The organism is Hymenobacter persicinus (assembly GCF_004167665.1).
In the GTDB taxonomy this organism is placed as follows: Bacteria; Bacteroidota; Bacteroidia; order Cytophagales; family Hymenobacteraceae; genus Hymenobacter; species Hymenobacter persicinus.
This window is the reverse complement of sequence record NZ_SEWE01000004.1, coordinates 1-56,655: the sequence shown is the minus strand read 5'-3', so window position 1 is coordinate 56,655 and position 56,655 is coordinate 1. Positions and strand designations below refer to the sequence as shown.

The following is a 56,655-nucleotide window of genomic DNA, read 5'->3' as shown; positions in this document are numbered from 1 at the left end:
GTGGAAGTCGGCGGCCAGCATGCAGCAGTACGCCTACCGCGGGGCCGCCCACAAGGGCGTCATCCAGCGCACCCGTCAGGAACAGTGGTACAGCGAGGAGCTTTTTGCCCGTTTCCGGGTTCTCAGCAGCCGCGGCACCCTGGATGGCCAAGACCCGCTGGCCGGCCTGATCTAGCCCAGCCGGCGGCGCTAATCTTGCGGTGAATTACCCTTTCCCGGCATTTCCGCTTAATTTCGCCGGTTCAGCAAATAACCACCTAAGCAGAAGCCCATGCCCGGCTATAGTCCCCAGGAAATTGAGAAGAAGTGGCAAGCCCACTGGAAAGATAACGCCACCTTCAAGGCCGATAATAGCTCAGCCAAGCCCAAGTACTACGTGCTCGACATGTTCCCGTACCCCAGCGGGGCCGGGCTGCACGTGGGCCACCCCCTGGGATACATTGCCTCCGACATCGTCACGCGCTACAAGCGCCTGCGGGGCTTCAACGTGCTGCACCCCATGGGCTTCGACTCGTTTGGCCTCCCCGCCGAGCAGTACGCCATCCAGACCGGCCAGCACCCCGAGAAAACCACCCGCGAAAACATTGCCCGCTACATTGAGCAGCTTTCGGCCCTGGGCTTCAGCTACGACTGGAGCCGGGAGGTGCGCACCTCCGACCCGGGCTACTACAAGTGGACGCAGTGGATTTTCCTGAAGCTGTTCAACTCCTGGTACAACCTCGACACCGACCGGGCCGAGCCGCTCAAGACCCTGCTCGACAAATTTCAGCAGAACGGCAGCGAAGGCATCCGGGCCGCCGGCGACGAGGAAGAGCGCCACAGCTTCACCGCCGGGCAGTGGCAGACGTTCACCGAGAAGCAGAAGCTCCAGGCCGTGCACCCCTACCGCCTGGCCTACCAGCAGGATACTTACGTAAACTGGTGCCCCGGCCTGGGTACGGTGCTCTCCAACGACGAGGTCAAGGACGGCCTCTCCGAGCGGGGCGGCTTTCCGGTGGAGCGCCGTCTGATGCCCCAGTGGAACCTGCGCATCACGGCCTACGCCGACCGGCTGCTCCAGGGCCTCGACCAGCTCGACTGGCCCGATGCGGTCAAGGAGATGCAGCGCAACTGGATAGGCAAAAGCATCGGCGCGGAGGTGACGTTCGAGGTGAAAGACCACGCCCAGGCCCAGATCAAGGTCTACACGACCCGGGTTGACACGATTTACGGCGCTACTTTCCTCGTTTTGGCCCCCGAGCACGAGCTGGTGGCCGAGCTGACCACACCCGCCCAGCAGGCCGCAGTGCAGGACTACATCGACGCCACCAAGCGCCGCTCGGAGCGCGACCGGATGGCCGACACCAAAACGGTGTCGGGGGCCTTTACGGGCTCCTACGGCATCAATCCGTTCAGCGGGGAGCCCATCCAGATCTGGATTGCCGACTACGTGCTGGCTGGCTACGGCACCGGCGCCGTGATGGCCGTGCCCAGCGGCGACCAGCGCGACTACGTCTTCGCCAAGCACTTCAACCTGCCCATCGTGCAGGTCGTGGATCAGCAGCAGATTGAGGAGCAGGCCGACCCGACCAAAGAAGGCCGCTACCTGCACGGCCTCATCGAGGGCCTGGACTACAAGCAGGCCACTGCCAAGCTGATTCAGGAGCTCGAAACCCGCGGCATCGGCAAGGGCAAAACCAACTTCCGCATCCGCGACGCCATCTTCGGCCGCCAGCGCTACTGGGGCGAGCCCATCCCGATTTACTACAAGGAAGGCGTGGCCTACGGCGTAGCCGAGGCCGACCTGCCCCTGGTGCTGCCCGAAATCGACGAGTACAAGCCCACCGAAACCGGGGAGCCGCCCCTGGGCCGGGCCAAGGACTGGAAGTACAAGGGCCAGTACGAGTACGAGCTCAGCACCATGCCCGGCTGGGCCGGTTCTTCGTGGTACTACCTGCGCTACATGGACCCGCACAACGCCGAGCGTTTCGTGGGCGAGGAAGCCGAGCAGTACTGGCAGAATGTTGATTTATATCTCGGTGGCGCAGAGCACGCTACGGGCCACCTGCTCTACTCCCGCTTCTGGCACCTGTTTCTAAAAGACCACGGTCTGGTTTCGGCCAATGAGCCCTTCCAGAAGCTCATCAACCAGGGTATGATCCTGGGCCGCTCGAACTTCGTGTACCGCATCAACGGCACCAACACGTTCGTCACCCTGGGCAAGAAAGACCAACACGAAACCACCGCCCTGCACGTCGACGTGAACATCGTACACAACGATATTCTGGACACTGAGGCTTTCAAAAAATGGCGCCCCGATTACGCTTCAGCCGAGTTCATCCTCGAAGATGACGGCCGTTATGTATGTGGTTGGGAGGTCGAAAAAATGTCGAAGGGCAAGTTCAACGTGGTCAGCCCCGACGTATTGGTAGAGCAATACGGCGCCGACGCTCTGCGCCTCTACGAAATGTTTTTGGGTCCCCTGGAGCAATACAAGCCCTGGAATACCAACGGCATGAGCGGCGTTTCGGGCTTCCTCAAGAAGCTCTGGCGCCTCTACCACCCCCAGGACGGCGACTTCGCCGTAATCGACGAAGCCGCTTCGCCTGCCGAGCTCAAGGCCCTGCACAAGGCCATCAAGAAGGTGGAAGAGGATATCGAGAAGTTCTCGTTTAACACCACCGTCAGCGCCCTGATGATAACGGTGAACGAGCTTACGGCCCTCGACTCGCACAAACGCGCCATCCTGGAGCCGCTCTGCATTCTGCTGTCGCCTTACGCGCCCCACCTGGCCGAGGAGCTCTGGACCAAGCTGGGCCACGCGGCCGGCTCTATCAGCGCGGCCCAGTATCCCGAGTTCCGCGAGGAATTTCTGGTCGAGGATACGGTGAACTACCCGGTAGCCATCAACGGCAAGGTGCGCGAAACCCAGCAGTTTGCTGCCACCGCCACCGCCGCCGACATCGAGGCCGCCGTGCGCGCATCCGGTTTCCTGGCCCGCTTCGCCGAGGGCAAAGAGCCCAAGAAGTTCATCGTCGTGCCCGGCCGCATGGTCAACATAGTGGTGTAAGGCACCGCGTGCCAGTAATAACAAAAAGGCCCGTTGGACAACTCCAGCGGGCCTTTTTGTTATTGTTCAGCCTTAATATGCGGCCGTGAAGCGCTGACGGCTGTGGCGGTGCTGCTCGGCTTCGTCGATAATGGCTACGGCCAGGTCTTCGCCGGAGAGGATGCTACGGCCTTCGGCGTTGAAAACGGGGTTTTCGAGGCCCAGGCGGTAGTGCCCGGTGCGGCCCGTGTCGATGCCCTGGTGCATCTCAATGGCGGGGCTTACGAAGGTCCAGTCCAGGGTCTGGTTCTGCTTAAGCAGGTTGAGGTAGTCGCGGGCGGCGGTGGCGCCGGCCTTGTACTCCTGCGGGAACTGCGGGCCGTCGACGAGCTGATGACCGTCGATGTAGAGGCTGCCGGCCCCACCAATGGCAATCAGACGCTGCACACCCGACTTTTCGGTGGCGGCCTCCACATCCTTGGCTCCCTGCAAAAAGTCGTGGTAGAGGTTAGGATTGTCCCAGCCAGCGTTGAAGGAGTTGATAACCACGTCGTGGCCCGCGAGCTGGGCGGCCAGCTCGTCGACTTTGTTCACGTCGCCGGTTACCACGGTCAGGTTGGGATTTTGAGCGGTGAGCTTGGCCGGGTCGCGTACGATGGCCGTAACCTGGTGGCCGCGGTTCAGGGCTTCGGTGAGCAGCTTCGAACCAACGAAGCCAGTGGCGCCAATGAGAGCAATTTTCATGGTAGAAAGAGTTTGGGTGAAGTGAAAGAACAACCTATTGTAACTGCCATTGTTACAATTCTAGGCAAAAAAATCAGGTGAGCAGACCGGCCTTCTGCTGAATGTCCGTCGTGACCTGCTGCAGGGTGGTGGCGGCCAGCACTTGCTCCAGGGCCGTCTGGGCACGCTGCAGGGTGTGGTCCAGGGCCGACTGAATGGTGCGGCCCACCGGGCAGGCCGGGTTGGGCTTGTCGTGGACGCTGAACAGCTGTCCTTCTTCCACCACTTCCACGGCCCGGTACACGTCGAGCAGAGAAATAGCGACCGGTGACCGGGCCAGAAACGTACCGCCCGCGGCCGGCCGCACCTCTACCAAACCCGCCTTTTTGAGCTGGCCCAGAATCCGGCGAATCACCACTGGGTTGGTGTTAACGCTGCCGGCCATGCGCTCCGAGGTCAGCAGCACGTCGGTGGGCTCCTGCAAAGCCAGCAGGGAAAGCACGTGCACGGCGACGGAAAAACGGCTGCTGATCTGCATAAGTTGGGGGGCACTGGGCCAAACGGAGGCGAAGTACGACAAAGGTAGCATTGTAACCACTAATGTTACAATCTGGTTTAAAAAATTGCGCAACAGCTTACTGCCAGACCCAAAAGGCTCTGCATGGCGCTTAGGCCGGGGCGGCCTTATTCGAGCGGCCCGGTCAGCTCGGCGCGCCGGACTTTGGGCAGGGAAGCCAGCACCAGGTCGTAGGAATGGTCAATCCATTCGCGCAGCTGAAAGTCGGTGGCCCCGGTGCCGATGAGGATCGTGTTCCAGTGTTTTTTGTTCATGTGGTAACCCGGCAGCACGTAGTCGTAGTTTTCGCGCAGGTCCACGGCCCGGGCCGGGTCGCACTTCAGGTTGATGCTGCCAAACGTGTCGATGTCGGTGAGGGCGAATACTTTACCACCCACTTTAAAGACCAGGGTTTCGGGGCCAAACGGCGTTTCTTCCGTTACGCCGGGCTTGAGCAGACAATAGTCGCGGAAGTCTTCGATGTTCATACGAAGGGCAAAAAACGGTAGCCGCGAACCGGCATTCTACACCGGCTCGCCATACGCCCGCAGTTTAGCGGGTAAACAGACGGTACAGCACCACGCACAAGCCGACCAGGAACATGGCCATGCTGAGCTTGTTGATGAAGTGCATGGTGCGCAGGTTGAAGTTGGTTTTGCGGTTCGGATCATTCCGGCGGAAGAAATAACCGAGTGCGGGACCGAAGTTAAACAGGTTGCGGCCTTCCATAAAGCTGAGGTTTGGTACGGGTACAGAACACCCGCCGGGGCGGAATGATTTGCCGGCAAGGTAAATAGATTCGCAAAAATGGCGGGCGGCGGACTGGTGACCAGTCCACCCGAACTTCCCGCGGCGGGGCGGCGGCGCATCCACCCGCCCGGACCAGCCGCAGCAGGCCGCCCACGTCGGTGGCGCGCGGCAGCCCGGCCCGTGCAACTCCGCCGGCAAGCTGGTTACCTTGGGCTGTATCTCACTTTCTGCCCCGCCATGCGTCTACTCCTACTTCTGCCCGGTTTTCTGCTGCTGGCCGCGCCGGCGGCCCGGGCCCAAGCCCCGGCCGCGGCCGAGTCTGAAGCCGTCAAGCAAACCATTACCCGCTTTTTCGAGGGCATGCGCCGCGGCGACAGTACCGTGGTGCGCAGCACGCTGGCGCCCGGGGCCGTGCTGCACACCATCACCACCCGCACCGGCGTGCAGGTGGGCACCGAAAAGGTCAGTGCGTTTCTCAAAGCCGTCGGCACGTCCCACCCGGAAGTGTACGATGAGCGCATCCGCTTCGAGCAGGTGCTCGTCGATGCCCAACTCGCCAGCGTCTGGACGCCCTACCAGTTTTACGTGGGCACCAAGTTCAGCCACTGCGGCTACAACTCCTTTCAGTTGGTGAAGCTGGCCGCGGGTTGGCGCATCGTGCACATCATCGATACCCGCCGCAAGGACGGCTGTCAGTAGCGCCGCGGCGGCCGGGCTAGGCCAGGGCCAGGATGCCGGCCGCGCTGAGCTGGCCCAGGTGGGACACAACCTGGTCGGCGTGGTGCAGGTCCTGGCCTTCGGAATGCTCGCTTTTGTAGCCGATACAATACATGCCGGCCGCCTTGGCCGCCGTCACGCCGTTGGCCGAGTCCTCAATCACCAGGCACTCGGCGGGCGCGATGCCGGCCAGCTGGGCCGCGTGCAGGAAAATGGCCGGGTCGGGCTTGGAGCGCGGAAAATCCTCGCCGCTGACTAGGTTGTCGAAGTACGGATACAGCCCGAAGCGGGTGAACACGCGGGCAATGGTTTCCTTGGAGGCCGACGAGGCCAGCTGCAACGGCACGCCGGCCCGGTGCAGGTCCAGAATCAGCTCCCGAGCCCCGGGCAGCAGGTCCAGGTCGGCGGAGGCATCGAAGGACTTGGCGAAATGCTCCCGTTTGCGGTTTATCAGCGCCTCCACGTCCTGCGGGAGGTCAAACTGGGCCTTGAGCAACTGGTACACGTTGCGGGTGGAAGAGCCCAGGAACGTGGCGTACTCCGCATCCGACATGGGAATGCCCAATTCGGCAAAGTGGCGGAAAAAAGCGTCGTGGTGGAGCGGCTCAGTATCAACGAGCACGCCGTCCATGTCGAAGATGACGGTGCGAATCATGCGGCGGGGTGGGTTCCGGGCAAAGGTAGCGGATTCAAGCCGGGCCGGCGGACACCAGCACACCCTTGCTTTCCGGCCCGCCTACGCTTTGTTCAGGATGCTGGCCCCAGGATCAAAAGCTTGCTTCTTGGCCACCGCCACGATATCCGGCACTTCCAGCACGGGCTTGGCGTAGCCGCGCCGGGTCACGGTGAGCATGGCGCGCCCAAGTTCGGCCAGCGTCGACACAAACCGGGGCGTGAGCGTGCGCAGCACCGGGTAGAGCCAGCCGAAGTACTTGTAGTACGACAGCACGTGCTGCTGGCCCGGCGTGGGGCGCAGCATGCCCGGCCGGAACATGTAGGCCTGCTTAAAGCCCAGGCCAAGCAGCTCGTTTTCGGTTTGTCCCTTCACCCGGGCCCACATCTGCCGGCTTTGCAGGGTCCCGTCGGTGCCCGCGCCCGACACGTAGCAGAACGTCAGGTCGGGGTTGCGGGGCAGCAGAGTTTGGGCGAAGTGCAGGGTTAAGTCGTAGGTGGCGCGGCGGTACTCGGGCTCCTTCAGGCCCACCGACGACACGCCCAGGCAGAAAAAGCAGGCGTCGTAGCCCGTGAGCTGGTCCTGAATGGGCGCCAAATCGTGAAAGTCGGCGTGCAGGATTTCGCGCAGCTTGGGGTGGGTGTGTCCGCTGGGCCGCCGGCCCACGCTCAGCACCTGCTCCACGTTGGGGTCGCGCAGGCACTCGAGCAGCACGCCCTCGCCCACCATGCCGGTAGCCCCGGTCAGGATTACTTTTAGCTTCATGAGGGAGTAGACGGGTACGGGGCGCGGATGTTTTAGGAGTCAGGAAAGAGCTGGGCCATTTCCTGCCAACCAATCCCGCAAACATTGACCTCAATCTCATCCAAGCCTTTTAGGTCTGTGATGATAATTCCGCCTACCGCCATGAGTTGACCGGTCAGAACCGACGTAGCTTTTAAGCCAAGGAGTTCCAGGGCTTTCCAATCCGCCTTTTCTAGGTGCGCTCGGAAGAAAGTCTGGTAAGCAGAATAGTAGGCAGTAGTTGGCTTCAGCATGCCGCCGATTACTCCCATCGAAGCATCAATAACATTGGCGTCAATAGTCCCTAGGGAAGTAAGACCGGCAAATAACTGGACTTCAACGCTCATTTATGGAGTGGAAAAAGTTGATGAAGGGCTACCGAATAAGAGAACGGGGTTGAACAATACTGCCCAACCCCGTTGTCAATGTCAATCGGGCGCAGTTACCCCACCACCGGCTCTTCCACCAACTCCTTTTCCACCCAGCGGCCATCCTCGCGCATGAGTTCAATGAGCTGGTCGACGGCCTGCTCTTCGGGCACTGACTTCTTGATGACTTCCTGGCCCCGGTAGAGGGCAATTTTGCCTTTGCCCACGCCCACGTAGCCGTAGTCGGCGTCGGCCATTTCGCCGGGTCCGTTCACGATGCAGCCCATGATGCCGATTTTGACGCCCTTCAGGTGGTCGGTGCGCTTGCGGATCATGGCGGTGGTTTCCTGCAGGTCGAACAGGGTGCGGCCGCAGCTCGGGCAGCTGATGTACTCGGTCTTGGACATGCGGGTGCGGGCGGCCTGCAGAATGCCGAAGCTGAGCTGGTTGAGCTGGTCCAGCGTGGGGAGCCATTCCTCCTTGCTGCGTTCCGGCAGCAGCTCGGTGCTCAGCACCACCCCGTCGCCGAGGCCGTCGAGCAGCAGGCCGCCTACGTCGGTGGCGGCGTAAAGCTGGGTTTGCTCGGCGGTCAGCGCCGGGTACTGGCGGTTGATGACGACCGGGTTGGGCACGCCGTTATTTAGCAGCTCGAAAAACGCCCGCCGGATTTCGGGCATGGCGTGGGCGTTGTCGGTGTACAAAATCACCACGGCCGTGGCATCCTCGCGGAGCTGGTCGAGGGCGGCGGGCGTGAGCGAGTCGAGGTTATGAAATACGAAGTTCAGCTCGGCGTGCTTGTCCGTGGCGGCGGCGTACTCGGCCTGGGTGAGCACCGGAAAATGGTCGGCGCGGCGGCCGGCGTCGAGCCAGGCCGAGTAGTCCACCACTTCCTTTAGGCCGTTGGGCAGCATAAACGGCACGGGGCGCTGGCCCGAATACAGGTAGTCGGCGCCCAGGTCGTTCATCTGGAACTTGTCGAGGAAGGCCGAGTACAGGTGGCCTACGGCGCGCAGGTCGGCATATTCTACCGCCGTGAGCCGGGAAATATCCACCATGACGCGCGGCACGTTCTGCCCGCCCAGATTCAGCACCTCGCGGGTAATGCGGCGGTGGTACTGGAAGGGGTCAATGGGGATGCTGGTTGTTAGTTGCTGGTTGTCAGTTGTTAGGTCGTTCTGGCTCTGGCCTCCGTTTTCACCAACAACTGACAACGGATAACTAACAACTAATGGCTTGATCGGCTTGGCCTCCGCCGCGCGGTTGGTATACCGGTCAATCAGGGCCTTGGCCACGGGCGCTTCGGCTTCGGGGGCTTCGGTCAAACTCACGCGCACGGTGTCGCCGAGGCCGTCTTCGAGCAGGGTGCCGATGCCCACGGCCGACTTGATGCGGCCATCTTCGGCCTCGCCGGCCTCGGTCACGCCCAGGTGCAGGGGGTAGGGCTGCAAACCTTCCTCATCGAGCTTTTGCACCAGCAAGCGGTAGGCCTGCACCATCACCTGGGTGTTGGAGGCCTTCATGGAGAGCACCACGTCGTAGTAGTTTTCCTCTTCGCAAAGGCGTAAAAACTCCAGCGCCGACTCCACCATGCCCAGCGGCGTGTCGCCGTAGCGGCTCAGGATGCGGTCCGACAACGAGCCATGGTTGGTGCCGATGCGCATGGCCGTGCCGTACTGCTTGCAGATCTGCACCAGGGGCCGAAACCGTTCCCGGATGCGCTCCACCTCGGCCGCGTAGCTGCTGTCGGTGTAGTCGATGACGTCGAATTTCTTCTTGTCGGCGTAGTTGCCGGGGTTCACGCGCACTTTCTCCACGATGCGGGCGGCCAGCTCGGCGGCGTTGGGCGTGAAGTGAATGTCGGCAATGAGGGGCACCGAGCAGCCGCGCTTACGCAGCTCCCTCTTGATTTCGAGCAGGTTCTGAGCCTCCTTCACGCTGGGAGCGGTGATGCGCACGTACTCGCAGCCGGCCTCTACCATGCGCAGGGTTTGCTCCACCGAGCCCAGCGTGTCCATGGTGTCGACGGTGGTCATGCTCTGCACCCGGATGGGGTTGAGTCCGCCCATGGGCAGGTCCCCGATGTTCACTTCCCGGCTCAGGCGGCGCTTGTACTCAGTGAGGCTGGGGCAATAGATCTTGGAGGCGGAAGTCGAGGTCATGCGGCGAATAACGTAAGCGTAGCAGAAACTACGTACTGGCACGTAAAGTTGCTGGGGGCAAAGGTACGCAACGCCAGGTTTGGGCCCGTGGGCTCATCTAAAGGCGCCGGCATCCCAAAACCCGGCAATTCTGCCTAACTCGCCGCTGATGAAACTCAGCCTCAACGCCACCACCGGAACCCTGCACCTTGCTGCCAGTAGCAGCATTTCTTCAGCTACTAGTGCCGCTGAATTGGCCACTCTTTTCGCACCAGCACCGGTAGAGCATTCCGCGGCACATGGTGGCTACACCCACTATTTTATTCGCGCGGTGCCGCTGGACGAAGGGCAGGGGAGCTTTAGGCTTATCTATTTTCATCAGCGGCTTGACAGCATTTCTTTCGCCTTTTATCCTGACGGTCAGGCTCATCTTAGCTGGAATGATTGGAGTGAGCAGCAGGAGCAACGCTTGGCCGCAGAGTATGATGCCTGGCTGACAAAACAGGTAGGCTCCCGGCGCCAGTTTGCCTGGGGCACAGTTTGGGCAGAATATGACCCGCGCAGTGGCGGCAGCTCAATTGGCATGCGGTACGCGTTATAAATGCCGCCGCAACTTCCGGCCCGCCGAACTGTCTTTACCGCATGATCCAACCCAAACCCCTCGCCCTGGCCGCTTCCCTCCTGCTGGCTACCGGCTCAGCCCAGGCCCAGCAGGTCATCGTTATCCGGTTGCCGGAGCTGCAAAAGCGCCTGAGCCGCCCTACCGACACAACCTACGTGGTCAACTTCTGGGCCACCTGGTGCGCGCCCTGCGTGAAGGAGCTGCCCTACTTCGACCAGCTCAGCACGACCTACGCCAAGCAGAAAGTCAAGGTGCTGCTCGTGAGCATGGACTACGCCTCCCAGCTCGACAAGAAAGTCCGGCCTTTCGTGCTCCGGCGCGGGCTGAAGTCGGAAGTGGTGCTGCTCAACGAGCCCGACCCGAACTCGTGGATGGATAAAATAGACCCCAAGTGGTCGGGGGCGCTGCCGTTTACGCTGATTTTCAACAACAAAAAAGGTCAGCGGGCCGCCTTCGAGCAGGAATTCACCCCGGCTGAGCTGACGGCCCAGCTCCAGAAGTTTCTTCCTTAACCCCGCAGTTTTTCCGCTGCCCTAACTCTGCCTTGCCCATGAAAAAGCTGTTTTCCCTGCTCACTGCCAGCCTTGCCCTGCTGCTGCTTGGCAGCTTTACTGATGCGCCGGCCGGCTACCAGGTCGGCGACAAAGCCGCGGACTTCAAGCTCCGCAACGTGGACGGCAAGCTGGTGTCGTTGGCCGACAACCCGACCGTAAAGGGCTACATCGTGGTCTTCACCTGCAACACCTGTCCCTACGCCAAGGCCTACGAAAGCCGCATTATTGCCCTGCACCAGAAATACGCGCCCCAGGGCTACCCCGTGGTGGCCATCAACCCCAACGACGCGGCCTCGGTCCCCGGCGACTCTTTTGCCGAAATGCAGGCCCGGGCGAAAAGCAAGAAGTACCCGTTTGCGTATCTGCAGGACGAAACCCAGCAGGTGGCCCGCACCTTCGGCGCCACCCGCACGCCCCACCTCTACGTGCTGACCAAGCAGGGCTCCGACTTCGTGGTGAGCTACATCGGCGCCATCGACGACAACTCCGAGGATGCCAAGCTGGTCAAGACCCGCTACGTGGAGCAGGCCCTGACCGACCTGCTGACCGGTAAGCCCGCCACGACGAAATCGACGAAGGCCATCGGCTGCACCATCAAGTGGAAAAAGGCTTAGGCTGATAACACAACGGCGGTCCGGCTCCGGGAATAGTTTCCCGGGACCGGACCGCCGCTTTTTTCCGCTACTCACTCAGGCAGAGCGCACGGAAAATTGGACACAGAAAAAGGCGCCCCTCTCAAGAACGCCTTTTCTGAAAACGGGCCCGGCAATAGTCCCACCCAGCGCCGGGCTGCTTTTGTTTATTTCAAAGGTATTGCTTCAGCGAAGCATCTACCACTGTTGTGTTTATATGTTCTGATGCTGTATTCATCAAAACGAATAAAAGCCCTTTTTTTCGCAATTTATTCCGCAACTAAAACCCCTCGGTCGTCAGCACAATTTTGCCGATGTGCTCACTGCTTTCCAGCAGCTGGTGCGCGGCGGCGGCTTCGGCCAGCGGAAACGTGCGGTAAATAACCGGCTTGAACTTGCCGGCCGCCAGCAGCGGCCACATGTGCTGCTCTACAGCTGCGGCCAGCTCCGCCTTGAATTCGGCCGAGCGGGGTCGCAGCGTGCTGCCAGTGATGGTCAAACGGCGCCGCATCAGGTCGAGGGCATTGAATTCGGCCTTGGCCCCTTGCATGGCATTGATAAATACCAGCCGGCCGTCGTCGCGGAGCAGGCGCAAGTTTTTGGGCGTGTAGTCGCCGCCAATCATGTCCAGAATCACGTCGACGCCGCCCGCGGCCTGGCCTACGGCCTCAAAGTCGGTGGTTTTGTAGTTGATGGCCGGCTTGGCCCCGAGTTGTTCGCAGGCCTGGGCCTTGGCCGCACTGCCCACGGTGGTCAGCACCCGGCTGCCCAGGGCGCGGGCCAGCTGAATAGCCGTGATGCCAATGCCGCTGCTGCCGCCGTGCACCAGCAGCGTTTCGCCGGGGCGTAGCTGCCCGCGCTGAAACACGTTATGCCACACCGTAAACGCAGTTTCGGGCAAAGACGCGGCTTCGGTCATGCTCCAGCCCGCGGGCACGGGCAGGCAATGGCGGGCATCCACGGCGGCGTATTCGGCGTAGCCCCCGTCCGTCAGCAGGGCGCAGACGGCGTCGCCGGGCCGCCAGCGCGTTACCTGGGCACCGCACTGCTCGATGATGCCGGCCACCTCCAGACCCGGCACCGTGCCCGCCACGTCGCCGCTGCCCGCGTACTTGCCCTGGCGCAGCAGCACGTCGGGCCGGTTGACGCCGGCGGCCTGTACCCGGATCAGTACCTGATGGGGCAAAAGTGTGGGCTCGGGTTGAGGTTGCAGCTGCAGCACGTCGGGGCCGCCGGGCTGGGTAATTACAATGGCCTTCATGGGCAGGTGGTTGGGAATACGTTGCGCTTTCCTTACGTTGGCAACCGCAGGGGTAGTTGCCTGGAAAATGCCGGCCCGGCCGGCCTACCGGCTACGCAGCGCCGGTTTTTTCCGCTAGCTTACGTCCTCGTTGGCCTTCTTGCCGCTTCCCACCCATGAAAAAAATCACGTTTCTACCGCTTTTCACCGCCGCTAAAGTCACGGGCCTGCGGGCCTGGCAAACCGGCCGGCTGTTTCAGCAGGTAGCCGCCAAGGCCCTGGACGCCGTGCAGGAAGTGTTGCGGGCCGAAATCCGCAAGGGCAACGCCCAGCTCGTCGTCGATTTTCTGGCCGACAAAGCCCTGCCCGCCGCCAAGGCCCTGCTGCTGGAGCGGATGGCCGCCCGCCTGCTACTGCGCATCGGACTGCGCGGGGCGCTGGCGACCAACGTCGTGGGCTGGATTTTGCCCTTCGTGGTGGAGCGGCTGATTAAAGTAGGCGTCAAAACCGGTTTTTTCGAGAAGGTGAAGAGCAATGCCACCGTCGCCGACACGCTGGGGCGCCTCGATGAGCTCAAGCAGGCTACCTGGAAGATGATTAACCCCGATGCGGGCAGCGGTGCGGAACTCCTGCAGGATGATACTGCATCTACTCAGAGTGTAATTCCCGTCCGGAAATAGTTTATCTTTACTGTCCGCTCTTACCCCCACGCTTCCCACCCATGAGTTTTTCAGCGCTTGTCCGGAAAATCGTTGCCGGCAGTAGCTTTTACTGGATTCTGCTGGCCCTGCCGGCCCCTGCCGCCCAGGCCACCACGCAAAACGAACTCAAGCTGTACGTCGACCGGAGCCACCAGGCCGTCACGCTGCAGCTGCCCGGCTCGGCACCCCACTCGGGACTGCGCCTGAGCATGCTCGACGCCTCCGGCCGGGTGATTTACAGCAAGCCGCTGAACACGGCATCCGGCCCGCTGGTCTCGCTGCCGGTGGGCACCTACGCCGCGGGTACCTATCTGCTCATCGTGGAAGGCCCCAACGGCTACAGCGTCGCCAACCGCCTAGTGTTGCACTAACCACCCGGTTTCGCATTTCCCAACCATCCACCAAAAAGGCCCGGCTGGAATAGCCGAGCCTTTTTGGGCTGGAAATAAAATCTGATTGGCGGCCTGCCCGCCAGCACCGCGTTTGCAGCCGCGGCATCGGCTTGTGTCGGGTGGGCCGCCAACCAGATTCTGTGCTATCGGTTGGCGAATTACTCGGTTGGCTTGCTGTCGCCGGCCGCGTTTTCGAGCTCTTTTTCGCGGGCCTTTTCCTGCTTGCCTTTCGCCAGCTCAGCCTCTGCCGGCGGCTTCACGTCGCCGGTTTCGCCCCCGGAGCCCGATACCACCGGTGACTTGATGCCCCCGGTTTGCCAATCGTTCGGCGGGGTTTTGATACCTTCTCCGCCCGCATCGACCGGGGACTTGATACCGGCGTCAATCTTTTCGCCCGACACCACCGGCGATTTGATACCGCCGGTCTGCCAGTTGTTAGGGTTGTCGTTGTGGTCGCCGCCCGAGGTGGGCGGCTTCACGCCGGCCTGACCCGTACCCGACACCACCGGCGATTTAATGCCGCCCGTCTGCCAGTCATTCGGGGGCGTTTTGATGCCCCCGGTTTCTACTTCCCGGGTCGGCGGCTTGACACCGGCGTTACCGGCCCCGGAACCCGCCGGAGGCGACTTGATGCCGCCGGTTTGCCAGTCGTTGGGCGGGGTTTTGATGCCGCCGGTTTCTACTTCGCGGGTTGGGGGCTTCACGCCGATGGGGTCGACGCGGACGGGCTGCTTCACCCCGCCGGTTTCCCAGCCCGCCGGGTTCCGAACCCCGCCGGTGCCGCCGCCGGTGGGCGGCGTTCTGACGCCCCCGGTCTGCCCGCCGCCGGTGGGCGGATAGTAAGCTCCCCGGGTGCGGTGCGTGGTGCGGTGGTAGGTCTGGTTTTGGTCGACGCCGTAGAGATTGACGGTGCAGGACGACGTTAGGCCGAGACCCAACAGCAGCACCCAGGCCGGGAGTAGAGAACGTTTCATGAGGAGGGGAAAGTAAGTGGATACGCCGGCCAAAATTCCAAAAAGCGGGCCAGCATTATAAAACGCTAATATAGCCGAAACCACCCGGCCGGACCCGTTGGCCAGCCCACTCACTTACGCCTTGATAATCAAGCACTAAAAGTCAGCTAGCTTTTTCAATCAGCGGGCACAAAAAAAGCCGCCCCACCCGGAACGGCTCTTAATGAAATCGGGGCCGGCGAAAAATTCCCACCCAACGCCGGCCCCATTCTAACCTTATGGCTTAGTGCCGGAACATCAGCTCGCGGTACTTCACCAGCGGCCAGTCCTCGTCGGACACCATCAACTCCAGCTTGTCGACGGAGCGGCGGATGGTGTCGAAATGCAGTTTCACCGTGTCGCAGTAGGCAATGGCGCGGTCCCGGGTGTCCTCGATTTTGTTGGCCACCTTCCGGGCCTTCACCATCTCGTCGACCTGAGTCTTGATGGTGCTCACGTGGCGGGAAATAGCCTTGATGGTATCCACCGTCACCTGCGAGTACTCGTCGTCGAGGCCCAGCTCGCGCAGGCCGCGCACGTTGGTAATGAGCTTGGTCTGGTACGCCACGGCCGTCGGGATGATGTGGTTGACGGCCAAATCGCCCATCGTGCGGCTCTCAATCTGGATTTTCTTGATGTAATCTTCCAGCAAAATCTCGTGGCGGGCGTGCAGCTCGACGTGGGAGAAGATGTTGTGCCGGTCGAACAGCGCGGCGGCATCCTCGCGGATAAAGGCGTCGAGGGCCTGGGGCGTGGTCGGGATGTTGGACAGGCCGCGGCTGGCGGCTTCGTCCTTCCACTCGTCGGAGTAGCCGTTGCCTTCGAAGCGGATGCCTTTGGAAGCAATAACGTACTCGCGCAGCACCTCCACGATGGCCACTTCCTTCTTCTTGCCCTGCTCAATGAGCGCATCGACCGAAGCCTTGAACTCGATGAGCTGCTCGGCCACGATGGTGTTGAGCACCGTCATCGACGAGGAGCAGTTGGCCGACGAGCCCACGGCGCGGAACTCGAACTTGTTGCCGGTGAAGGCGAAGGGCGAAGTACGGTTGCGGTCGGTGTTGTCGAGCAGGATGGCCGGAATCTTGTCGATGCCGAGCTTGAGGTAGATGTTGTCGCCCTTGTCGAGGGGCAGCTTGGCGGTGCGCTCCAGCTCGTTGAGCACGCTGTCGAGCTGGGAGCCCACGAACACCGACATGATGGCCGGCGGGGCTTCGTTGGCGCCCAGACGGTGGTCGTTGGAAGCCGAGGCAATGCTGGCGCGCAGCAGGTCGCCGTAGCGGTGCACGGCCGTGATGGTGCTGATGAAGAAGGCCAGGAACTGCAGGTTCTCCTTGGGACGACGGCCGGGAGCCAGCAGGTTTACGCCCGTATCGGTGCTCAGGGCCCAGTTATTGTGCTTGCCCGACCCGTTGACGCCGGCGTAGGGCTTCTCATGCAGCAGCACTTTGAAGTTGTGCTTCTCGGCCACCCGGTCCATGATGTCCATGAGCAGCTGGTTGTGGTCGACGGCCAGGTTGGCGTCCTCGAAGGTCGGGGCGCACTCGTACTGGTTCGGGGCCACCTCGTTGTGGCGGGTGCGCAGCGGAATGCCCAAGCGGTTCGACTCCTCTTCGAAGTCGAGCATGAAGGCGTGCACGCGGCTCGGAATGGAGCCGAAGTAGTGGTCTTCGAGCTGCTGGCCCTTGGCCGGGGCGTGGCCAAACAGGGTGCGGCCGGTCATCACCAGGTCAGGGCGAGCGTCGTAGAGGGCCTTGTCGACCACGAAGTACTCCTGCTCGATGCCGAGGGTGGTCGATACGCGGTTTACGTCCTTATCGAAGTACTGGCACACGTCGAGGGCGGCCTGCTCCAAAGCGGCCAACGACTTGAGCAGCGGGGCCTTGTAGTCGAGGGCTTCGCCGGTGTAGGCTACGAAGATGGTTGGGATGCAGAGCGTGGAAGCGCCGGCCGTTTCGATGATAAAGGCCGGGGAAGTCGGGTCCCAGGCGGTGTAGCCGCGGGCCTCGAAAGTGTTGCGGATGCCGCCGTTGGGGAACGAAGAGGCATCGGGCTCCTGCTGCACCAGGGCTGAGCCCTTGAAGTTCTCGATGGGGCGGCCGTCGGAGTTGAGGTCGAAGAAGGAGTCGTGCTTTTCGGCCGTGGAGCCGGTCAGGGGCTGAAACCAGTGGGTGTAGTGGGTTGCGCCCTTGGCCATGGCCCAGGTTTTCATAGCCGAAGCCACCGCGTCGGCTACCGACCGTTCGACCGGCGTGCCCTGCTTGATGGCGGATTGCAGCTTTTTAAAGTACTCACCCGGCATGTTGGCCCGCATGGCCTCCAGGTTAAACACGTTTTTACCGAAGCTGTCGGAGCGACGCACGCCGGTGGAGGCTACCGTAACCGGCTTCCGCTGGTCAACAAGTTCAAGGGCTTTAAAGCGCAGAATTGCCATTGGGGAGATTAGAAACGAGAGAAGTGGGGTTAAGAAGGGCAAAAGTACAGCTTTGAACAGTTCTTTCACAAAACCACCCCTATTATTTTACCCCATATTCATTAAAATACTTGCATTTTACACAAACTCACTCCCAATTCATTAGGACATTTTCGCAAAACGTCTTTTTCACTACGCCCTACCCCTGCTCGTAGCTCAGCTCCGGCCACCCAACCACCGTCGGGGCAGGCTTTAATCCCGGCTAAACTGCGGCTACCTTTGCCGGGTGAGACACCGCTTTGCTTTTCCGCTTCGCTATTTCCTGTTCTGGCTGATTTTTTTCGTGGCCGCGAAGGGCGTGTTCCTGCTCTACCACCTGCCTAAAGCCGCCGGCCTGAGCGCCGGGGAGCTGGGACGCGTGTTTGGCTACGGCCTGCGCCTCGACGCCTCGGCCGCCGCGTACCTGAGCATTGTGCCCTTCGCCCTGCTGGCGCTGGGGAGCCTGCTGCCGGCCCGCTTCCCGCTCAGCCGTCTGCTGGGCTTCTACACGGCCGTGCTGGGCATCGTGGTGAGCGTGTTCACGGTGGCAGACCTGGAACTCTACAAAGCCTGGGGCTTCCGCCTCGATGCTACTCCGCTGCAATACCTGGACTCGCCGACCGAAATGGCCGCCTCGGCCGGCAGTGCGCCCCTACTGCTGCTGCTGGTACTGGCCGGACTGCTGATTTTGGGCTGGCTCCTATATAAGAAGGTGTGCGGCGCTCTGCCCCCGCTGCCGCCGGGCTTCGGCCGGGGCCGGGCGGCGCTGGCCAGCCTGCTCTACCTGGCCCTGCTGGTGGTACCCCTGCGCGGGGGCGTGCAGCAGATTCCGGTCAACCAGGGCGACGTGTACTTCTCGGCTCACCCGTTTGCCAACCACGCGGCCGTGAACGTGCCCTGGAACATCGTTAACTCGCTTTTTCTGCAAAACGGCGGGCCGAACCAGTACCAATTTATGCTCCAGGCCGAGGCCGACCGGCTGGTGCGGGAGATGTACGCCCCGGCCCCGCCCGCCGACTCCGCCGCCAGCCAGTTGTTGCGCACCCGCCGGCCCAACGTGCTGTTCGTTATTCTGGAAAGCTTCACGGCCAAATTTGTGGCCGGCACCGGGGGCGAGAAAAACGTGACCCCCAACCTCGACAGCCTGGCCCGCACCGGGGTGCTCTTTACCAACATCTTCGCCTCCGGCGACCGGAGCCAGAAGGGCTTGGTGTCGTTGCTCAGCGGCTACCCCAACCAGCCCACGACCAGCATTATCAAGTACCCGCGCAAAACGGAGCGCCTGCCCCACCTGTGCCAGTCGCTGAAACAGGCGGGTTATTCCTCCCATTATTATTATGGTGGGGAACTGGCCTTTGCCAATATGAAAAGCTACCTCGTGGCGGCCGGCTACGACCAGTTTACCGAGCGCCTGGACTTTCCGCTGAGTCAGCAGAACTCGAAGTGGGGGGCCCACGACCACGTGCTCTTCGACCGGCTCCTGCGTGATATCAAAACCCAGCCCCAGCCGTTTTTTATCACGGCCTTTACCCTGAGTAGCCACGAGCCCTTCCAGATTCCGATTGCGCCCAAGTTTGCCGGCACCGACGAAACAGCGCTGTTTCGCAACTCGGTGTACTACACCGACTGGGCCCTAGGCCGCTTTCTGCACGCCGCCCGCCAGCAGCCGTGGTGGGACAATACGCTCGTGGTGCTCGTGGCCGACCACGGCCACCCGCTGCCCGGCAATGATGCCAACGAGAGCCCCGGCAAGTTCCGCATTCCGCTAGTGCTGGCCGGCGGAGCCCTGCGCCCCGAAGCCCGCGGCCGGGTGATTCCGACCTACGGCTCCCAGACCGATGTGGCCACGACGCTGCTGGCCCAGCTGAGGCTGCCCACGACGGCCTACCAGTGGGGCTACGATTTGCTCCGGCCCGCGCGGGCTCCCTTCGCCTACTACTGCTTCACCGACGGGCTCGGTTTCCAGTGGCCGGGCGGGGGCCTGGGCTACGACAACGTGTCCCGCCGCCCCCTCTTTATCGTGGGCGACTCCAGCCAGCTGCGCCGGGCCCAGGCCTACGAGCAGGTCTCGTTCGAAGACTTTTTGCGTAAGTAAGACCGGCCGACCGGGGCACGAACATTCGAGCTGCCCGGCAGTTGACTTCTCAATCCGCCCGCCTTTTCTACGATGCCTGAAACTCTGTTATTCGTGTACAATGCCAACGCCGGCCTGCTGAACGGCATGCTGGATCTGGTGCACAAAACCCTTTCGCCCCGGACCTACCCCTGCTCGCTGTGCGCCCTGACCTACGGGGTGAGCATGCGGCCGGAGTGGAAATCCTTTATCGAAAGCCTGCCCATCGAGGCCCGCTTTCCCCACCGCGACGAATTCTGGGCGGCGTTTCCAGCCCAGCGCCAGCAGCCGCTGCCGGCCGTATTTCGCCAGTTGCCGGGGGGAGAACTGCAGCCCTTCATTACGGCTGCCGAGCTCAACCACACAAACCTGCCCGGGCTGATGCAGTTGGTAAGCTCTCGGCTGAGCGCCCTGCAGCCCGAGCCCGTCGGCGGCGAACTTTCCGGCTCAGGAAACTTTTAAACTCCGGCAAGCTGTATCTTTGCGGTCTTGCTTATGGAAACCAAAAAAGTTGCCTTCTACACCCTGGGCTGCAAGCTCAACTTCTCCGAAACGTCGGCCATCGGGCGGCAATTTGAGGAGCGGGGCTTCCGCAAAGTGCCCTTCGAGGACGCGGCCGACATCTACGTCATCAACACCTGCTCCGTCACCGACCACGCCGACCGCAAGTGCCGCAAGGTGGTCAAGGAAGCCCTCAAGCACAACCCGGAGGCTTTCGTGACCATCGTGGGGTGCTATGCCCAGCTTAAGCCCCAGGAAATTGCTGAAATCCCCGGTGTGCACGCCGTGCTCGGGGCAGCCGAGAAATTCCAACTCGTCGACATTCTGGCCGGCTTCGAAAAGCCCGCCCCCGGCCAGCCCGGGCAGGTCTACGCCTCTCCTATTGCGGAGGCCACCGAGTTTCACGCCGCCCACTCCTACGGCGACCGGACCCGTACCTTTCTCAAAGTCCAGGACGGCTGCGACTACTCCTGCTCATTTTGCACGATTCCGCTGGCCCGCGGCAAAAGCCGCTCCCACTCCGTGCAGAGCGTGGTGGAGCGGGTAGAACAGCTAGCGGCAACCGGCGTGAAGGAAATCGTGCTGACCGGCGTCAACCTCGGCGACTTTGGTTTGCAAGGCCCCGACCGGGAGCGGAAGGAAGACTTTTACGACCTGGTGCAGGCTCTCGACGAGGTGGAGGGTATCAGCCGGTTCCGCATCAGCAGCTGCGAGCCCAACCTGCTCACCGACGACATTATCCGCTTTGTGGCCCGCTCCAAGCGGTTTATGCCCCATTTCCATATTCCGCTGCAGTCGGGCTCGGATAAGATTCTGGGCCTGATGCGCCGCCGCTACCGCCGGCAGCTCTACGCCGACCGGGTGGCGCTGATTAAGCAGGTAATGCCGCACGCCTGCATCGGCGTCGACGTTATCGTGGGCTTTCCCGGCGAAACCGAGGCCGATTTTCTGGAAACCTACCAGTTTTTGAACGAGCTGGACGTGAGCTACCTGCACGTGTTTCCGTATTCGGAGCGCGAAAATACCCTGGCCCCCAGCCTGCCCGGCCGGGTGCAGGACCGCCACCGCCACGAGCGCACGACGCAGCTGCGCGGGCTGTCGGAAAAGAAAAAGCGCTTTTTCTACGAGCAGCACGTGGGCCAGGAAACCCAGGTGCTCTTCGAAGACGACGTGACCAACGGGCAGATGGAAGGCTTTACGCCCAACTACATCCGCGTAGCCGCCAAGTACGACCCGCTGCTAGTGGGTGAACTGAAAGCCCTGCGCCTGACGGCCGTCAACGCCCAGAACCTGATGGAAGCCGAAGAAATGGGCATTGAGGTATTCCACCACTAGCCTCTTTACTGAATATACACAAACCAAAAGGGCAAGCCTCGTACGAAGCTTGCCCTTTTGGTTTACACTTATCTAACAAGCAGTTGCTTGCTTATCGAACGAGTTGGCGCTGCATTAAATCCAGCATCTGCTGCATCAGCCGCTGCTGCTCGAGCAGGTGTTGGTTGCGCAAATCAGCCAGGGCCAGTTGGTGCGCCATCTGCTGAGTATAGAGGGCCGCCTGCCAGTTGGAGTCCGGTGTCGGTGGGACAACGGCCACTGTTCCCGTAGCCGCGGGAGCAGCCGCTGCTTCGGACGACGGAGGTGCTACTGGCGGGAAGTCCATAGCAACCTTTTCTACCGGTGGCGCAGTTTCAGGGGATGTAGCTGCTGGTGCAGCCGCCGGCGGAGCATCCGCCACCAGAGCCAGAGGCGTGGAGTCCGCTTCGACTACGGTAGCGGGTTTTGCCGCGGGGCGGGGTAAGCTCTCAACGCTGGTTGGTGGTGCGTCGGTTAACATGGGACCCGTACCAGTCAGCAGCCAGTCTTTTGATACATTTGGATATACCTCAAACACTTTACACAAAAGATCAAAGCCCGGCTTATTCCGCTCATCCACTAGGTGTTGGATAACCGTAGCAGTCTTATCGAGCGAAGCTGCAAAGGCATTCTTGCTTATACCCAAATGAGAAATAAGCTGCGTAAATCGGGTTCCGACGGTTTCAATCTTTTGCATTACCCAAATGAGTTAAGCGATTATTGCCAGCAAATATACACCCAAATGAGTAACAAACACTAGATTCTTCTTGCCCATCTCTTACGGTATTGCTCTGCGGTTTGCTTGCGGCCGAAATACGTCGGTAAGAAGTTATAGTGCGCAGTTAACGCAGAGCCCGCAGTTCAAGCGGCTACCGATGCCGCTACCTTTCCCTGCCTGGCCGCGTGCTTCTCTCGCCTTCCCTAAGAAAGAACAGATAATCCCGAGCTCGGCGGCTTTCGGAAGCTAGCTCCGTAGCGGCCACCAACGGCAGCAAGATTCTTCACAGCTTTGGGAGGTAGTCCAGACCACAAGAAACACGGCCGCCATCCCAGTCCGTCCAGACGGAAACAGCAGCCGGCTTTGAGCAGGTGGTAGAGCCCAGCACACGCTAACTCGGCGCAGAGTGGCCTATTAGCAGCCCCCGCCCCTGCTTGGTCGGAGTGGGATAAGCAAGCCCATTGGGGCGCGGCGCGAGACCGGGCGCCATGGGCACATCGAGGGCGTGGGCAGGCGGCAGCAGCTGGCGCGGGTGAGGCTGCAACTGTTGCACCTGCTGGGACGTGCCGCGCGCAATTGTCCGCTTTGCCCGCGGGTCCGTCAAGAAAATGGGTTCGGCTCAGGGCAGCTAGGCGCAGAGACGAGGCGCTAGGGCTGCTCTTGCGGAGCGCCGGATTTACTCGTAACGCAGGCTCTCAATTGGGTCGAGGGCGGCGGCTTTACTGGCCGGGTAGTAGCCCGAAGCCAGCCCCACGGTCACGCAGATTAGCAGCCCGCCGCTCATCCAGAGCCAGGGCACAATGAAGCCGCTGCCGCCCACAATCAGCATCACGCCGTTGCCCATGGCTACGCCCAGCAGCACGCCCAGCAAGCCGCCGAGCAGGCAGATGACGATGGCCTCGATCAGAAACTGCTGGCGGATCTGTTTGGCCGTCGCGCCCAGGGCCTTGCGAATTCCGATTTCGCGGGTGCGCTCCGTTACCGACACCAGCATGATATTCATCAGGGCAATGCTGGCGCCGAGCAGGGTGACAAGGCCCACGATGGAGCCGTACTTGCGCATGTTGCCCGACAGCCCGTCGAGGGTGTTAGCCAGCGAGTCGCTGCCCTCCACCTCGAACGATTCTTCCTGGCCCAGCGCATCGTGGCGCACGGCGCGCATGATGCCGGTGGCCTCCCCGGTGAGGTAAGTCAGGTTGTCGGGCGAGGTCGTGGCCGTCTTGATATCGTAGGTGAGGGCCCGCTGCCGGGGCATTTGGTTGCCGGTTTCGAGTGGAATCAGCACGAGGCGGTCGGCCCCGCCCCCGCCCATGGTGCTGCCGCTTTTCTCGAGCTGGCCCACCACCAGAAAGCGTCGCCCCAGCAGGTAAACGTACTTGTCGACGGGGCTCTGGTTGGGAAACAGCTTGTCCTTGACCTCGGTGCCGACGATGGCCACGTTGGCCCCGCTGGTCAGTTCAGCCGGGGAAAAAGCCCGCCCGGCGGCCAGGTTGTAGTTCTGAATCTGCAGGTAGTTCTCGTCGCCGGCCACCACGTTCATGTTGGGGTTGGTTTTCTCCCCGTTGGCCTTGATTTCGGTGGCTCCCGAAATAAAGGCCGATACGCCCACTTGGGCCTGGTCGCCGATTGCGCGCTTGTACTGTACGGCCTGCAGGTAAGTAATGGCCGGGTACACCTTTTCCTGCACGCCCCCCCGGCGCATCCGGTTGGAATAGCCCTTGGCCTTGATTTCGAAGGAGTTGGCGCCCAGGCTGGCGAAGGTCTCGTTGAGCGAGTACTTGATGGCGTCGATGGCGGTCAGGATGCCCACGAGCGACATGATGCCGATGCTCACGATGAGGGCCGTCAGGACGGTGCGCAGCAGGTTGCTGTGAATGGAGCGAAAGGCTTCCTTGATATTTTCCAGCAGGTGCATAGCGGCAGAAACAACCCGGAGAGTGAGGAGCAAATCCGGCGGCAAGCGGCTAAAAGGCCGTTTTGGCAGCAGCGGCCGGCGCCGCAAGGTAGGCGGTTTCCCCTAAACTCCCGCCCGGTTTCGCTACATTTGTTTGGCTGCCTGGCCCCGGCCGCAACCCCGACGGAATTATGCGCGTCGGTTCGTTGTACGGTTGTCGTATCCTCTCCCCGTAACTCCGCAGAACCTGATGGCCCCGAAGCGAATTCTGCCCCTGCTGCTCCTGCTGGCCGCCTGGCTTGGCCCGTCGGCCGCCGCCTGGGCCAACCACGTTTTTATCCCGATGGACAACACCCAGAAGGAACACCTGAAGGCCTACGGCATTGCCTACTGGCTGCTGGGCAAGCAGGTGGAGGTCGACTGGCTGCTCAACTACCGCGGGGGCTCGTTTGCCTCGGAAGTGGCCCCGGGTCTGGAAAATGAGCTGGCCGTGCGCGGCATCACTTACCAAGTGATTTCGGAGGCCCAGTACACGGGCATTCTCTCCGAAATAGCTGACCCCAACGCCAACATGGACATCATGAAGCTGGAGAAGGCGCCCAAGATTGCCGTGTACACGCCCAAGGGCAAGCAGCCCTGGGACGACGCGGTAACGCTGGTGCTGGGCTACGCCGAAATTCCCTACACCCAGATCTACGACGACGAGGTGCTGCGCGGCGACTTGCCCAAGTACGACTGGCTCCACATTCACCACGAGGACTTTACGGGCGAGTACGGCAAGTTCTACGCCTCCTACCGCAACCGCCCCTGGTACCAGCAGCAGCGCGACGCCGAAGCCACGGCCAAGCGCAACGGCTTCAGCAAAGTCAGCGTGATGAAGGGCGCCGTGGTGGTTAAGATGCAGGAATTCATTGCCGGCGGCGGCTTCCAGTTTGCCATGTGCGGGGCCACCGATACCTACGATATTGCCCTGGCCGGCCTGGGCGTGGACATGGTGGAAACGATGTACGACGGCGACCCGGCCGACCCCCAGGCCCAGCAGAAGCTCAACTTCAACCGCACCCTGGCCTTCAAGGACTTTCAGCTCGTGCGCGACCCCTACCAGTACGAGTACTCCGATATCGACATGCAGCCCGCCGAGCGGGGCGTGTACGAAGACAACGACTACTTCCAGCTCTTCACCTTCTCGGCCAAGTACGACCCGGTGCCGACCATGCTCACCCAGGACCACGAGAAAACCATCAAGGGCTTTATGGGCCAGACCACGGCCTTCCGCAAGCAGCTCATCAAGTCGGATGTGGTGATAATGGGCGACAACAAGGCCTCGGGCGAAGTGCGCTATATGCACGGCACGCTGGGCAAGGGCACCTGGACGTTTTACGGCGGCCACGACCCCGAAGACTACCAGCACCTGGTCGAGGAAGAGCCCACGGACTTGTCCTTGCACCCCAACTCCCCCGGCTACCGGCTGATTCTGAACAACATTCTGTTTCCGGCCGCCAAAAAGAAAAAGCAGAAAACCTGATACCGCCGCCGCAACCGGGCTGCAGCCTAGCTTACAGGTTCCAACGTCGTTGAATACGCCCTAAATTTTTCGCTATTTTATCCGCCCATTCACCGTTTTACCCTTCTACTAGTTATTCTCATGCATTACCTCCTGCGTACCTGGACCCTGCTGCTGGTCCTTGGTGCTTCGTTGCTTACCGTCACCTCTTCCTGTTCCAAAAAGGAAAACCCGGCGCCGGCCCCTACTACGGGGGCGGTAGAAGGCCTGATTAGTCCGGTCGGCTCCATCACCACCGTAACGGCTACCTCCAGCGGCGGCCTCACCTTTCCGGTGGTTCCCAACGGCGCCAGTGGGGCGTTTGCGCTGCCTGAGCTGGCGGCGGGTACGTACGTGCTGAGCTTCACACCAGCTAGCGGCTACGTAGCGCCGAGCCCGCGCACGGTAGACGTCGTGGCGGGTAAGACCACGGCCGCGGGTACGGTTAGCGTATCCGGCAACGGCACGCCGCGCGGCACAGTAAGCTGGATGAAAGATGGGACGGCTTACTCTTCCACCGTGCTGAGCGGTTTGATAAACAACCAAAGCTTTTCCTTGGAAGCGGCGGCTGCCAACCCCACTTTTACCGACAATGTCCGCCTAGACGTGCCCTTGGGCATAACGGGCCCGGGCACCTACAGCCTCGCCGGCAGCAGCGACCCGCGCAGCAACACGGCCGACTACTGGCGCACGAGCGGAACCGTCACCACGTCCTATACCACCCAGCTGCGCCTGACCTCGCCTACTACCGGCATTAATGGCACGGGCACCCTGACGGTCAGCAGCTACGATGCGGCCACTCGGACCATGAGCGGCACCTTTGCCTTTAACGCCTACAACCTGGATAACGGGCTCAATAACGTGGTGCGCGTCGACATCACGAACGGCACGTTTACCATTCGTTTCTAAGCAGCTGGCGGGCGGAGCGGGGCAACCTCAGGCGCCTTATGGCCCGCCCGATTACCATCTAATTCTGAACATCATACAACGGCAGGCGGCCAAAAAACCCGCAGACCTGCTCTAGCATTCCAACGGCAGCTTTCCCGGTGCGGTTGGGCGTTGAGAATAGCCCGGCTTGGGCTTCCCCACACAAAGCCCCCGCTGACTGGTGTCGGTGGGGGCCATTTTGTGGGCCGGCCGTTTTCGCGCGCAAACCCGTATAGCAGGCAGTAGCGAGTTCCGCCTAACCCCTTGCGCATGAATTCTGAACACACCAATTACAGCCTCTCGGGCAGCCTGGAAGCCCCCCTGGCCCCCACCGACTCGATTAACCCGCTTCCCCGGGCCGTATTGCGGCTCAACAACCACTTTCTGCTCGATGGCGAATGGAAGTTTGCCGTCGATGCCGACGACAGCGGCCTGCGCGACGGCTGGCACCTGGGCCACCGCTACGAGCACGCGGTGCAGTGGCCCGGCTCCATCGAAACCCACCTGGCCCAAACCAAGGGGGATGTGACCGAGCCCACCCTCTGGCACGACAAGGTGGTGGTCTGGTACGAGCGGGAGTTTACCCTGCCCGAAATTGAGGAGCCCCTGACGCGGTCCATGTTCCAGCTCACCTTCGGGGCCTGCGGCTACGAAACCCAGGTCTGGCTCAACGGCCGCCAGTTGCGCACCATTGAGGGCGAAGACGTTCACTACGGCGAGTATACCTCGTTTTCCTACGAGCTGCGCGAGGAAAACCTGCACCTCGTCAACCGCCTCACCGTGCGCATTGCCGACACGATGGACGCCGAAACCACCCGCGGCAAGCAGGAGTCGCACATCTACAAGCGCGGCGGCATCTGGTACCACACCTACAGCGGGGCCGTGCGCAGCGTGTGGCTGGAAATGGTGGAGCGCAACCGCCTTCGCTCCCGCCTCGGCGTCGACTCGGTGGTGGAAGATCAGCTCGTGCGCTTCAACCTGACTACCCGCGTGCACGACCCGGGCCACTATACCCTGCGGGTGCGCGTGTTTGAGCGGGGCGGCCGCCACCAGCCCCCGCTGTTCACGTCCGAATTCCCGCTGCGCCTCGAAGCCGGGCAGAAGCAGCAGCGCGTGGTGCAGGAAATGCCCGGGGCCAAGCTCTGGTCGCCGGAAGCGCCGAACCTGTATCTGCTGGTCGCCGAGCTTGTCGATGCCGACGGCTACGCGGCCCAGATCGAGACCCACTTCGGTCTGCGCAAGATTGAGTCCCGGGGACGGCACGTGTACCTCAACAACGAGCCCACCTACCTCGACGGCATCCTCTACCAGCCCGGCACGGCCACCTACGAGGAAATGCAGCGCCACATGCACGCCATGCAGAAGCTGGGCTGCAACCTGGTGCGCGTCCACATTGCCGGCGTCGACCCGCGCATCTACAACCTGGCCGACGAGCTCGGGCTCCTGCTCTGGGTGGAAGTGCCCAGCCCCCACACCTCGAGCCCGCGCAGCCGCCAAAATCACCGCGAGGAGCTGCTGCGCATGCTGGCGTTGATTGAGTCCCACCCCTCGGTGGTTATCTGGAGTCTGTACAACGAGGACTGGGGCTGCCAGGACATTGCCACCAACCCCGAAACGCGGCGCTACATCACCGAAACCTACCACTTCATGCAGATCGAGCACCCGCAGTTTCTGGTGGTCGACAACGACGGCTGGCACCACATTTCCCAGGAAGGACGCCTGAAGTCGGACCTGCTCACGGCCCACCTCTACACCCCCGACCTGCCCCGCTGGCAGGAACTGCTCGACCGGCTGGTGCGCGGCGAGATGGTAGGCACGGCGGCCTACCCGCTGATTGTGGGCGACGCCTTTTTCTACCGGCGCCAGAAACCCCTGATTGTGAGTGAGTGGGGCGGCTTCGGCTTTGCCGATTACGGCGGACCCCAGGCCGGGGAAGAACGCACCGAGCGAATCCGGCAGTTCAAGCAGGAGCTGCGCGCCCGCCCCATTGCCGGCGACGTCTACACCCAGGCCACCAACATCGAGGATGAGCGCAACGGCATCATCGACCCGCACTCCGGGGAATTGTCGGTGCCGGAAGGCGTGCTGCACTCGCGCCCGGCCACCGACCGGTAAGGCCCTAGCGCAGCAGATTATCCCGCAAAAAGCCCCGTCGGATAGTACCGGCGGGGCTTTTTGCGGGACTTACTACACCGGCCGATACACCGGGAGGGGCCTATTTTTCGAGGCGGACAAACTGCCGGGCGAAGGCCGGGATTTCCGCGCTTTTGTAGGGGTCAATTTCGGTTACGAGCTGAATCACGACCGGCTGCCCCTTGGTCACGCCGTAGGCCAGCAGTTCGTAGGCCATGCCGGTTTCGGTGCGGTAGCTGAATTTGTAGGCCTTGGCCGGCGCCTCCTGGATAAAGCAGGTTATTTCCTGCATTTCCTTGCTCTTCATTTTTTTCATGCGCTGCTTCAGAAACTCGGCCGGCATCCCGTTGCGGAAGTCGGCGTAGTTCACGTAGAGCAGCGTCAGGCCAAAATCGGGTCCTTTCACCTCGTAGGGGGAAAGCAGGCTGGCATCGGCGGGGACGGCGTACTGCTGGCCGCAAAAATCAACTTTATCGGCCTGGCCGAAGGCAAACGTAGCGGAGCAGACGAGCAACAGGGAGAGAAACAACGCTTTCATAATCGGAAAAGTACTAGAGAATAATGAGTGCGCAAGCTATGGCAATCAATTTCTTCTTGGTTAAATAATATACAGTAGAATCTATACTTAGTGCATCCGGTCGTCGCGGACCGGCAGGCTGGTAATAATCTCACCCTCAATCCGCAGCAGCTCCTGCAGGCGGGCATCCACTTCCTTGGGGTCGCGGTATTCCTTGGCCAGATCCACGTAGGCCACAAAATGCGCGGCTTCGGACACCATCAACTCGTAGTAGAACTTGCTCAGGTCGGGGTCGGGAATGTGCTGCCAGAGCAGTTTGAACCGCTCGCAGCTGCGGGCCTCAATCAACGCCGATACGAGCAGCATGTCCATCAGCTGCCGGTCGCGGTGGTCGCCGCGGCGCACGTGAGTCATGAGCTGCACCACGTACTCGTCGCGGCGCTGGGGGCCTAGTTCGAAGCCGCGCTTGCGCAGCTCGAGCAGCACCCGCTCGAAGTGGGCCCACTCCTCGGCCACGAGCAGGGTGAGTTCATCCACGAGCCGGGTTTTCTCGGGGTACTTGACGATAAGCGAGATGCCCGTGCTGGCCGCCTTTTGCTCGCAGTAGGCGTGGTCGACGAGAATATCCTCGATGTTTTTGCTGGCAATATTCACCCACCGCGGGTCGGTGTTGAGCTTGAGCTTGAGAATGGTCTTTTCCTTGGGCTCGGAAGAACCGGAAGGAAGCTCGGACTGAAGTTGCATGGGCGTAGAAATCGAACGGTTAGGAATGACGGTGGCCGCTAGTCGAAGAACTGCCAGCGGATGCCGAACTGAAAGCGGCGCGGCAGCCCCGAGTAGTAGGGCGTGGCGAAGTAGCCGTTTTCGGGCAGAAACTGGTTGACGTAGGCCATTTTCAGGAACAGCGACACGGTCTTGATGTCGGCGCTGAAGTACACGTCCACCAGCGGGTAATTGCGGATGGTGAAGTGGTCCTGGAGGTAAAACTGCTGGGTGCTGGGGCTGTAGGCGTAGCCGCGGAACTTCGACTGGTAGTACATTTCCACGCCCACCTGGCTGAAAAGCGCCTTTTTGAAAATGTAGCTCTGGTAGTACACCTTGCTGTTGGACACGAGCTTGGGAAAGCGCACGCCCCGCTCGTCGGCGCTATAGGTGTAGGTGGCCTGGTTGTCGGTGAATATGTGGCCGAACTGCAGGCGGTGGCGCAGCGTGCCAATGAGCAGGCGCTTGGCGTCGTCGAGCTGCCGGGGCCGGGCATCCTGGGCGTAGTACACCAAGTTGCGGATGTTGACCACGCTGGCCGCCAGTTCAAAGCGCTGCGTGCCCACCTGCTGGTCGAGGCGGCCGGTGAGCTGCTCCACGCTGGTGTTGCGGAAGTCGGTGGGATAAAACGCGTTGTCGGGACCCCAGACGTAGTGGTTGCCGCTGAACTGCTGCTGAGTGAGCGTGGGCGCGTACGAGGAGGTGAGCAGCTCCCCGCTCAGGGGTCCGAGCCGGGCCGTGCCGCGCAGCCAGTACTCGGCCTTCTGGGAGGTGAAGTCGGGTTTCACGTCGAGGGGCTTGAGTTCCCCGGCCACTTCCACTCCCACCAGCTGGCGGTAGCGGAAGGCTGCCGTGCCGCCCACAAACAGCTGGCCGAAGGAATAGTCGGGCAGAGCCGGCACCTCCACGCCCGGCACGCCGCGGCGGGTGCGGGTCACCAGCGTGCCGTTGCGGTAGCGCCCGTACACCCGGTACTCCACGGCCGGCGTGCGCCCCAGCAGGCCCAGGGTATTTTCCAGCTGCCGCAGCTCGGCCCGGTCGTCGGTGCCCTCGTTGCTTTGCAAAGGCAGCGGCGGATAAAACAGCAGATTGCCCTGGCCGTCGCGCACGGCGGCCGTAAACGTGTCGGTGAACTTGTTCTGCTGGCGGCGCCAGTCGGCGGTGTGGTACACGGTCAGGCCCCGGCCCAGCAGGCGGTACGTATGAGTCAGGCGCACCTGGTCCCGGTCGTCGCGGTTGAGGGCCCGGGGCAGCCAGATGTTTTCCTTGCCGTAGTCAAACAGGTTTTTGGGGTAGAGCTCATCGGCCACGTCGAGGGCCGAGGGCCGAATGCCGCCCTGCTCGGGCACAATGTGCCGAGACGTGCTGACGCTGAACAGGGCGTGGTACCGGTCGTTGGTGCTCTGGTAGCGGGTGAAGAACAGCAGGTTGTTGTGCTCGGCAAAGTTCTCGCGCCCGTTGGTGTTGAAGATTTTGTTGGAGGCAAACCGCTCGTAGGCAAACCCCACGTTGGCCCGCTTCCCGATGCTGCGGCTGTAGGACAGCTCAAACACCTGCTCGCCAGCGCTGCTCTGATCGTAGCGAAAGAACGTGTAGGGCGACTTGGTGTCGTAAAAAGGTACGTCGGCCGCGTCGCGGGTGTACTTGTCGAATACCGTGCGGCCCAGGCGGGCGCCCAGGCGGGTGTTGGTTTGCCAGAGCAGCCGCCGCGAGGCCGTGCCTACGTTGCCCAGGTCCTGCTGAAAGGTGCTGTCGTGAAACCAGTTGCGCTGCTGGTGCAGGTAGGTCAGCGTCGTGTCAATCACGCGGCCCTCGTACTGCTCGCGCAGGATGTCGGACTCGTAGAGCACCCGGGTGGTTTTGGCCCCGTAGAGCACTTTGGTGGAGTCGTCCACAATTTGGGCGCGCACACTCAGGGGCAACAGCAGCAGAAGCAGCCCTCCCAGCAGGAAGGCGCGGCGGGCCCGGAAAAGGCGCAGGGACAGGAGCAGCAGCAGGTCAGACAACAGCTTGGGGCTGAAATAAAGGCGGGAGCAGGCGGTGAAGGCGGGCGGCGCCGTCGGCCAGAAACCGGACTTCGATGGGAATGTAAAATACGGGCAACGCCGCCACGGCAGCCCGCAGCGCGGGCTCCAGCAGGCGGGCGGCGTCCTTCTGGGTGGTAAAAACGCTCTGACCGGGTTGTAATTGCCCGGCCACGGCGGCCAGGTCGGCGGCGGTAAAGGCGTGGTGGTCGGCAAAGGCGGCGTGGTGGCTGATGCGGTAGCCGGCCGCCGTGAGGTAGTCGCGCAGGGGGCCGGGCTGGGCAATACCGGTCAGCAGCAGAATGTGGGACCCGGCGGGCTCAGCCTGCCCGCCCACGGCCACCGGCGCGCCGTAATGGTAAGCGGAAAACAACACCGGTACTCGCGGCCCGGCGTAGCGCCGGATGCGGGCGGCAATGCTGTCTTGGTCGGCCGCCGGCAAGTCAGGCGCGCACTTCGTGACTACCACCACGTCGGCGCGGGCGGCGCCGGCCCGGCTTTCGCGCAGGCGGCCGACGGGCAGCACGTAGTCCTGGTAGAAAGGCCGCTGCTGCTCGGTGAGTAGAATATTGAGCGCCGGCCGCACCCGGCGGTGCTGGTAGGCATCGTCGAGCACGATGGCCGTCAGCGCGGGCTGAGTGCGCAGCAGCGTGGCAATGCCCAGGCGGCGGTCTTCGCACACGGCCACCGGCACCCGGGCGCCAAAATCCTGGTAGTGCTGCCGGGGCTCGTCGCCGATGGTGGCGGCCGTGGCGGCGGCATCGGCCAGCTGGTAGCCGCGGGTGCGGCGGCCGTAGCCCCGGCTCAGCACCGCCGGCTGTTCGCCCATTCGAAGCAGCTCGGCGATAATCCAGGCCACGTGGGGCGTTTTGCCCGTGCCCCCGGCCCGCAGGTTGCCCACGCTGATGACGGGCAGCGCATACGCCGTCGATTCCTTCAGCCCACTGTCGTATAGCCAGTTGCGCACGCGCATCACCGCGGCGTAGAGCCAGGCGAAGGGCAGCAGCAGAAAGGCGAGCGGGTGGGGCATGAAATGGCGGCAAAAACGCGGAACCGCAAAAGTACGCCTACTTCCCGAAGGTAGGAAAGATTTTGCCCCGCCCCACGCGGCGCCCGTCCGACGTCCTGCGTATGGCCAAGGTCTCCTACCGAATCTATGTCTTCCTTCGCCGACCGCCTGCTGCGCTTTCTGACCGAGTTTCCCCTGCCCGCCGCCCCGCTGCCCGACGGCGTGCAGGCCGTGAGTCCGTACCGGGAACCCGGCCCGCGGGAGCTGCTGACCGAGTTTGCGCACCGCTACTACGCCGGCGCCCAGCCCCGGGTGGCCTTGCTGGGCATCAACCCCGGCCGCCTCGGCAACGGCCGCACCGGCGTGGCCTTCACCGACCCGGTGGCCCTGGCCCAGGACTGCGGTATTGCGAATGAGCTGCCCCAGAACCGGGAAATTTCCAGCCAGTTCGTGTACCAGGTTATTGCGGCCATGGGCGGGCCGGCGGCGTTTTACCAGGACTTCTTCCTGGGCTCCCTCTACCCGCTCGTGCTGCTGCGCCAGGGCCTGAACTACAACTACTACGACGCCCCGGCCCTGACCCGGGCCCTGGCCGACGATATCCGGCTGTCGTTGCAGCGGCAGGTGCTGGAGGTGGGTCTGCACCGCCGGGTGGCCGTGTGCCTGGGCCGGCGCAACGGGCAGTTTCTGACCCGCTTTAACCAAGAATTGCAGCTCTTCGACCGGATTCACATTCTCGACCATCCCCGCTACCTGATGCAGTACAAGCGCCGGGAACTTCCTGAGCACGTGGCCCGCTACGCGGCGGTGCTGGACGAAATCCGGGCCGGCGGCGTTTAGCCGGGCCTACGGTGCAGCTTCGGCGGGTTTGACTACATTTAGCCTCCGCCCACCGCTTTGCTGCCCTATGAAGATATTGTTAGTTGAGGACCACCCCGAGCTGGCCCGTAGCATTGCCAGCTACCTCGTGCAGGAGCACTACATCTGCGAGGTGGCCACCACCTTCGACGAGGCCCGCGAGAAGCTGGCCCTGTTTCGCTACGACTGCCTGCTGCTCGACATCATGCTGCCCGACGGCAACGGCATCAACCTGCTCAAGCTGCTGCGCAAGGAAGGCGTGGACAGCAGCGTGCTCATCATTTCGGCCCAGAACGCGCTGGACTTCAAGCTCACCGGCCTCAGCGAAGGCGCCGACGACTACATCACCAAGCCTTTTCCGCTGCCCGAGCTGCACGCCCGCATCAAGGCCATCATGCGCCGGCGCAGCCCCCAGAAAAACAACGTCCTCACCTTCCAGGACCTGACCGCCGACCTGGAGTCGATGGAGTGCCGGGCCAACGGCAAGCTGCTCAGCCTCACGCGCAAGGAAACCAACCTGCTGCTCTACTTCATCAACAACAAGGGCCGCATGCTCACCCGCCAGGCCATTGCCGCCCACCTCTGGGGCGACTACACCGACAACCTCGACAGCGTGGACTTTGTGTACCAGCACGTGAAAAACCTGCGCAAGAAAATCACCGACGCCGGCGGCCGCGACTACATCAGCACCGTCTACGGCCTGGGCTACAAGCTCAACGCCCCGGAGTGAAGCGGTGAAATTGTGAAGTGGTGAAATTGTGAGCTGTTCCGGCGGCGCGGCTTTGCCCTGCCGCCGCTAGTGGTGCCAGCGGCGCCGACAGTTCGCCTACCCACGTTGGTACCATCTCCTACTCCTAACGGCGCCGCTAGGCCCGTGGCGCCTGTCGCGCCAGCCGAACGTCAAACGCACAATTTCACCACCTCACAATTTCCCCGCCTGTCCCATGAAGCTCAACTACCGCTATACCATTGCCTACGCGGTGATTACGCTGTTTGTGCTGGCGGTAGGATTCACGATTGTGTACGGGGCCATGTCGCGCAGCGTGACCCAGACCACCGTCGGCAAGCTGCGCCACCTCAACGCGCTGGTGGCCCGGCAGCTGGCCAGCGGCCGCGACTATACCGGCCACCCGGCCCGGACCCAGGTCCGGATTCGCCGCCTGCTCCCCGCCGACCCGGCCGGCCCCGACCAGCTGGTGCAGGTGCGCGACGAGTGGGTACCGGCCCTGCAATCCTCGGCCAGCGTGGTGCGGCTGACCACGTATCCGCGCGTCGGCGGGCAGCGCTACGGCCTCACCAGCCAGGCCGTGGTGGTCAGGCCCAGCGACGAGTACCTGACCGGCATCATGCTCGTTTTTGCCTGGACGTTCGTGTTTTTGCTGGCTCTGGTCGTGATTCTGAGCGAGGTAATTTCCTGGCACATCCTGAAGCCGTTCAACGCCATTTTGCGCGGCATCGAGCGGTTTCAGCTCAGCCAGAAAACCACCATCCACCTGCAGCCCAGCCGCACGCTGGAGTTCAACGTGCTCAACGAGTTTCTGATGCGCATGACCCGCCAGGCCCAGCGCGACTACCAGGGCCTGCAGGAGTTTTCGGAAAATGCCTCCCACGAGCTCCAGACGCCCATTGCCAGCATGAAGGCCCAGCTCGAGCTGCTCATCATGGACTCGGAGCTGACCCCGCAGCAGCTGCGCATGCTCACCACCATCCACGACCAGCTGGAGCGCTTGGCCAAAATCAACCAGGCCCTGACGTTGCTGGCCAAGCTGGAGCACTACGAGACTCACCCGGCCCCCCTCACCGACCTGAGCCAACTGGTGCCCGCCACCGAGGCGGCCTTCGCCGACCTGGCCGAAATGAAGGAGCTGCGCACCACCCAGCACGTGGCACCCGACGTGCGCGTGCCCCTGGACGAATCATTGGCCCAGTTGCTGCTGAACAATCTGTTTAGCAACGCCATCCGCCACAACCTGCCCGGGGGTGAAATCCGGGTTACGCTCACCCCGGCCGCCCTGGAGCTGCGCAACACCGGCCTGCCGCCCTCGTTGCCGGTGGCCGAGCTGTTTGGGCGCTTCAAAAAAGGCAACGCCGCCCTCGACTCCATCGGCATCGGCCTGGCCATCGTGCAGCGCATCGGCGCGCTCTACCACCATCACCTGGCCTACACCTACGCCGACGGCTGGCACTGTCTGCGCGTGGAGTTTGCCCCCGAGCCGGCGTGAGCGGCGTGAACAGTTGCGAAAAAGGCGGTCATGCCTGAGCTGGCGGCCGCGTAGCCGAACCACCCCGGGTGGCGTGGAAATGGCATGCTTCACCTGCCGGGCGTTAAATTTCATACTCCCCACAACTTTCCTATAAAAATTCTTCAAAATCGGGGTGTTCATTTGAATCGAGCCAGCGGGATACGCTGACTTTTCGCGACTCCTCCTTCCCACCCACGCCCACCCGTCATGGTCCTGCTCGCCCCACCCGTTGCCGCCGCTGCCCCCGAGCAGATTTCGCGGCGCCGGCTGCTGGCCATCTTCAGCGGGTCGGTAGGCAACCTGGTAGAATGGTACGACTGGTACGTCTTCTCGGCGTTTTCCCTGTACTTCTCCGCTTCCTTTTTTCCCTCCGGCGACACCACCGCCCAGCTGCTGCAAACGGCCGGCATCTTCGCCCTGGGCTTTCTGATGCGCCCCATCGGTGGCTGGATGTTCGGCCGCATTGCCGATAAAGTCGGCCGCAAGCAGTCCATGACCCTGTCGGTGCTGCTCATGTCGTTGGGCTCGTTGCTCATTGCCCTCACGCCCACTTACCAGACCGTGGGCATCGTGGCCCCCATTCTGCTGCTCACGGCCCGGCTGCTGCAGGGCTTAAGCGTGGGCGGCGAGTACGGCGTGTCGGCCACCTACCTGAGCGAGACGGCCACCCGCCGCCGCCGGGGCTTTTACTCCAGCTTCCTCTACTTCACCCTGATTGGGGCCCAGCTGCTGGCCTTAGGCATCCAGTTGGTGCTGCTGAAGGTGCTGCTCACCGAGGCCGAGTTGCAGGCCTGGGGCTGGCGAATTCCGTTCGTGGTGGGCGCCCTACTGTCGGTGGTAGCCCTGTACCTGCGCCAACACTTGACCGAAACCGCCGCCTTCGTGGCCCAGCAGCAGGTGCCCGAAGAACAGCGCGGCAGTCTGCAGGTACTGCGCCGCTACCCCCGCTCGGTGCTCAAGGTTATCGGCCTGACGGTGGGCGGCACGCTGGCCTTTTACACGCTGACGACCTACATGCTGAAGTTTTTGGTCAATACGGCCCACATGACCCGGGGCGCGGCCACCAACACCTGCTTTCTGGCCTTGCTGGGCTTTGCGGCCATGCAGCCCGGGTTCGGAGCCCTGGCCGACCGTATCGGGCGGCGGCCCCTGCTCATCGGGTTCGGACTGCTGGGCAGCCTGGGCAGCGTACCGCTGCTCACGGCCCTGAGCCACGTGACCCGGCCCGCCCCGGCCCTGGGGCTGCTGCTGCTGGCTTCGGTGGTGGTCAGCGGCTACACCAGCATCAGCGCGGTGGTCAAGTCGGAGCTGTTTCCGACCGAAATCCGGGCCCTGGGCATCGGTCTGCCCCACGCCCTGACGGTGGCCGTGTTCGGGGGCACCGCCGAGTACATTGCCCTCTGGTGCAAGGGCATCGGCCACGAAGCCTACTTCTACTGGTACGTGGCCGGCTGCATTGCCATTTCCCTGGTAGTGAGTTTGCTGATGACCGAAACCCAGCGCACCTCCTACCACGACCACGACGGCCATCCTCCGGCCTGAGTGCTGCCGGCTTCGCTACTTTTCCTGCTCTTCCTGCTTTCCCCTCCCCGGCTCGGCCTGGCTTTGTTGCCCGGTTGGCGGGCCCGGGCTTTCCGCTCTTTTCCAACCCCCAAATCCCTCCCATGACCTCTTCTCTACGCTTTTTCTCCTTCTCCGCCCTGCGGCGGCCCGGGCGCCCGGGCCAGGCACTGCTGCTGCTGCTGGCCCTGCCCGGCGCAGCTACCGCCCATGGTCTGAGCCTCTTGCCCGCTGCGCCTACCGAGCTGCGCCGCCCGGCTGACGGCACCGTGAAGGGCCGCATCACCGGCGCCGACGGGGCCGGGATTCCCGGCGCCACGGTGGTGGAAGTAGGTACCACCAACGGCACCAGCACCGACGCCGACGGCCGCTTCACGCTCACCGTCAAGCCCGGCGCCACGCTGGCCGTGTCGGCCATCGGCTTCAAAGCCCAGCAGGTGGTTGTGGGCCAGCGGACCACCATCGACCTACGCCTGGAAACCAGCACCACCGACCTCGGCGACGTGACGGTGGTGGGCTCCCGCGGCCTGCCCCGCACCGACGTGGAGCGCCCCATGCCCGTCGACGTGCTCAACGCCAAGGAGTTGCAGCTCACCGGCCAGACCGACCTGGGCCAGCAGGTGCAGTTCAACTCGCCCTCGTTCAACTCGGCCAAGACCGGCGTGAACGGGGTGGCCAACTACGCCGACCCGGCCTCATTGCGCGGCCTCTCCCCCGACCAGGTGCTGGTGCTCGTGGATGGCAAGCGCCGCCACCAGTTTTCGGCCCTGAACCTGAACGTAACCGTGGGCTCGGGCACGGTGGTGACGGATTTGAACTCGATTCCGGCCCTGGCCATCGAGCGGATTGAGGTGCTGCGCGACGGGGCGGCGGCCCAGTACGGCTCCGACGCCATTGCCGGCGTTATCAACCTGGGGCTGAACCGCAGCACCGGCGTGGCCACCGTCAAAAGCCAGTTCGGCATCACCCAGGAAGGCGACGGGGCCCAGTACCTGGCCGGGGCCAACTACGGCGTGAAGCTGGGCAAGGAGCACCCCGGCTACCTGAACATGACCCTGCAGTACCAGCACCAGGGCCAGACCAACCGCTCCGACAACTACGTGGGCGGCATCTACACGGCTTTCCCGGCCCTGCCCGCCCGCCCCACCGACGCCCAGATTGAGGCCGAAAACAGCGCCCGGGCCAAGGCCGGCGTGTACCCGCCCGTGGGCCAGCCCCTGAAAGTGGGCGTGTACGGCAGCAACCAGGCCGACATCTACCAGGGCTTCTACAACCTGGGCCTGCCCGTGGGCGGCTCGGGCTGGACGGCCTACAGCTTCGGCGGGGTCTCGCGCAAGGACATTCTGGCCTACGGCTTCTTCCGCAATGCCCAACCCAACAACGTAAACTACAGCCCCGTGCAGCCCAACGGCTACCTGCCCGAGCTGCCCGGCCGCTCCGACGACTACTCGGCCGTGGTCGGGTTGAGCCGCAAGGTGGCCGGGCAATGGAACCTGGATTTTAGCACCGGCTACGGCTACAACTACCTCGACCTGTACGCCAACAAAACCGCCAACCCTTCGATGGGGGCCGACTCGCCGACCGACTTCTACGTGGGCCGCAGCGCCTTCGGGCAGAGCACCAGCGAGGTGAACGTGTCGCGCAACTACCTCGACCGGTTCGGGGTGAAATCCTTCAACGTGGCCTTTGGCGGGCAGTTCCGCGTGGATCGGTTCCAGTTGGAGCGGGGCAGCGCCGAATCGTACTTCGTGGGGCCGTTTGCCCTGGCGGCGCCGGCCACGCCCGGCTCCCCCGCCCGCACGGCTAAGGCGCCCGGCTCCAGCGGCCGCCCCGGCATTGCCCCCGACGACGAAACCAACACCACCCGCCGCAACGTGGGCGTGTACGCCGACGTGGAAAGCGACATCACCACCCGCCTGCTGCTGACCACGGCCCTGCGCTACGAAAACTACTCCGACTTCGGCTCCAACGTGTCGGGCAAGCTGGCCAGCCGCTTCAAGGTGACCGAAAACGTGTCCCTGCGCGGGTCCATCAACCGGGGCTTCCGGGCGCCTTCCCTGCAGCAGACCTTCAACAGCGTGACCACCTCCACCGTGCAGGCCGGGGCCATCGTGCAAACCAAGCAGCTGCGCAACAACGACGCCCGCCTCAAGCCCCTGGGCGTGGCCGACCCCAAGGCCGAAACTTCCTGGAACTACAGCCTGGGCGCCGCCGTGCAGGCCGGCGACAACCTGCTCTTCACCGTGGACGCCTACCAGATTGACATCAAGGACCGCATCATCAACAGTGAGCGGCTCATCAAGTCCGACATCAAGGCCCTGCAAACCCCGGCCTTCGACAACATCAGCGAAATCCGCTTTTTCACCAACGCCATCAACACCCGCACCCGCGGCATCGACGTGGTGTCGACCTACAAGACGGAGCTTGGGGAGCAGCAGCGCCTGACGGCCAGCCTGGCCCTGACCTTCAACGCCACCAACCTCGTCTCGACGGCGGCCACGCCGGCGGCCCTGCAGGCGGGCACCGTAAAGCCCATTTTGCTGATTGACACCGTAAGCATCGGGCTCATTGAGCGGGCCCAGCCCCGGCAGAAGGTGCTGCTGTCGGCCACCTACCAGATCGGCAAGTTCAGTTTCACGCCGCGCGCCACCTACTTCGGCGCCGTGACGGCCTTCGAGAAGCCTGCCAACCGCACCGTGGGCACCGGCAGCAACGCCACGACCGTCTACGTACCCCACATCAGCCAGAAGTTCGGGGGCAAAACCCTGTTCGACCTCTCGGCCGTGTATACTCCGAGCAAGGTCGTGTCCCTGACCGTAGGCGCCAACAACCTGACCAACGTGTACCCCGACAAGGTGGATTCGAGCCGCTTTGCGAGCTACTCCAACGGCGAAATTCCGTATTCCCGCAACGTGGCCCAGTTCGGCTTCAACGGCGCGTACTACTATACCAACGTGACGCTGACCTTCTAGGCCAGTCGGCCAGTGTTTGGGTGCTGCCGGGCGAGGCAGAATAGCGGACTTGGCTTTATCGCTGCAACGAGTTCAACCCGCTATCCTTCCAAACTAGGCCAGTGCTTGAGGGCTGCCGGGCAAGGCAGAATAGTGGGCTTGGCTTTATTGCTGCAACGAGTCCGACCCGCTATCCGGCCTGTCCGGCGGCCCCTCACGTTGTCGTTTCAATCCCTCTTGCATGACCAACCTGCTGCTGCTGCTCGCGTGCCTGGGCCTGGGGGCGCTGCTGCGCTGGCGGCAGGCCGTGCCCGCGGGGACGGCCGCCGTGCTCAACCAGCTGCTGGTGCTCGTGTTTATGCCGGCCCTCACGTTTCTGCACCTCGCCGATGCCCACCTCGACCGGCATTTCCTGCTGCCAGTGCTGGCTCCCTGGCTGATTTTCGGGGTCAGCGCCCTGCTCTTCGGCACCCTGGGCCCGCGGCTGGGACTGAGCCGGGGCACGGTGGGTGCCCTCATCGTCACGGCCGGCATCAGCAGCACCTCCTTCGTGGGCTTTCCCATCTTCGAGCTGCTCTACGGGCCGGCCGGGCTGGAATTAGGCATCATGATGAGCCAGGCGGGCTCCTTCTTGATTGGCGTGACCCTGGGCGTGGCCGTGGCCTCCTGGTACGGGTCGGCTGAGCCCTCGTGGCGGGCCATGCTGGGCTCGGTGCTGCGCTTTCCACCGTTTCTGGCCTTTCTGCTGGCCCTGGCGGCCAACGCGGCCGGCTACCGGCATCCGGAGCTGGTGCGCGGGGTCTTGGAAAAGCTTAGCGCCCCGTTCTCGGTGGTGGCCCTGCTCTCAGTGGGGCTGCAGATGAATCTGGCCGTGCCCCGGCCCCAGCGCCGGGCCCTGGCCCTGGGCCTCGCCTACAAGCTGCTGCTGGCGCCCCTGCTTATCTTCGGGCTCTACCACGCCCTGGCCCCGCGGGCCGGCACGGTCGTCGACTTGTGCGTGCTGGGCGCGGCCATCGGGCCCATGAATACGGCCGCGGTGGTGGCAGAGCGCTACGGCCTCAACCCGCCCCTGGCCGCCCAGATGGTGGGCCTGGGCATTCCGCTTTCGTTGCCTTGGCTGGCGTTGCTGGCCTGGGCGCTGGGCGCGGGCGGCCCGCCCTAACCCGCTTTTTTTGCCACCTTATCCACTTCCGCGGGGTATTACCCGTGGGCCGCTCCTATCTTCGGCGCCCGTTGCCGCCGGAATCTTTTCCGCCTCCGCCATGAAAAAACTGGTTTCCAATCTGACGTTCTGGGTGCTGACGGCCATTGTGGCCGGGGCGCTGCTGGGCCACTTCGCCCCGGCCACCGCCGTACGCATGGACGTGCTGGGCAAGGGCTTCATCAGCGTCGTCAAGCTCTTCATCAACCCCATCATCTTCCTGACCATCCTGCTGGGCATCAGCAGCATGGGCGACCTGAAAAAGGTGGGCCGCATCGGCGGCAAGGCCCTGCTCTACTTCGAAATCGTGACCACGCTGGCCCTGGTTATCGGCGTGGGCGTGGCCTACCTGATCCGGCCCGGCGACGGGGTAAGTACCGGCAAGCTCAACGGGCAGGCAGTCGGCGAGTTCACCCAGCGGGCCGGCGAGTTTAGCTGGCTGCACTTTCTGGCCGACAACCTCACGCTCCAGGTGTTGCTGGTGTCCATCGTGCTGGGCATGGTGCTCAGCCGCTACGCCGGCCGCCAGCCCATCATCGACCGGCTGAACTGGGCCTCGAAGTACGTGTTCCGGGGCCTGCACCTGGTCATGATGTTTGCGCCCATCGGGGCCTTCGGGGGCATGGCCTTCACCATCGGCAAGTACGGCATTGCCACCCTGCTGCCCTTGGCCAAGCTCCTGCTCACGGTCTACGTCACCTGCGGGCTGTTCGTGTTCGTGGTGCTGGGCTCCATCCTGCGCTACTGCCGGGTCAGCATTCTGGCCTTCCTGGGCTATATCAAAGAGGAGCTGCTGATTGTGCTGGGCACGTCGTCGTCGGAGGCCGGGCTGCCCGGGCTGATGGAAAAGCTCGAGCGCCTGGGCTGCGCCAAGCCCGTGGTAGGCCTGGTGGTGCCCGCCGGCTACTCCTTCAACCTCGACGGCACCACCATCTACCTCTCGTTGGCCACTATCTTCCTGGCCCAGGTGTTCAACGTAGAGCTGACGGGCGCCCAGATGCTGACTATTGTAGGCATCCTGATGGTGACCAGCAAGGGCGCGGCCGGCGTCACGGGCTCGGGCTTCGTAGTGCTGGCCAGCACGCTCACGGCCGTGAAGGTGAGTCCCGTCGAAGGGCTGGCCCTGCTGCTGGGCGTCGACCGGTTTATGAGCGAGGCTCGCTCCCTGACCAACTTCGTCGGCAACGGCGTGGCTACCATTTTCCTCTCCCACAACGAGGGCGCCCTCGACCACGCCCAGCTCGCCCGTACCCTCCGCGGCCATTCCGCAGGCGAGGCCGTAGCCACGGAGCCGACCCCGCCTACCGGCCACCTTGTGCCCTAAACCGTTGGGCGAAATGGCGGCGCGGGTTGGATTGGCGGACGTCGTTACTTTTGGCAAACCGTTTTCCCCGCCGCATGCCCACCGTTGCTGACCTTACCCGCGCCCTCGAACGGGCCGCGCCCCTGGCCTACCAGGAATCCTACGACAATGCCGGCCTGCAGTGCGGCGACCCGCAGGCCGGAATCCGCGGCGTGCTCATTGCCCTCGACTGCACCCCGGCCGTGGTCGACGAAGCCCTTGCGCGCGGCTGCAACGTGGTGGTGGTGCACCACCCGGTGATTTTCCGGCCCCTCAAGCGCCTGACCGGGGCCAATGAGGTGGAGCAAACTATTATCAAGGCCCTCAAAAACGACGTGGCCATCTACGCGGCCCACACCAACCTCGACAACGTGCGCCACGGCGTCAACCGCAAGCTGGCCGACAAGCTCGGGCTGACCAACGTGCGCATCCTGGACCCCAAAACCGGCACCCTGGGCAAGCTGATTTTCTACGTGCCGCCCACCCACACCGACGCCGTGCTGCAGGCTCTCTACGCCGCCGGCGCCGGGCAGGTCGGCGACTACGCCCAGTGCAGCTTCCGCTCCGAGGGCGTGGGTACGTTCACGCCCGGGGCGGGCACCAACCCATTTCTGGGCCAGCCGGGCCGGGCTGAAACCACGGTTGAGCAGCGCGTGGAAGTCTTGCTGCCCCTGCATGTGCAGGGACGGGTGCTCAGCGCCCTGCGCCAGGCCCACCCCTACGAAGAAGTGGCCTATGAGCTCGTCCGGCTGGAAAACGTGCACCAGGACGTGGGCTCGGGCATGGTGGGCGAGTTGCCTGAGCCCCTGAGTCCGGCTGAGTTTCGGGCCCGGCTGCGGGCAGCGCTGCTCGTGCCGGTGGTCAAGCACACCGAATTTGAGCGACCCATCCGCACCGTGGCCCTCTGCGGCGGGGCCGGCAGCTTTCTGATCGGCAAGGCCCGGGCCGCCGGCGCCGACGCCTTCGTGACCGGAGATTTGAAATACCATGAGTACTTTGGGGCCGAAGGCCGGCTGATGCTCTGCGACGTGGGCCACTTTGAAAGCGAGCAATTCACCGGGGAGCTGTTCCGGGATTTGCTTCACGCGAACTTTGGAAGTACTTTTGCGGTCTTAATTGCTCAGACCCTCACCAACCCAGTCCGATATGATTTCTAACCCTTCTACGGAAACCACCGTTGCCAGCAAGCTGGAAGCTCTTCTGAACCTGCAGCGCCTCGACTCGCAGCTCGACGAAATCCGGCGCGTACGCGGTGACCTGCCCGAAGAAGTTCGCGACCTGGAGGACGAAATTGCGGGCTACGAGGTGCGCGTGAGCAAGTTCGACGAAGAAATCCAGGCGCTCAACGACCAGATCAAGCAGCGCAAGCAGAACGCCAAGGACGCCGACGGCCTGATCAAGAAGTACGAGGAGCAGCAGCAGAACGTGCGCAACAACCGCGAGTACGAGGCCATTGCCAAGGAAATCGAGTTGCAGCGCCTGGAAATTCAGATTTCGGAAAAGAAGATCAAGGAGGCCCAGTACCAGATTGAGTTGAAGAACAACGACATCGCCGGTACCAAGCAGCGCCTGGACGAGCGCAAGAAAGACCTGACCAACAAAAACACCGAGCTGCAAACCATCGTGGGCGAAAGTGAAGCCGACGAGAAAAAGCTGCTCGACGAGCGTGAGAAGGCCGTAAAACCCATCGAGGAGCGCCTGCTGACGGCTTACACCCGCATCCGCGGCAACGTGCGCAACGGCCTGGCCGTGGTGACGGTGAAGCGCGACGCCTGCGGCGGCTGCTTCAACACGGTGCCCCCACAGCGGCAGGCTGATATCATCTCGCACAAGAAAATCATCGTCTGCGAACACTGCGGCCGCGTGCTGGCCGACGTGGATTCGAAAGTAGTGGCCTAACTCTCCGCTATTGTTTGTTGACTAGTGAAAAGGAACGGCCCCGCGCCGTTCCTTTTTTCGTTTCAAAAATGCAGAAAGTGCAGCACGGACGGCCATTCAGACAAGGCGCGCGGCAGGGGCCGGTGGGCGGAGCGCGGCTTCTGCCCCTGTTGCTCCTGCTCTGGTTTAGTCCGGCCATGGCCCGCCCACCCCAGGATTCGAGCGCCCAGCAGCCGGCCGCGGGCACTACGAACTTTGCTTCAACCACAGCTCTATCTCCGGTTTGCCGGCAGGCTTACACTGAGCTGTTTAAACTGCGCGTGGAATCAGCCCGGGCGCTGCTGCAACCCGAGCTGAATGCCCAGCCCACTGGTGCCGCCCCCCTGCTCGTCGCCGACTGCATCGACTTCACCGACCTGATGATTGCGCAGGATGCCGGCCGCTACGAGGCGGTGGTAGCGGCCCAGGACCGGCGGCTGGAACTGCTGGAAAAGTCGGCCGCCCGCGGGGCCTTGCGCGACTACGCCCGGGCCGAAATCCGCCTGCACCAGGCCGCGGTGCAGGTAGCCTTTCAGCACGAGGTGCAGGGCGCCTGGAGTCTGCGCCAGGCCTACCAGCAGATGCAGGCCACAGCGCAGCGCTACCCGGATTTTCTGCCGGCCCGCAAAACCCTGGGCATGCTGCAGTTTTTTATCGGCTCCCTGCCCGAAGGCTACCGATGGTTTCTGAAGCTGCTGGGCCTGCCCGGCAGCGTGGAAGCGGGCCTGCAAAACCTGCGCGCCGCCGCTCAGCGCCCCAACGACTTCCAGTCCGAGGCTCAGGTGATTCTGGCCCTGGTGCAGGAAACGTACTACAAAAAGCCCGACGCGGCCGTGCAGCTCGTCACGCGCCTGGCCGCCCAGCAGCCCGACAATCTGCTCTTCAGCTACCTGGTAATCAGCCTCAACAAGCGCCAGCACCACACCGCCGCCGCCCTGGCTGCCTACCGCACCCGGCCAGCCGGGGCGGCCTACCTGCCCGTGCCCTACCTGCACCACATGGCCGCCGACTTGCTGCTATACCAGGGCCAGTACGCGGCTTCGCGGCGCGAAAACCAGCAGTTTCTGCAGCAGTACCGGGGCATACACTACCGCAAAGACGCCGCCTTCAAGCTCTACCTGGCCGCCTGGCTGGCCGGCGACGCTCCGGCTGCCGACCAGTACCGCCGCCAGATTGGCGCGGCCGGCCGCACGGAGCTCGAGGAAGACAAGTATGCCCAGCGCTTCTACGACGACCAGGTGCCGCTGAACCGCCTCCTGACCCGGGCCCGCCTGCAGATTGACGGCGGCTACTACCGGGAGGCGCTGAGCACCCTGCGCGGCTTCGCGGCCGGTCCCGGCACCCTGCTGCGCGACCAGCTGGAAGACCCTTACCGCCGGGCCCGGGCCTACCAGGGCCTCGGCCGCCTCGACTCGGCCCGCCTGTTTTATAGCCGTACCGTGGCGCTGGCGGGCAAAGCCCCCTATTACTTCGGGCCGCAGGCCGCGCTGCAGTTGGGCTACCTCTGCCAGGCCGACGGGCAGCCCAACCTGGCGCGGGTGTATTTTCAGAAGGTACTCGACTCGCCCCGGCACGAGTACAAGAACAGCACCGACGCCAAGGCCAAGGTGGCGCTGGCGGGCCTGCCCCCGGCGAAAGTCCGGTAGCGGCTGGTTACTTTTGGGCCCCGCTTTTCCCGCCCGCCGTGTCTTCCCCGATTCCATTTGCTGCGCTGCCCATTTCGGCGGCGCAATTTCGCGTCAAGGCCCTGCACTGGGCCGCGCAGTTTGCCTGCTGCGCCTACTACGACGCCCACGAGCTGCCCTACCCCGGCGGGGCGTTTGCGCAGCTGCTGGCCGTGGCCGACGCCGCTGAGGCCGGCCCCGCAACCCTAACCGAGCTGGCCGACTGGCTGCAGACTCCCACGGCGGCTCCCCGCTGCGGCTTTCTGACCTACGACCTGAAAAATGAGCTGGAGCAGCTTTCCAGCCACCATTTTGACGGCCTGCACTGGCCCGCTCTGCACTTTTTCACACCCCAGACCTGGCTGCGCTGGGGCCCGGAATCAGTGGAAATCCAGGGACACTCGACCGGTGTGCTGGCCGCTATTCTGGCCACTGAAGTGCCGGCCGCCGCGCCTGGCCGGGTAGCCACTCTGCGTCCGCGCCTGCCCAAAGCCGAATACTTGGCGGCCGTGGAGGCCATTCGGGAAGACATTCTCAACGGGGAAGTCTACGAGCTTAACCTGTGCCAGGAGTTTTACGCCGAAAGCGTAGCTCTGGACCCGGTGAGCACCTTTTTCCAGCTCAGCGAAGCCTCGCCGACGCCGTTTGCGGGCTTCTACAAGTGGCAGGACCGCTACCTGCTCTGCGCCTCGCCGGAGCGGTTTGTCCGGCGGCAGGGCCCCGACGTTATTTCCCAACCTATCAAGGGCACCATTCGCCGGGGCCTGACCCCGGCCGAAGACGACCAGCAGCGTCAGTTATTGGCCCAGGATGAGAAAGAGCAGGCCGAAAACCTGATGATTGTGGATCTGGTGCGCAACGACCTGGCCCGCGTGGCTCGGTCCGGCAGCGTGCAGGTACCCGAGCTGTGTGGCCTCTACCCTTTTCGCCACGTCTGGCAGATGATTTCCACGGTGCAGGCCGAGCTGCGGCCCGACACCAGCCTGCTGGACGTACTCCGCGCCACGTTTCCGATGGGCTCAATGACTGGGGCGCCAAAAATCCGGGCCATGCAGCTTATCGAGCACTACGAGCGCACCAAGCGCGGCCTCTACAGCGGCAGCCTGGGCTACGTGTGGCCCAACGGCGACTTCGACTTCAACGTGGTCATCCGCAGCCTGCAGTACCGCACCGGCACTGGCTACCTGAGCTTCCAGGTCGGCTCGGCCATCACCTACGATTCCGACCCGGCCCGCGAATACGACGAGTGCCTGCTCAAAGCCCGCGCCCTGCTCGACGTGCTGGGGGCCGAGGTGAAATAGTGAGATGGTGAAATAGTGAGTTGTCGTTCCGCTGGCGCGGTTTGCGCTATCTGCGCCATTGGCGCAAGTTGAACATCAAACTCACCAGCTCACTGTTTCACCACCTCACCACCAAGCCGCCGCTCAAACGCCTCCAAAAATTGGCCGACGTGGTAGCCGTCGGCCAGGGCGTGGTGCACGTTGACGGCCACGTTCATGTAGGTCCCGCCGTTTTCCTCGTAGAGCTGGCTGAAGGAGATTTTGGGGCAGCTGTCGGGGTGCTGGAAGCTGCGGGCGTGGGTTAGGCCCGTGAAGCGCACCCACGGAATGGCCGAGCAGTGCAGCACGTCGGCGCGGGCCGTGGTTGGGCTCAGGCGCAGGCCGGAGCTGTTCTGCACGGCCTCGATTTCAACCCGGGCGGCGGCCACGAAGGCGTTCAGCTCGTCGTTTTGCTCGATAAAGGAAAAGGCGAAGGTGTGGTCGGGGCGGCCCAGGGTGGCCGAGGCGTGCACGCGCGCGTATTGGTACACCTGCCCGCCTTCAATGCGGGTGCGCAGCTCGGGCACTTCGTTGGCGGCCTGCACGGCGTGGTAGAGGTAGTAGAGAAAGAACGGCACGCCCAGCTCCTTGGCCGCGGCCTGGGCCCCGGTGCAGCGCACGGGCGCCACGAGACCGAAAAACGGTTCTTCAAACGCCCCAAAGAAGGCAAAATGCTCCCGGCGGTTCCAGGTCGTCAGGTCGATGAGCTGTTTCATAGGCCCGCAAGTTCGGTAACTTTGCGGCCTGGCGGGGCCTTTCCCGCGGCTTTTCCGATTTTTTCCGCCCATGTCCGCTGCTCACCTCATTGCCTTCGACGCCGACGACACGCTCTGGTCCAACCAGCCCCACTTCGACCAGGTGGAAGCTCGCCTGCTCGAAATTATTGCCCACTGCGGCGAGCCGGCCCACCTCACCGAGCAACTCAACGCCGTGCAGCGCCGCAACATGCAACTGTTCGGCTACGGGGCCAAGCCGTTTATGCTCTCGATGATTGAAACCGCCATCCAGCTCACCGACGGGGCCGTGACGGGCAAAGACATTCAGCAGATCATCGACATGGGTAAGGAGCTGCTGCGCTACCCGATTGAGCCCCTACCCGGCGTGGTGGAGGTGCTCACCGAGCTGCGCCGCCGCGGCCACCGCCTACTGGTGCTCACCAAGGGCGACCTGCTCGACCAGGAAAGCAAAGTGGCCCGCTCCGGCCTCGGCGACCTGTTCGACCACGTGGAGGTAGTCAGTGAAAAGAACGAGGCCACTTACCGCCGCCTGCTTACCCGCTACAACGCTACGCCCGAGGAGTTTGTCATGGTCGGCAACTCGCTCAAGTCCGACATTCTGCCCGTGGCTCGGCTGGGCTTGCGCGCCGTGCACGTGCCCTACCACGCCAACTGGATTTTCGAGCACGTCGACCCCGCCCAGCTCGCCGGCCTCGACTTCCACACCGTCCAGGACGTGCGCCAGGTGCTGACGCTGGTGAACTAGTGAGATGGTGAACTGGTGAGTTTGATGTTCGCCTTGCGCAGCACCGCGCCGGTCCGCGCCGCCAGAACGTCAACTCACCATCTCACTAGTTCACCATCTCACCTTCCCTGCCATTCTGTCATTTTCGGGGCAAAAAACTTACCTTTGCCCTTCTTCTGAGTTTGTACTACCTATGTCGCAGCAACTGTTCACCTTAGATTATCTGGATACGCCGCCGACGGCCGTGGCCGGCGCGGAGCCCGCCCAAGACGTACGCGTGAGCCCGGCCACCCGCACCGGTCGGCAGCGCAAGCTCTACATTGAGAGCTACGGTTGCCAGATGAACTTCTCGGACTCCGAAATCGTGTCGTCCATCCTCTTCGACGAGGGCTTCGATACCACCGAGCAGCTCGCCGACGCGGATTTGGTGCTGCTCAACACCTGCTCCATCCGCGAGAAGGCCGAGCAGACCGTGCGCATGCGCCTGTCCCAGATCAACAGCCACAAAAAGCGCAACCCCGGCATGCTGGTGGGCGTGCTCGGCTGCATGGCCGAGCGGCTGAAAAGCAAGTTTCTGGAGGAGGAAAAGCTCGTCGACCTCGTCGTGGGCCCCGACGCCTACCGCGACCTGCCCAACCTGATCCGCGAGGTCGACGGCGGCCAAAAGGCGGTGAACGTGCTGCTCAGCCGCGACGAGACTTACGCCGACATCACGCCCGTGCGCCTGAACTCGAATGGTATCACGGCCTTCGTGAGCATCATGCGCGGCTGCGACAACATGTGCTCGTTCTGCGTGGTGCCCTTCACCCGGGGCCGGGAGCGCAGCCGCGACGCCCACAGCATCGAGCAGGAGTGCCGCGACCTGGTGGCCCAGGGCTACAAGGAAGTGACCCTGCTGGGCCAGAACGTGGACTCCTACAAGTGGGCCTCCGAGGACGGCACCGAGCACGTCAACTTCGCCCAGCTGCTGGAGCGCGTGGCCCGCATCAGCCCCGAGCTGCGGGTGCGCTTCTCCACCTCCCACCCCAAGGACATCACCGACGAGGTGCTCTACACGATGGGGCGCTACGAGAACATCTGCAAGTACATTCACCTGCCCGCCCAGAGCGGCAACTCGCGCATCCTCAAGCTAATGAACCGCACCTACGACCGGGCCTGGTACGAGGAGCGGGTGCAGGCCATCCGCCGCATCCTGGGACCCGAGTGCGCCATCAGCACCGACATGATTTCGGGCTTCTGCTCCGAAACCGAGGAAGAGCACCAGGACACGCTCAGCCTTATCGACTGGGTGCAGTACGACATGGCCTACATGTTCTTCTACTCGGAGCGCCCCGGCACGCTGGCCGCCCGCAAGCTGGAAGACGACATTCCACTGGACGTAAAAAAGCGTCGCCTCCAGGAAATCATTGATTTGCAGCAGAAAAGCAGCTTCGCCCGCAACCAACAAGCTGTGGGCAAGGTGCACCGCGTGCTGGTCGAGAACTTCTCCAAGCGCAGCCAGGAGCACCTCAGTGGCCGCAACAGCCAGAACCAAGTCGTCATCTTCCCCAAGAAGCACTACAAAAAGGGGGATTATGTCAACGTATTCGTGCACACCGGTACGGGCGGGTCGTTGCTGGGGGACGCGGTGGAGTAGGTTCAGGGCCCTATGTTTGAGGTATGGGTCAAAAGCTTCTCTTTATTGACGACCAGCTGCGGGCCACGTTCAGCGAATTGCAGCTACTGTTCAAGGTGACCTTTGACCAGACAGAAATCAGCCGTCTGTTTTTGGACGCTGAGAATGACCAGGTTTCGCTCAAAACCTATTTATTCTACAAGTCTTCCCGATGGCCTTTTTGGAATTGGTCTGTAACTGGCACCGTGGATGAATATGAACCTGAGACAGCCTGGTTAACGATTCAAGGAGATGCTGGCAAACGCAAAGCCTTTGAGTCCTTCTTTGCCAGAAAGTAGGACTCCCGTTGTGCTATTCTATAAGCTACTTAAAATAAAACCTTAGCCTATTCGTCTTTCTCCCGAAACCCCTTCCAACCTTGACACCATCAGAGATTCAGAGTATCAAGCAGCGCTTCGGCATCATTGGCAACGCGCCGGCGCTGAACTACGCCATTCAGGTGGCGGCCCAGGTGGCGCCCACCGACATGACGGTGCTCATCAGCGGAGAAAGCGGCTCGGGCAAGGAATCTTTTTCCAAGATCATCCACGCCCTGTCGCCGCGCAAGCACGGGCAGTTCATTGCCATCAACTGCGGCGCCATTCCTGAAGGCACGATTGATTCGGAGCTGTTCGGCCACGAGAAGGGTTCGTTTACCGGCGCCCAAGAAGCCCGCAAGGGCTACTTTGAGGTGACTAACGGCGGTACTATCTTCCTCGACGAAATCGGGGAGATGCCGCTCGGCACCCAGGCCCGCCTCTTGCGGGTGCTCGAAAACGGCGAGTTTATCCGCGTCGGCTCCAGCAAGGTGCAGAAGACCGACGTGCGCGTGGTGGCCGCTACCAATGTGAATCTGCTCGACGCCGTGCGCGAGGGCAAGTTCCGCGAAGACCTCTACTACCGCCTCAATACCGTCCCGATTACGGTTCCACCGTTGCGTGAACGGGGCGAGGATATCTACTTACTATTCCGCAAGTTCGCTACCGATTTTGCCGAGCGGTACCGCGTGAAGCCCATTGCCCTGAACTCCGAAGCGGTGGCCGATTTGCAGCGCTTCCGCTTCCCCGGCAACATCCGCCAACTCAAGAACGTGGCCGAGCAGATGTCGGTGCTGGAAACGGACCGCGACGTGGACGCCACCCGCCTGCGCCAGTACCTGCCCGCCGAGCAAAGCAGCCGCCTGCCCATGCTCATGCACGCGGCCACCGGCAGCGCCGACGGCGGCAGCGGGTCGGGCACCTATTCCGAGCGCGACTTGCTCTACAAAGTGCTCTTCGACATGCGCCGCGACATGACCGACCTCAAGAAGCTCGTGCTCGACCTGGCCGCCGGGCAGCGGCCCGCCGAAGCCCAGGAGTTGCTGCGCCAAAACAGCCACCTGTTTACCAACCTCAACGTGGCCCCGAGCTACGAGGGCAGCCGCCTCAACCGCGCTTCCCCCGACGGGGCCGCCGAATACATCCTCACGCCCCGCCCCGAGCTGACTGTGGACGACGACGCGGCCTACGAGGAGGAACCGCACCGCGTGGAAGACATTCCGCACGAGACGGAAGAGGAAACCCTTTCCCTGGAGGCCAAGGAAAAGGAGATGATCATGAAAGCCCTCAAAAAGCACCACAACAAGCGCAAGTACGCCGCCCACGATCTGGGCATTTCGGAACGCACGCTCTACCGTAAGCTGAAGCAATATGACCTGGAGCAAGCGTAAGTTCTTATTCAGCCAGCAGTTCTACCTCACCAGCCTGCTGCTGTTGCTGGGCTTGAGTGGCTGCAGCGTGTACTCGTTCACGGGCACCAACATTGATCCGGCGGTCAGAACCATTTCGATTCAGACCTTCCAGAACAACGCCAACAACGGTCCTTCCTTTCTGGCCCAGCGCTTCACGGAGGAAATGAAGGACTATTTCCAGCGCAACACCACGCTGAAGCTCGTGCCCCGCGACGGGGACCTGCAGTTTGAAGGCCAAATCATTGCTTACGACTTCGCCCCGGCCGCCATCCAGCGCGAAAACGGCGTCGACCAAGCGGGCGTCAACCGCCTCACGATTCAGGTGCGGGTACGCTTTACCAACACCAAGGACGAGAAGCAGGACTTCGAGCAGACCTTCCAGAGCAACGGCGACTTCCCCGCGTCCCAGGACGTGTCGAGCATCAACAACGACCCCAGCGCCCTGAAGCGCATCACGACCAACATCATCACCGACGCCTTCAACAAGTCGGTGGCCAACTGGTAAGCTACCCAAGCCGCTCACCACCAGTCGATTTACCGGGCCTACTCCGCCCTTGACAATGCGTTTTGCGCTGCATTCAAAGCACTTGGGGCGGGCGGCGGATGGGTTTCCCGGTTAAAATGATGCACTTTTGCCGCCCGCTCCGACCCTAACACCCCGGCGGCCGGCGGCCGCCTGCTCAGCTAAAGAATTGACTTGCAATCTTTTTCTGCAATCCGCCCCATTGCCAATTCCTAACTCCCCGCTATGACCCGCGCGTCGCTGCTGCACATTCTGGACCATGTGAACGGAATTTCGGAAGCCGAAATCCGGGAGCTGGAGCAATTGGCGGCGGCGTTTCCGTATTGCCAGACGGCCCACGTGCTGCTGGCCAAGGCCGCCCACGACCGGGGCAGCATGCTGGCCAGCCAGCGCCTGCGCCGGGCAGCCACCTACGCCGCCGACCGGGAGCTGCTCCGCCAGCTTATCGAGCAACCCACCGGCTTGGTCGCGCCCGCACCTCCCGCGGAAGCACCAATGCCGGCCTCCGCAACCACTATAGCCGCCGAGACGGCCGTGGCGGCACCGGTTTTTTCCTCAGAGCCAGCCGTTGCCGAAGCACTCCTCCCCGACGCAACTGTTGCCGCCCCAGCCTTGTCAAACGAGCGGGAGGCTGCTGACGGTGATGTCGAAGTAAGGACTTCAACCCAACCCGACTCCACCGACGAATCGGTAGCGCCTGCCGCTACGGAATCGTCGGTGGAGTCGGCCGACGTTACGTTGACGGAACCGGAGCCTGAATCTACACGGGCGGAACCAGAACCCGCACCGGTTGAGGAGCCAACTAAAACAGAGCAAACCGCTGATAACGAACCGGAAGCCGTAACTGCCCAGGTACTAGACGAACCTGAGCTAGAGGTGGAACCCCAGCCCGAGCCGGTGGAAGAGGATGGCCTAGCCCCGCAGGCGGAAGAAACTGAAACTGCCGCCGTAGCCGAGCATCCGGAAGCCCCTGAGGCAGTTACGGAGGAGCTCCTGCCACCGGTGGCGCCCCCTATCCGCCCCCCGGTGGAAGCCGGGGCAGCCCGCTTCGAATTTGGTCTGACCGACACCCCGCCGGAAGCTCCCGCCGCCTATCAGCTGCCCACCCTCGACGAGGATGACGAGCCCACGCCAGCTACCGGCATCACCCTGCCTGCTTTCCGGGCCGATGAAGCCGTGGCCTACGCTTTTAGTGGCAGCAGCCGGTTGGGCTACTGCCTGCAGCTGCGCGACGAGCTCACCCAGGATCTGCCCGCCGATGACTTCTTTGCCCCGGATCCGCTGCTGCTGGCCCACCTGAAAGCCTACTCGCCCCCGAAGCTCCTGCCGTCGCGGTCTTCGTTTGAGCTGATCAACAAGTTCTTGCGCGCCCAGCCCCGGCTCAAGACGCCCACGCTCACCGCGCCACCGGCCGAGCAGCAGGCCGATTTGTCGGTGCGCAGCACCCAGGGCGTACCGGAGTTGGCCTCCGAAAGCCTGGCCAAAATCATGGTGCGGCAGGGCAAAATCGAGAAGGCCATCGAAATATATGAACGGCTGATAGTGCGTCAGCCGGAAAAAAAGGCGTATTTTGCCGAACAAATCCAACAACTGAAAAAACCGGAGTAATGTACGTTGCCCTTATCATCCTGATTCTTTTCGTGTGCTTCCTGCTGGCCCTGGTGGTTTTGGCCCAAAACCCCAAAGGTGGTGGGTTGTCGAGCCAGTTCGGCTCCGGCGGTGCCGCTAACCTGATGGGTGTGAAGCGGACCGGCGACTTGCTGGAGCGCCTGACCTGGGGCTTCGCCATTGCCCTGATGGTGCTCAGCCTGGGCACGCACGTGCTCCGCGGCACTTCCGACGCCGGTGGGGCTCCCCGCAGCATCAACCAGCAGAAAGCCCTGGAAAGCCGCCTGCCCGCCGGCCCCGCTACGCCGGCTCCAGCTCCGGCTGGCGCTCCGGCTCCGGCTGGTGCTCCCGCTCAGCAGCCTGCTCCGGCCGCCACGCCAACCCCGGCTCCGGCCCAATAGATTTTCGTCGCTCCGGCGCCGGCAGCCGGCGGTTTCGCAAGAAGCCGCCGGCTGTTTTTTTTGTGCCCCCTCCCCCCTCTGCCCAGCGCCGCACCTGACAGGTTGGGCAAGGCCAGGAGCCCGTTGGCGCCGCCGGGGCCGGCGCAGTGTTCATTCTGTCAGGTTTCGGCAGGCTGGCACAAGAAGTGCTGCCTGCCGCACTACCTTCATAAAGGCTAAACTCTTTCACCCAAAACGAACAATATGTCACTAAGCATGAAACCGCTGGCTGACCGCGTCATCATCGCACCGGCTGCTGCTGAGGAAAAAACCAAATCGGGCATCATCATCCCCGACACAGCAAAAGAGAAGCCCCAGCGTGGCGAAGTAGTGGCCGTGGGCGCAGGCAAGGTGGCCGACAGTGGCACGCTGATCCAGCCGCAGGTAAAAGTAGGCGACCAGGTTCTGTACGGTAAGTACGCCGGCACGGAAATCACCATCGACGGTACCGACTACCTCATCATGAAGGAGTCGGACATTTTCGCCGTCCTGTAGACCTGCCCCTTTTTCCTTTCGATTTCATTTCCTGATTCAATAAGATGGCTAAGAACATCCAATTCGATACCGACGGCCGCGACAAGCTGAAGCGCGGCGTAGACAAACTGGCGAATGCCGTGAAAGTAACCCTGGGCCCCAAAGGCCGCAACGTGGTTATCGACAAGAAATTCGGCGCTCCGACCATCACCAAGGATGGTGTGACGGTCGCCAAAGAAATTGAACTGAGCGACCCGGTGGAAAACATGGGCGCCCAGCTCGTGAAGGAAGTGGCTTCCAAAACCGCCGACCAGGCCGGTGACGGCACCACTACCGCTACCGTACTGGCCCAGGCTATCTACACCGCCGGCTCCAAGAACGTAGCCGCCGGTGCCAACCCCATGGACCTGAAGCGCGGCATCGACAAGGCCGTGAAGGCCGTGGTCGAGAACCTGAAAGCCCAGTCCAAGAAGATTGAGAACTCCTCGGAAATTGCCCAAGTAGGCACCATCTCGGCCAACAACGACTCGGAAATCGGCAAAATGATTGCCGATGCCATGGATAAAGTGGGCAAGGAAGGCGTTATCACCGTGGAAGAAGCCCGCGGCACTGAAACCGAAGTAAAAACGGTGGAAGGCATGCAGTTCGACCGCGGCTACCTGTCCCCCTACTTCGTGACCAACCCCGAGAAAATGGAGGTTGAGCTCGAAAACCCCTTCATCCTGATCTACGACAAGAAGGTGAGCACCATGAAGGAGCTGCTGCCCGTGCTCGAGCAGGTTGTGCAGACCGGCAAGCCCCTGGTTATCGTGTCGGAAGACGTGGACGGCGAGGCTCTGGCCACGCTGGTGGTCAACAAGCTGCGCGGCTCGCTGAAAATTGCCGCCGTGAAGGCT

General features: G+C 62.7%; 52 protein-coding genes (1 of these 52 only partly in view). 34 read left to right on the top strand and 18 right to left on the bottom strand.

All coding sequences use genetic code 11. The features are described 5' to 3' along the window. Both EWM57_RS02875 and leuS read left to right on the top strand, forming a co-directional pair. Window positions 1-175, top strand: partial view of a spheroidene monooxygenase gene (locus EWM57_RS02875; RefSeq protein WP_242509962.1) — the 3' portion only. Its footprint begins 518 nt before the window's first position; 175 of the gene's 693 nt are visible here — the last part of the coding sequence; its start codon lies beyond the left edge, outside the window; its stop codon occupies window positions 173-175. 96 nt (window positions 176-271) lie between these two features. Further along, window positions 272-3,049: a leucine--tRNA ligase gene (gene leuS, locus EWM57_RS02870; RefSeq protein WP_129919626.1), complete on the top strand. Its 2,778-nt coding sequence runs from the start codon at window positions 272-274 to the stop codon at window positions 3,047-3,049. Between the two features lie 72 nt (window positions 3,050-3,121). Here the strand turns inward: leuS and EWM57_RS02865 are convergent, their stop codons facing one another. From EWM57_RS02865 to EWM57_RS21045, 4 genes are all read right to left on the bottom strand, one after another. Continuing rightward, a complete protein-coding gene (locus EWM57_RS02865; RefSeq protein ID WP_129919625.1) occupies window positions 3,122-3,772 on the bottom strand; it encodes an NAD(P)-dependent oxidoreductase in 651 nt (216 codons plus the stop codon). Window positions 3,773-3,845: 73 nt separating this feature from the next. Continuing rightward, a complete protein-coding gene (locus EWM57_RS02860; RefSeq protein ID WP_129919624.1) occupies window positions 3,846-4,289 on the bottom strand; it encodes an Rrf2 family transcriptional regulator in 444 nt (147 codons plus the stop codon). 146 nt (window positions 4,290-4,435) lie between these two features. After that, entirely contained in the window at window positions 4,436-4,795 is a 360-nt protein-coding gene (locus EWM57_RS02855; protein WP_129919623.1) for an MmcQ/YjbR family DNA-binding protein, read from the bottom strand. A gap of 64 nt (window positions 4,796-4,859) precedes the next feature. Beyond that, a complete protein-coding gene (locus EWM57_RS21045; protein WP_165370390.1) occupies window positions 4,860-5,036 on the bottom strand; it encodes a DUF6728 family protein in 177 nt (58 codons plus the stop codon). Window positions 5,037-5,294: 258 nt separating this feature from the next. On the opposite strand from EWM57_RS21045, the gene EWM57_RS02850 reads away from it, so the two are divergent. Continuing rightward, window positions 5,295-5,756, top strand: a complete 462-nt coding sequence (locus EWM57_RS02850; RefSeq protein WP_165370389.1) for a nuclear transport factor 2 family protein — start codon at window positions 5,295-5,297, stop codon at window positions 5,754-5,756. A 16-nt stretch (window positions 5,757-5,772) separates the two neighbouring features. Here the strand turns inward: EWM57_RS02850 and EWM57_RS02845 are convergent, their stop codons facing one another. The 4 genes from EWM57_RS02845 to ispG all read right to left on the bottom strand — a co-directional run bounded on the left by EWM57_RS02845 (window position 5,773) and on the right by ispG (window position 9,757). After that, window positions 5,773-6,429 (bottom strand): HAD family hydrolase, encoded by a 657-nt coding sequence (locus EWM57_RS02845; protein ID WP_129919621.1) that lies wholly within the window; start codon window positions 6,427-6,429, stop codon window positions 5,773-5,775. Between the two features lie 81 nt (window positions 6,430-6,510). Next, window positions 6,511-7,212, bottom strand: a complete 702-nt coding sequence (locus tag EWM57_RS02840) for a Rossmann-fold NAD(P)-binding domain-containing protein (protein ID WP_129919620.1) — start codon at window positions 7,210-7,212, stop codon at window positions 6,511-6,513. Window positions 7,213-7,244: 32 nt separating this feature from the next. Continuing rightward, complete coding sequence (locus EWM57_RS02835) at window positions 7,245-7,577, bottom strand: hypothetical protein (RefSeq protein ID WP_129919619.1); 333 nt, start codon at window positions 7,575-7,577, stop codon at window positions 7,245-7,247. A 95-nt stretch (window positions 7,578-7,672) separates the two neighbouring features. Further along, window positions 7,673-9,757, bottom strand: a complete 2,085-nt coding sequence (gene ispG / locus EWM57_RS02830; RefSeq protein ID WP_129919618.1) for a (E)-4-hydroxy-3-methylbut-2-enyl-diphosphate synthase — start codon at window positions 9,755-9,757, stop codon at window positions 7,673-7,675. 148 nt (window positions 9,758-9,905) lie between these two features. Here ispG and EWM57_RS02825 point away from each other — a divergent pair, with 148 nt between their 5' ends. The 3 genes from EWM57_RS02825 to EWM57_RS02815 are packed head-to-tail and all read left to right on the top strand — an operon-like array spanning window position 9,906 to window position 11,526. Beyond that, a complete protein-coding gene (locus EWM57_RS02825; protein WP_129919617.1) occupies window positions 9,906-10,337 on the top strand; it encodes a hypothetical protein in 432 nt (143 codons plus the stop codon). 41 nt (window positions 10,338-10,378) lie between these two features. Further along, window positions 10,379-10,870, top strand: a complete 492-nt coding sequence (locus EWM57_RS02820; RefSeq protein WP_129919616.1) for a TlpA disulfide reductase family protein — start codon at window positions 10,379-10,381, stop codon at window positions 10,868-10,870. A gap of 38 nt (window positions 10,871-10,908) precedes the next feature. After that, a complete protein-coding gene (locus tag EWM57_RS02815; RefSeq protein ID WP_129919615.1) occupies window positions 10,909-11,526 on the top strand; it encodes a thioredoxin family protein in 618 nt (205 codons plus the stop codon). A 298-nt stretch (window positions 11,527-11,824) separates the two neighbouring features. Here EWM57_RS02815 and EWM57_RS02810 read toward each other — a convergent pair whose 3' ends face one another. Beyond that, window positions 11,825-12,805 carry an NAD(P)H-quinone oxidoreductase gene (locus EWM57_RS02810; protein WP_129919614.1) on the bottom strand — a complete coding sequence of 327 codons (981 nt, stop codon included), beginning with the start codon at window positions 12,803-12,805 and terminating at the stop codon, window positions 11,825-11,827. 155 nt (window positions 12,806-12,960) lie between these two features. On the opposite strand from EWM57_RS02810, the gene EWM57_RS02805 reads away from it, so the two are divergent. Beyond that, a complete protein-coding gene (locus tag EWM57_RS02805) occupies window positions 12,961-13,464 on the top strand; it encodes a hypothetical protein (protein ID WP_129919613.1) in 504 nt (167 codons plus the stop codon). Between the two features lie 41 nt (window positions 13,465-13,505). After that, on the top strand, window positions 13,506-13,856 hold the full coding sequence (locus EWM57_RS02800; protein ID WP_129919612.1) for a hypothetical protein: 351 nt from the start codon (window positions 13,506-13,508) through the stop codon (window positions 13,854-13,856). Between the two features lie 179 nt (window positions 13,857-14,035). Here EWM57_RS02800 and EWM57_RS02795 read toward each other — a convergent pair whose 3' ends face one another. Beyond that, window positions 14,036-14,851 (bottom strand): hypothetical protein, encoded by an 816-nt coding sequence (locus EWM57_RS02795; RefSeq protein ID WP_129919611.1) that lies wholly within the window; start codon window positions 14,849-14,851, stop codon window positions 14,036-14,038. A gap of 262 nt (window positions 14,852-15,113) precedes the next feature. Then, entirely contained in the window at window positions 15,114-17,303 is a 2,190-nt protein-coding gene (locus tag EWM57_RS02790; protein WP_129919610.1) for a glutamine synthetase III family protein, read from the bottom strand. Between the two features lie 265 nt (window positions 17,304-17,568). Here EWM57_RS02790 and EWM57_RS02785 point away from each other — a divergent pair, with 265 nt between their 5' ends. The 3 genes from EWM57_RS02785 (at window position 17,569) to mtaB (ending at window position 21,270) form a co-directional block, all read left to right on the top strand. Next, window positions 17,569-19,416, top strand: a complete 1,848-nt coding sequence (locus EWM57_RS02785; RefSeq protein WP_129919609.1) for an LTA synthase family protein — start codon at window positions 17,569-17,571, stop codon at window positions 19,414-19,416. Window positions 19,417-19,488: 72 nt separating this feature from the next. Continuing rightward, window positions 19,489-19,896, top strand: a complete 408-nt coding sequence (locus EWM57_RS02780; RefSeq protein ID WP_129919608.1) for a hypothetical protein — start codon at window positions 19,489-19,491, stop codon at window positions 19,894-19,896. A 33-nt stretch (window positions 19,897-19,929) separates the two neighbouring features. Beyond that, window positions 19,930-21,270, top strand: a complete 1,341-nt coding sequence (mtaB, locus tag EWM57_RS02775; protein ID WP_129919607.1) for a tRNA (N(6)-L-threonylcarbamoyladenosine(37)-C(2))-methylthiotransferase MtaB — start codon at window positions 19,930-19,932, stop codon at window positions 21,268-21,270. Between the two features lie 91 nt (window positions 21,271-21,361). Here the strand turns inward: mtaB and EWM57_RS02770 are convergent, their stop codons facing one another. Together EWM57_RS02770 and EWM57_RS02765 are read right to left on the bottom strand one after the other, a co-directional pair. Further along, window positions 21,362-21,985 (bottom strand): hypothetical protein, encoded by a 624-nt coding sequence (locus EWM57_RS02770; protein ID WP_129919606.1) that lies wholly within the window; start codon window positions 21,983-21,985, stop codon window positions 21,362-21,364. 697 nt (window positions 21,986-22,682) lie between these two features. Then, window positions 22,683-23,921 carry an ABC transporter permease gene (locus EWM57_RS02765; protein WP_129919605.1) on the bottom strand — a complete coding sequence of 413 codons (1,239 nt, stop codon included), beginning with the start codon at window positions 23,919-23,921 and terminating at the stop codon, window positions 22,683-22,685. A gap of 229 nt (window positions 23,922-24,150) precedes the next feature. Between EWM57_RS02765 and EWM57_RS02760 the strand changes: the two genes are divergently transcribed. The 3 genes from EWM57_RS02760 to EWM57_RS02750 all read left to right on the top strand — a co-directional run bounded on the left by EWM57_RS02760 (window position 24,151) and on the right by EWM57_RS02750 (window position 28,485). Beyond that, on the top strand, window positions 24,151-25,425 hold the full coding sequence (locus EWM57_RS02760) for an asparagine synthetase B (RefSeq protein WP_129919604.1): 1,275 nt from the start codon (window positions 24,151-24,153) through the stop codon (window positions 25,423-25,425). Window positions 25,426-25,545: 120 nt separating this feature from the next. Then, window positions 25,546-26,352 (top strand): DUF6252 family protein, encoded by an 807-nt coding sequence (locus EWM57_RS02755; RefSeq protein WP_129919603.1) that lies wholly within the window; start codon window positions 25,546-25,548, stop codon window positions 26,350-26,352. Between the two features lie 288 nt (window positions 26,353-26,640). Continuing rightward, window positions 26,641-28,485, top strand: coding sequence for a glycoside hydrolase family 2 protein (locus EWM57_RS02750; RefSeq protein ID WP_129919602.1), 1,845 nt, complete (start codon window positions 26,641-26,643; stop codon window positions 28,483-28,485). Between the two features lie 100 nt (window positions 28,486-28,585). Here EWM57_RS02750 and EWM57_RS02745 read toward each other — a convergent pair whose 3' ends face one another. From EWM57_RS02745 to lpxK, 4 genes are all read right to left on the bottom strand, one after another. Continuing rightward, a complete protein-coding gene (locus EWM57_RS02745; RefSeq protein ID WP_129919601.1) occupies window positions 28,586-29,041 on the bottom strand; it encodes a hypothetical protein in 456 nt (151 codons plus the stop codon). A gap of 87 nt (window positions 29,042-29,128) precedes the next feature. Then, window positions 29,129-29,764: a tRNA-(ms[2]io[6]A)-hydroxylase gene (gene miaE, locus EWM57_RS02740; RefSeq protein ID WP_129919600.1), complete on the bottom strand. Its 636-nt coding sequence runs from the start codon at window positions 29,762-29,764 to the stop codon at window positions 29,129-29,131. 38 nt (window positions 29,765-29,802) lie between these two features. Then, a complete protein-coding gene (locus EWM57_RS02735) occupies window positions 29,803-31,788 on the bottom strand; it encodes a putative porin (RefSeq protein WP_165370388.1) in 1,986 nt (661 codons plus the stop codon). Further along, on the bottom strand, window positions 31,781-32,836 hold the full coding sequence (lpxK, locus tag EWM57_RS02730) for a tetraacyldisaccharide 4'-kinase (RefSeq protein WP_129919598.1): 1,056 nt from the start codon (window positions 32,834-32,836) through the stop codon (window positions 31,781-31,783). Before lpxK ends, EWM57_RS02735 begins: the two co-directional genes overlap by 8 nt. A gap of 126 nt (window positions 32,837-32,962) precedes the next feature. Between lpxK and EWM57_RS02725 the strand changes: the two genes are divergently transcribed. From EWM57_RS02725 to EWM57_RS02675, 11 genes are all read left to right on the top strand, one after another. After that, window positions 32,963-33,655: a uracil-DNA glycosylase family protein gene (locus EWM57_RS02725; RefSeq protein ID WP_129919597.1), complete on the top strand. Its 693-nt coding sequence runs from the start codon at window positions 32,963-32,965 to the stop codon at window positions 33,653-33,655. A 67-nt stretch (window positions 33,656-33,722) separates the two neighbouring features. After that, entirely contained in the window at window positions 33,723-34,403 is a 681-nt protein-coding gene (locus EWM57_RS02720; RefSeq protein WP_129919596.1) for a response regulator transcription factor, read from the top strand. 214 nt (window positions 34,404-34,617) lie between these two features. Then, complete coding sequence (locus tag EWM57_RS02715) at window positions 34,618-35,895, top strand: sensor histidine kinase (RefSeq protein ID WP_129919595.1); 1,278 nt, start codon at window positions 34,618-34,620, stop codon at window positions 35,893-35,895. A 228-nt stretch (window positions 35,896-36,123) separates the two neighbouring features. Beyond that, window positions 36,124-37,458: an MFS transporter gene (locus EWM57_RS02710; protein WP_129919594.1), complete on the top strand. Its 1,335-nt coding sequence runs from the start codon at window positions 36,124-36,126 to the stop codon at window positions 37,456-37,458. A 122-nt stretch (window positions 37,459-37,580) separates the two neighbouring features. After that, window positions 37,581-40,448 carry a TonB-dependent receptor gene (locus EWM57_RS02705; RefSeq protein WP_129919593.1) on the top strand — a complete coding sequence of 956 codons (2,868 nt, stop codon included), beginning with the start codon at window positions 37,581-37,583 and terminating at the stop codon, window positions 40,446-40,448. 220 nt (window positions 40,449-40,668) lie between these two features. Beyond that, complete coding sequence (locus EWM57_RS02700) at window positions 40,669-41,589, top strand: AEC family transporter (protein ID WP_129919592.1); 921 nt, start codon at window positions 40,669-40,671, stop codon at window positions 41,587-41,589. A gap of 100 nt (window positions 41,590-41,689) precedes the next feature. Then, entirely contained in the window at window positions 41,690-42,952 is a 1,263-nt protein-coding gene (locus tag EWM57_RS02695; RefSeq protein ID WP_129919591.1) for a cation:dicarboxylate symporter family transporter, read from the top strand. A gap of 74 nt (window positions 42,953-43,026) precedes the next feature. Beyond that, window positions 43,027-44,127 (top strand): Nif3-like dinuclear metal center hexameric protein, encoded by a 1,101-nt coding sequence (locus EWM57_RS02690; protein WP_129919590.1) that lies wholly within the window; start codon window positions 43,027-43,029, stop codon window positions 44,125-44,127. Continuing rightward, on the top strand, window positions 44,117-44,869 hold the full coding sequence (locus tag EWM57_RS02685; RefSeq protein WP_129919589.1) for a zinc ribbon domain-containing protein: 753 nt from the start codon (window positions 44,117-44,119) through the stop codon (window positions 44,867-44,869). Before EWM57_RS02690 ends, EWM57_RS02685 begins: the two co-directional genes overlap by 11 nt. A gap of 176 nt (window positions 44,870-45,045) precedes the next feature. After that, the gene (locus EWM57_RS02680; RefSeq protein ID WP_165370387.1) at window positions 45,046-46,533 is read left to right on the top strand and encodes a tetratricopeptide repeat protein; all 1,488 of its coding nucleotides are present in this window, start codon (window positions 45,046-45,048) and stop codon (window positions 46,531-46,533) included. Between the two features lie 38 nt (window positions 46,534-46,571). Beyond that, window positions 46,572-47,852: an anthranilate synthase component I family protein gene (locus tag EWM57_RS02675; protein WP_242509961.1), complete on the top strand. Its 1,281-nt coding sequence runs from the start codon at window positions 46,572-46,574 to the stop codon at window positions 47,850-47,852. A gap of 89 nt (window positions 47,853-47,941) precedes the next feature. On the opposite strand, the gene EWM57_RS02670 is transcribed toward EWM57_RS02675, so the two are convergent. Next, window positions 47,942-48,586 (bottom strand): chloramphenicol acetyltransferase, encoded by a 645-nt coding sequence (locus tag EWM57_RS02670; protein ID WP_129919587.1) that lies wholly within the window; start codon window positions 48,584-48,586, stop codon window positions 47,942-47,944. A 70-nt stretch (window positions 48,587-48,656) separates the two neighbouring features. Between EWM57_RS02670 and EWM57_RS02665 the strand changes: the two genes are divergently transcribed. The 9 genes from EWM57_RS02665 to groEL all read left to right on the top strand — a co-directional run. Further along, window positions 48,657-49,352 (top strand): HAD family hydrolase, encoded by a 696-nt coding sequence (locus EWM57_RS02665; RefSeq protein WP_129919586.1) that lies wholly within the window; start codon window positions 48,657-48,659, stop codon window positions 49,350-49,352. Between the two features lie 172 nt (window positions 49,353-49,524). Continuing rightward, window positions 49,525-50,967, top strand: coding sequence for a tRNA (N6-isopentenyl adenosine(37)-C2)-methylthiotransferase MiaB (gene miaB, locus EWM57_RS02660; protein ID WP_129919585.1), 1,443 nt, complete (start codon window positions 49,525-49,527; stop codon window positions 50,965-50,967). Between the two features lie 23 nt (window positions 50,968-50,990). Beyond that, the gene (locus EWM57_RS02655) at window positions 50,991-51,284 is read left to right on the top strand and encodes a hypothetical protein (RefSeq protein WP_129919584.1); all 294 of its coding nucleotides are present in this window, start codon (window positions 50,991-50,993) and stop codon (window positions 51,282-51,284) included. An 80-nt stretch (window positions 51,285-51,364) separates the two neighbouring features. Then, window positions 51,365-52,693, top strand: coding sequence for a sigma-54 interaction domain-containing protein (locus EWM57_RS02650; protein ID WP_129919583.1), 1,329 nt, complete (start codon window positions 51,365-51,367; stop codon window positions 52,691-52,693). Then, on the top strand, window positions 52,674-53,219 hold the full coding sequence (locus tag EWM57_RS02645; RefSeq protein WP_129919582.1) for an LptE family protein: 546 nt from the start codon (window positions 52,674-52,676) through the stop codon (window positions 53,217-53,219). Before EWM57_RS02650 ends, EWM57_RS02645 begins: the two co-directional genes overlap by 20 nt. Before the next feature lie 243 nt (window positions 53,220-53,462). Further along, window positions 53,463-54,845, top strand: a complete 1,383-nt coding sequence (locus EWM57_RS02640; protein ID WP_129919581.1) for a hypothetical protein — start codon at window positions 53,463-53,465, stop codon at window positions 54,843-54,845. Further along, on the top strand, window positions 54,845-55,246 hold the full coding sequence (secG, locus tag EWM57_RS02635) for a preprotein translocase subunit SecG (RefSeq protein ID WP_129919580.1): 402 nt from the start codon (window positions 54,845-54,847) through the stop codon (window positions 55,244-55,246). Before EWM57_RS02640 ends, secG begins: the two co-directional genes overlap by 1 nt. A 243-nt stretch (window positions 55,247-55,489) precedes the next feature. Then, on the top strand, window positions 55,490-55,780 hold the full coding sequence (gene groES / locus EWM57_RS02630) for a co-chaperone GroES (protein ID WP_129919579.1): 291 nt from the start codon (window positions 55,490-55,492) through the stop codon (window positions 55,778-55,780). Between the two features lie 44 nt (window positions 55,781-55,824). After that, a partial coding sequence (gene groEL / locus EWM57_RS02625) for a chaperonin GroEL (protein WP_129919578.1) occupies window positions 55,825-56,655 on the top strand: 831 nt, incomplete at its 3' end.

Excerpts from the sequence above, each read along its gene's own strand:
- leuS (WP_129919626.1), top strand. The coding sequence starts at position 272 with ATGCCCGGCTATAGTCCCCAGGAAATTGAGAAGAAGTGGCAAGCCCAC.
- EWM57_RS02865 (WP_129919625.1), bottom strand. The coding sequence starts at position 3,772 with ATGAAAATTGCTCTCATTGGCGCCACTGGCTTCGTTGGTTCGAAGCTG.
- EWM57_RS02860 (WP_129919624.1), bottom strand. The coding sequence starts at position 4,289 with ATGCAGATCAGCAGCCGTTTTTCCGTCGCCGTGCACGTGCTTTCCCTG.
- EWM57_RS02855 (WP_129919623.1), bottom strand. The coding sequence starts at position 4,795 with ATGAACATCGAAGACTTCCGCGACTATTGTCTGCTCAAGCCCGGCGTA.
- EWM57_RS21045 (WP_165370390.1), bottom strand. The coding sequence starts at position 5,036 with ATGGAAGGCCGCAACCTGTTTAACTTCGGTCCCGCACTCGGTTATTTC.
- EWM57_RS02850 (WP_165370389.1), top strand. The coding sequence starts at position 5,295 with ATGCGTCTACTCCTACTTCTGCCCGGTTTTCTGCTGCTGGCCGCGCCG.
- EWM57_RS02845 (WP_129919621.1), bottom strand. The coding sequence starts at position 6,429 with ATGATTCGCACCGTCATCTTCGACATGGACGGCGTGCTCGTTGATACT.
- EWM57_RS02840 (WP_129919620.1), bottom strand. The coding sequence starts at position 7,212 with ATGAAGCTAAAAGTAATCCTGACCGGGGCTACCGGCATGGTGGGCGAG.
- EWM57_RS02835 (WP_129919619.1), bottom strand. The coding sequence starts at position 7,577 with ATGAGCGTTGAAGTCCAGTTATTTGCCGGTCTTACTTCCCTAGGGACT.
- ispG (WP_129919618.1), bottom strand. The coding sequence starts at position 9,757 with ATGACCTCGACTTCCGCCTCCAAGATCTATTGCCCCAGCCTCACTGAG.
- EWM57_RS02825 (WP_129919617.1), top strand. The coding sequence starts at position 9,906 with ATGAAACTCAGCCTCAACGCCACCACCGGAACCCTGCACCTTGCTGCC.
- EWM57_RS02820 (WP_129919616.1), top strand. The coding sequence starts at position 10,379 with ATGATCCAACCCAAACCCCTCGCCCTGGCCGCTTCCCTCCTGCTGGCT.
- EWM57_RS02815 (WP_129919615.1), top strand. The coding sequence starts at position 10,909 with ATGAAAAAGCTGTTTTCCCTGCTCACTGCCAGCCTTGCCCTGCTGCTG.
- EWM57_RS02810 (WP_129919614.1), bottom strand. The coding sequence starts at position 12,805 with ATGAAGGCCATTGTAATTACCCAGCCCGGCGGCCCCGACGTGCTGCAG.
- EWM57_RS02805 (WP_129919613.1), top strand. The coding sequence starts at position 12,961 with ATGAAAAAAATCACGTTTCTACCGCTTTTCACCGCCGCTAAAGTCACG.
- EWM57_RS02800 (WP_129919612.1), top strand. The coding sequence starts at position 13,506 with ATGAGTTTTTCAGCGCTTGTCCGGAAAATCGTTGCCGGCAGTAGCTTT.
- EWM57_RS02795 (WP_129919611.1), bottom strand. The coding sequence starts at position 14,851 with ATGAAACGTTCTCTACTCCCGGCCTGGGTGCTGCTGTTGGGTCTCGGC.
- EWM57_RS02790 (WP_129919610.1), bottom strand. The coding sequence starts at position 17,303 with ATGGCAATTCTGCGCTTTAAAGCCCTTGAACTTGTTGACCAGCGGAAG.
- EWM57_RS02780 (WP_129919608.1), top strand. The coding sequence starts at position 19,489 with ATGCCTGAAACTCTGTTATTCGTGTACAATGCCAACGCCGGCCTGCTG.
- mtaB (WP_129919607.1), top strand. The coding sequence starts at position 19,930 with ATGGAAACCAAAAAAGTTGCCTTCTACACCCTGGGCTGCAAGCTCAAC.
- EWM57_RS02770 (WP_129919606.1), bottom strand. The coding sequence starts at position 21,985 with ATGCAAAAGATTGAAACCGTCGGAACCCGATTTACGCAGCTTATTTCT.
- EWM57_RS02765 (WP_129919605.1), bottom strand. The coding sequence starts at position 23,921 with ATGCACCTGCTGGAAAATATCAAGGAAGCCTTTCGCTCCATTCACAGC.
- EWM57_RS02760 (WP_129919604.1), top strand. The coding sequence starts at position 24,151 with ATGGCCCCGAAGCGAATTCTGCCCCTGCTGCTCCTGCTGGCCGCCTGG.
- EWM57_RS02755 (WP_129919603.1), top strand. The coding sequence starts at position 25,546 with ATGCATTACCTCCTGCGTACCTGGACCCTGCTGCTGGTCCTTGGTGCT.
- EWM57_RS02750 (WP_129919602.1), top strand. The coding sequence starts at position 26,641 with ATGAATTCTGAACACACCAATTACAGCCTCTCGGGCAGCCTGGAAGCC.
- EWM57_RS02745 (WP_129919601.1), bottom strand. The coding sequence starts at position 29,041 with ATGAAAGCGTTGTTTCTCTCCCTGTTGCTCGTCTGCTCCGCTACGTTT.
- miaE (WP_129919600.1), bottom strand. The coding sequence starts at position 29,764 with ATGCAACTTCAGTCCGAGCTTCCTTCCGGTTCTTCCGAGCCCAAGGAA.
- lpxK (WP_129919598.1), bottom strand. The coding sequence starts at position 32,836 with ATGCCCCACCCGCTCGCCTTTCTGCTGCTGCCCTTCGCCTGGCTCTAC.
- EWM57_RS02725 (WP_129919597.1), top strand. The coding sequence starts at position 32,963 with ATGTCTTCCTTCGCCGACCGCCTGCTGCGCTTTCTGACCGAGTTTCCC.
- EWM57_RS02720 (WP_129919596.1), top strand. The coding sequence starts at position 33,723 with ATGAAGATATTGTTAGTTGAGGACCACCCCGAGCTGGCCCGTAGCATT.
- EWM57_RS02715 (WP_129919595.1), top strand. The coding sequence starts at position 34,618 with ATGAAGCTCAACTACCGCTATACCATTGCCTACGCGGTGATTACGCTG.
- EWM57_RS02710 (WP_129919594.1), top strand. The coding sequence starts at position 36,124 with ATGGTCCTGCTCGCCCCACCCGTTGCCGCCGCTGCCCCCGAGCAGATT.
- EWM57_RS02705 (WP_129919593.1), top strand. The coding sequence starts at position 37,581 with ATGACCTCTTCTCTACGCTTTTTCTCCTTCTCCGCCCTGCGGCGGCCC.
- EWM57_RS02700 (WP_129919592.1), top strand. The coding sequence starts at position 40,669 with ATGACCAACCTGCTGCTGCTGCTCGCGTGCCTGGGCCTGGGGGCGCTG.
- EWM57_RS02695 (WP_129919591.1), top strand. The coding sequence starts at position 41,690 with ATGAAAAAACTGGTTTCCAATCTGACGTTCTGGGTGCTGACGGCCATT.
- EWM57_RS02690 (WP_129919590.1), top strand. The coding sequence starts at position 43,027 with ATGCCCACCGTTGCTGACCTTACCCGCGCCCTCGAACGGGCCGCGCCC.
- EWM57_RS02685 (WP_129919589.1), top strand. The coding sequence starts at position 44,117 with ATGATTTCTAACCCTTCTACGGAAACCACCGTTGCCAGCAAGCTGGAA.
- EWM57_RS02680 (WP_165370387.1), top strand. The coding sequence starts at position 45,046 with ATGGCCCGCCCACCCCAGGATTCGAGCGCCCAGCAGCCGGCCGCGGGC.
- EWM57_RS02670 (WP_129919587.1), bottom strand. The coding sequence starts at position 48,586 with ATGAAACAGCTCATCGACCTGACGACCTGGAACCGCCGGGAGCATTTT.
- EWM57_RS02665 (WP_129919586.1), top strand. The coding sequence starts at position 48,657 with ATGTCCGCTGCTCACCTCATTGCCTTCGACGCCGACGACACGCTCTGG.
- miaB (WP_129919585.1), top strand. The coding sequence starts at position 49,525 with ATGTCGCAGCAACTGTTCACCTTAGATTATCTGGATACGCCGCCGACG.
- EWM57_RS02655 (WP_129919584.1), top strand. The coding sequence starts at position 50,991 with ATGGGTCAAAAGCTTCTCTTTATTGACGACCAGCTGCGGGCCACGTTC.
- EWM57_RS02645 (WP_129919582.1), top strand. The coding sequence starts at position 52,674 with ATGACCTGGAGCAAGCGTAAGTTCTTATTCAGCCAGCAGTTCTACCTC.
- EWM57_RS02640 (WP_129919581.1), top strand. The coding sequence starts at position 53,463 with ATGACCCGCGCGTCGCTGCTGCACATTCTGGACCATGTGAACGGAATT.
- secG (WP_129919580.1), top strand. The coding sequence starts at position 54,845 with ATGTACGTTGCCCTTATCATCCTGATTCTTTTCGTGTGCTTCCTGCTG.
- groES (WP_129919579.1), top strand. The coding sequence starts at position 55,490 with ATGTCACTAAGCATGAAACCGCTGGCTGACCGCGTCATCATCGCACCG.